The following is a 57,671-nucleotide window of genomic DNA, read 5'->3' as shown; positions in this document are numbered from 1 at the left end:
CAGGTGGTAGGCGCTGATCCGCTTTGTCTGCGGACATAATTCGGTAACTATTTGATTTTGTTGATAACCCAGATTTGGGGTATCGGCTAATCGCTCCAGCATGTTACGAATGTCACGGCAAACATGGTCGTGACGCTTACCTGTCAGCTCGGCAATCTCGCGGCTTGACATAGTTGGTACGTTGTTGGTTGATACTTGTGTGGACATAATCAGTCTCCTTTTTGCAGTTAATTAAGGTGGTTTGGGTTTGTCTTAGAACGGCAGTTTGCTCATTAGAGGAGCCCTAATGCCTGTGGTCGTATTGACCAACAGGCGGGGAAGTCGAGAGTTCTAATCGTGCTTGGTGGCCTTCGTCAGACGGAACTTAGCCAAACACTTCAGACGCTTGGTGCAGTGGTGGCGCAGCGTCTCAAACTTGCCGTAGGTGGTCAGATCGAAGTGTTTGGTGTTAACCCGGTAGTCATCAGCCATGTGCTTCAAGACAGTCGATACGGAAGTCCAGTAGGCATCCCGCTCAGTGGTTGCGGTCGATGGGAACTCTCTGGCAATCCGATCCATCAGCTCAATAGCCTTGTCTACGTCACCGTTCAGTTCCTCTAGGGCCTTACGCATGGCATGACCACCACGCTGGCCTTGGAGGTACAGTTCAGTAGCCCGTTGTTCATGGACAGACACTACGGTCTGGGCTATCTCTTGGGCTTTCTCAATATCTCCATTAGTCAGGGCGGTGAAGGTATTCACGACCACCATGTAGAACTCAACATCACACCACATGGCGTAGGCATAGAGGGCTTCCTGAGTTGCCCATGTGTGGTTCAATCGATGACCACTCGGAGAGGTAGAGACACCGAAGCGCAATTTTGCGCGTCGGCTGAGACTGTCTCTGACTCGGTGCCTCCACTGATGTGGGAGCTTGCTATTGGGCAACTTGAAGGCGCGGTGAATGTCATTAAGGTCGTACATACCGTCTTCATTTGGGTAGACAGTTGCGGTGATGTTGTTAAAAGTCAGGGTTATGTTTTTCATAGCGTATCTCCAATTAATCCTATTTCTTGGTCAACCATTTGCTTTGCTATGGCAGCCAAGAGTTGAGCACTTGTCATCACTGGTTTGCCGTCAATAGCAGACCAGTAGTCGAGTACAGCAATGCAACAAACTACGTCGTAACCTGTTGCTAGAATCTCGTGGCTAGACATAGTGAGCACATTGCTAGGTGATATTTGGGTGGACATTATTAGTCTCCTTAAAGTGCTGCCCTTCTGGGCGTAGTCAGTTGAATGCCCTACCGCTCGCCTACAGGCCTCAGCAGAGCTGGGTTTGTGATAAAACATGAGTACCTCCTGAAAGGTTCTGTCGTTAATGGAGGGACAATTAGTGATTTCCGGGAGAGCGGTCGCTGAAAAACCCCCTCGATCCACAGAGGGAAGGAGGGGTAAGGAGGACACACATTGAGGAAAATCGGATTGAGGTCTGCCCGTATCGGACTTGGCTGTCGAGGGACGGGCGTTCGCTCAAAAGCGGTGGTTGCGGTGGGCTTTGGTTCCCACAATGCCAGTGCCTATGGACTGGCGGTTTACGTTAACTCTACGCAACCGAAACTAACAGTCGGCTTTCGTTCGTTAATGGAGGGACAATTGGTTTGTCCCAGAGAATTGGCGGCAAAGGATGGATTTGAACCATCGACCCACTGGTTAACAGCCAGTCGCTCTGACCACTGAGCTACTCTGCCTATAGCATGTAAATAAGGAATTTGGTCTCGATGAGAGGGCTCGAACCTCTGACTTCCTGCTCCCAAAGCAGGCGCTCTCACAACTGAGCTACACCGAGGAAGGTGGCCGATACGTGCTCTCGCATTCTGAACGGCCAGCTTATTGAAACTGGTTGATGACCGTGAAAGGCCATTGCGCTTTCTGTCGTTAATGGAGGGACAATTCCCAGACCACCCTTCTCGCCTGCCTGTAGAAAAGAGAGGGCCACTGAAACAGCAGAGGAAACTGTGTGGCCCCATAGGAGGGAGATAAGGAGACAATTATGAAGCGTGACATTTCTGTCGTTAATGGAGGGACAATTCCCAAAGCCTTGATTTTGCTGGCTTCGGGCAGACCCAAGACATATCTGTCGTATATGGAGGGACAATTGCCTCCGGCCCTTAGAAAGAAGGTGAGTACTGAGCGTTCATTCGTTTTCCTTGCTGAGAGTGTGCGAGCTTGGTGACGGGATATGACTCAGTACTTTTGAGCTGATGTTGTAGCTCAACACGCAGAGAAAGGGGCGCGTTCTGTTGCTTGAGTGTGGCTATCAGGACTGTGCCCGATCGTCACCATAACCCCAAGCTTGCTGTGCGTTTTACTGGAGGGGGAATAACCTGCAGTCCAGCCTACTGGCATTCTTGACCTGCTTGGCTTCTTCAATTTTCTGTATAACGTCAAACGGCAATGCCAAAGCACATTTCACCAAGCTAAATATCTTGCTGGCTTGAGATTTGCTGTAGCGGTAAGTCTCCATGATTGACTTGACTGTAATCAGTTCTAATTCAGATAGGACTGAAACCAGTACAGCAGGAGAGGCAACGCCCCTAGTGTTGTTGTCAGACAGGCTCATTAATCCACGCAGCAGGTCCGAGAGGGCGAGGTGAATAACATCTCGACACTCATCTTTGAGGATCAGAAACCATGTGTTTTCAATGCTCGCCGCTTTTCGACCAGCGCCTGGCTTACGTTTTCTCTCCTTATCTTCCACATCCGAGCATTGCTTGGTTGTATCCAGTACGCTGAATGCTCTCCCATGCTTAGAGCGAGCACGCATTTCAAAGCTGGGCAGAGGTCGTAATGGGGCTGCTTCATCAAAATTGTGCAGTGCCTGTGCGATTATTCTTTGTTGGCATTCTGTGGGCTGGTAGCTAGTGGGGATGATAACGTCAGGTATGGGACTACCTGCGGCAAAGTCAAAGACTGTGCTCATGGTTGAGTAATGCTCCATCGTTGAGATAGCGCAGGTGGTTGGAATCTGAAAAGCCTTATTTGTCTCACCTATATAGAAAGACTCACCTAAGGATGCCTTCGGGCAGTAACGACCCCAGCTTCAGAGCTATCAAGTTGTACTAAAGGGAAGGTTTTATTTGTGTTAGCAGATGTAGAGAGAAGCGAGCCGAATACAGGAGGCATCAGGTAGGCGCGTTAGTTGAAGCTAAACCAACAGTCTCCTGTTACTTTGGCTACCGTTCTCCTAAAGGATGTAAATAGGCTTTGCAGTCTATTTGTGGGGCGTAGTAAGTAGATGAATGCCAATAGGCTGGATTTTCTTGGTTGGTATACCTCTACCTCAGGAGTGCTCTGAGTATTACCTGTAGGCAGGGACTGCAAGCGGGAGCGAGCAAAGACAGGGAACCTCTGGAGCGTAGCCACAGGAGAGACTCAAGTCTGCTCCATCGTATATGGAGGGACAATTGGCAGATGGTCTCCCGCAGGTGGTCTTGATGACCGTAGACGGTCTTAGTGACAACACCAAAACAGGGAGGCAGAGACAAGGAATGCAGAAGATCCTCAGAACGTCTCAGAACCTCGATTAGCCTCCAGTAATACCTTTGGTCTATCCAAGACTCTGGAGGCCATAGCAGATCATCCAGAGCGTTTACAGGCTCTTATTCCAGTGCCTCTTGACTGTCGCCAGAGACAACCCCAAGACCTCGCTTGCCTTGGATTGCGACAGCCCTTGCTCTCTTGCTTTCTTCACCGCCTCAGTAGTTCCCTTGGCTACAGGGCGGCCAAGCTTCTTGCCTTCAGCCTTGGCCCTTGCGAGTCCTTCCTGAGTACGCTCTACAATGCGGGACTTCTCGAACTCAGCAAAGGCAGTCATCAGGGACAGCATCAGCTTACCTTCAGGCGTGCTGAGGTCGGACACAGGCAAGTCTAGGGACTGGACGCTAATCCCCCTTGAGGTCAGATGCTGTATGGTCTGGAGTACGTCTATGGCATCCCGACCCAATCTATCCAGCTTCAAGACCACTAGGCGGTCTCCAGCTTCCAACTTGTGGTCTACTAGGTTCTTGAAAGCTGGCCGAGCCATGGCTGCTACGCCTCCAGAGATAGACTCGCTAATGATACGGCTATCCAGTAGCTCTGGGATGCGCTCCTTGAGCTGGTGGGCTTGAGTCTCGGCATTCTGCTCGACAGTGGAAACACGACAGTAAGCAAAGGTTCTCATGGGTTAACTCTCGGGTGGTGTCATAATCGGTATCAAGAATGGTCTTTGGGTTCAACAATGTCAAGTGCTATTTTGTTGATACCAGATAAGACCCACAATTCCCAGTGTCATAAAACGATGGTTTGTTGAGCCTATGGATGGTGTCTGTGGTTGGTCTGAGAGTGTCTTGGGGAAACGAAGGGCAGAAAATAAATCGATAGGGGGGGGTACGGGGGACTGTGGGCCAAAGGCTACATCTAGAAAGGCCTCAGAAATTTTTAGCATTTTTTTAGTCTGCTAAAGTTATCTAGAAACTTCCTAAAAATGAGGCTGCGAGACCGCCTTACTTACTATCCGTTAATATACCTAGCGCTAAATAAGTAATTCAGTCCAGCAGCAAGACTTTCGATTTGCTACATACCTCTATTTTTTGTTGTAAAAATAATATAATATCCCTGCGATTATAGAAATACCGGAGAAAGCAATAGATGCTTTCCACCATTTTATATCCGATATGTCAGTGGCTTTGCTAAGCTCAAGCGCCATATAAGCTAATCCACTAAGTAAACCAAAACCTATAGCTCGCCATCGGGATAAACGCAAATTCAAATCAAGATGTACTGCGAATTCCCCATAACTTTCGTTGCTTATTGGAAGGGACTGGTCTTTTATAGGAGAATTTTTACCTTCAACTATAGGTTGAAAGCTCAATAATGAAGCCTGCGAGTTTATTTGCAGGGTTTTAACTGTTAATGGAATCTCAACATCGTCAAACTGAATTGATGTTTCAAGCGGATTGATGGTGTTAAGAGTCAACTCTCCACTAGAGTCCGTAATGATGATTTTGGATTTTGAGGGGGTCGGTTTGCTGGATTCATTCGAATTCTTACCTGGATTCGCTATAGAAAGCTTCAGCAAGTAACGTGAGCCATGGAGCAAGTCATAGGTAGTGAATTGGTTGTTTTCAAAAGTTTTTGAGGGGACTACTTCCCAGCGTCTACATATACCACGTTTCCGGTAAATCCCCTTTATTTGAAAATATGTGATGTCTATAAAATGCTCCTTTATAGCATTAACTCTCGCAGCCCAGTTGTCTCCGTCTGTATGCTTAGTGCAGTTTAACTTACTAAAAAACTTTGTCGGTGGCAGGCGTTCTATAGCATTTGATGATGCTATGGATAGATTTGCGAAGTCTTTAAGTTGCATATATACATGAAAGACTGATGTGGCATCACTAACCTCTGTTTTAACAATCTTGGCATATCTAATTGACGTATTGAAAATATCTTTTTTTCCATGGAGTTCATTGCCATGGCTGTAGAATATTGCTACGTCCTTTCCCGTTAGCTTAGAGTGATCTTCTGCGAGTAAGTTATCATCGATCCAGCTTCGTTTATACCTGAAGTGGATTATATGGTTATTTGGTAACGATAGAACTCTATATATATCAGCTTGGTAAAGCTTTCGACTGTCTGAACTAAATGCACAGATGATTTCCATTAAACAGCTACCCTTAAGTTGTTTTCCCAACGATATTTAGTAAGTGCATAGACTTCAAGGTGGGCTCTTTCTATGCCATCTATTTTGCTTTTGTTCTGCCAACGCTTATGAGGTTTGACTGTCCCAACGTTTTTCCAGCCTGCACCTTTAAGAGAGGCTCCCGACTCGCTGTCTAGCGTATATGTAATGACCCTTTCCCCACCCATTTCTGCCCAAATCTTGCAGCACCTACTTAATAGAAAGCTACAAGTCCCTTTTGGAGCCTTTTCCTTAACACATAGGCGCGTGATTTCGATCGTCAAGCCATCCATATAAGTTGCTGACACGGGATTTCCGGCAATCATCACTCCAACCGTACTTCCCAATCCATCGACAGCTGCTAAAGCCCATTTGCCACAGTTTCTGATGGTTGGGCGGTGATGTCTATGGTGCTCTTTAATAAATGCGTTAGCTTCTTTGATAGAAATGGGGCGCACCTTAACTGTTTTAGCCAACACTTACTCCTTGAGGAATCTCAGTTCTGGCGGCTGCGGTCACTGAGAAAAAATATCGTGTCATGTAACTATGTAATTAAAAAGACTTTTAGTGCCAAGTTCAACTAATACTTAGGGTCTTCTTGACATAGTTAATCTGAAGGGATACAAAATGTGGGTCATTCAACAGATTAATCCACTTAGGTGTCTTCAAGCGTGTGAATGGATGCTTACCTCGCGTCCTCCCCGCAATGATAACTTGTGAACCCGGCCAGGCCCGGAAGGGAGCAACCGTAGCAAGTGACTCATGTGCCGGGGTGTGGCTCTGGGGGAACCTCCAATTCCAAACCTTTTCAAATAGTTAGCGCTGAAAGTACCTAAGGGGTCCACAAGGTGGTCCACTTTGAGTCTAGCTAAAGCCGATTTCCATCCCTATCTCTGTTACTCCTGACACGATATTTGATGCGCCAGAAGCGCGGCCCCTCTATAGCGAAGAAGCACCAATGGCTACCATTAACACTTTTGTTTGGTATAAACAGCTGGCTACATGGACTGCGATGGCTTGGCTACCACCTCATTAACGGCCAAAACAAGACAGCCAAGAAGTAAAAGAATAGCAGCAGAGCGGTGACTTTATTTCCGCAGGTGAGGCTTAAACCCAGAGTTATCCGTGTTTCTTGATAACTGGGCCTGTGCTACCCCTGCGCTTGCTGATCGGTTTCCAGTTTCGGGGGCAGTTTGGATTTCAAAAACGCCCGTGATTTCTCTAATGCCTGGTAGATTTCGTTGCGCATTCTATCTTGCTCTTGATAGTCACCGTAGAAATAGGTGTCTACCAAATGGTGAATGTAGCGCACTGGTAGTTGATTGAGCGTGATACAAGCCAGATCGGCCACATAGTCGACCGGCAGCTCGTCCATTAATCCCTCTTCAGCGAGGATTTCCATTAACATCACTTCGTAGTAGTTGCGGATCTCTAACTGCATAGGTGACGCTCCCCAAAGTTTTGCTGCATTACGCTTGGTTTATAGCATTTGGTTTGTAGCCTTTAGCGATATAGCATAGCAGCGGCATGAAATAACTGACTGTGTCTGAGTGTTAATTGTAGAGGGTCTTTGCAGTATCCGCCTCCCGTGACACAGGCTATTGGTATTGCAGCGTCTCTGGCATGACGCAATACGCTCATATCCCGCCGGAATATGCCCTCAAGGCTGAGCTGCAGCAAGCCGAGTTCATCTTCAGCATGCACATCGACTCCGGCGTCATAAAGAATGAGATCCGGTCTATGAGTCAAGATCAGCAAAGGCAGTATCTGCTCCAGCGTTGAGAGGTACTCGTCATCACCAGCGCCTTTTTCAAGCTCGATATCATAGTGAGAGTCTGCTTTACGGGCGGGGAAGTTTTGCCGGCAGTGTATTGAGCAACTGATGATATTCGCATCGCCGACTGTCATGGTGGCTGTACCATCGCCTTGATGGACATCGCAGTCGACAATCAGAACCTTGTCCGCCAGTCCTTGGTTTATCATGCGTCTGGCACTATAGACCAGATCGTTGAAAATACAGTAACCGCTGCCAAAGTCCTGGTGAGCGTGATGGTAACCGCCGCTGATATGCAGCGCTATGCCGTGCTCGAACGCTTTTCGCGCCGCAAGCTCGGTACCGGCGACTGAGTGCAGTGTCCGCGTCAGTAGATGTTCGCTCCAGGGAAAACCTATGCGGCGCATCGCCTTGGGATCCAGTCGATTGTGAATAAACCCGGCAACATATTGAGGGCAATGCACAGAAGCTAGGGCAGTTTGGTTTGCAGGCTTTGGAGAACAGAGGCTGAATTGCCCGGAAAATGGAGTTTGGCACAGGTACTCAAACAGGCGTTGATATTTGCTGATGGGAAATCTGTGCCGGGATGGTAACGCCAGCCTGGAATAGCTGGCGTGATATACCAAAGGGATCATCTATCAGAGCTGTTTGATGGCCCAGCTCATGAACTCTTTGCGAGTCGCTTCATCGGCCTGTAACCACCAGTACTGCAGCATTTGCTGAGCGTGGGCGGCACTGTCACCATTTTGGCCGGCAGCTTGAGGAGCATTGCTTGGCATTGTCATGGCGCTGACGGGTGATGGTTTGGATACAGGTGCTACCGGTTGACTGGCTGCCATGTTACCTGCGGTTACGGCTGCGGCAGCGGTTTCAACATCAGGGCCATTGTTGCCGCTGAACAGTTGTGACAGGAACGAGGTTTCTTTCAGCTGAGTCAGTTCCACCTGGTAGTTGACCTGGCCCTTATCGGCGCGGGTAATGACGACCTGAGGGGTTTTGGCAAACTCTTTGGGCTTCTTGACGTAGTCACCATCGGCAGGCTTGAGGATGTACTCGTTGTCGCCTTCGGCTTTCAGGGTCAGAATGAAAGGAGAAGACTTAACGAAGCTCTGACTGTCGGAAAACTCGTCATCGATCATGTCATGATAACGAATGGCAATCTTGTGGACACCTTCGGACAGTGCCAGCTCAGATTTGTGGTTGAAGTTGCTGGTTTCAATTTCCTTGCCATCCAGTGCCAGATACTCAAAAGACATAGGGATGGTCAGATTGGCCGCAAATACCGAGGAAGTGCTGAGCAGGGCCAGTAGGGCCGAGGCGGTCAAGCGTAGTTTCATTGTTGCTCCTTAACGATTGTAACTCTGATGCGGACGTTCAAATGCCTGAATGCGATCTTCAATATAGCTGATCGCCTGCCTGCACTTACCGAGGCGGCGATGCATCAAAAGGATGTCATTCTGGACGGGGATTTTGTCAGTACTATGACAGTTTTCAAGCTTTGATTGCAATTGTTCAATCTTTTGTTCTATTTTTTTGGCCCAGTTCAGATGTTTGTTCAGCTCTTCGTACAATTGATGGCTGTTTTGCATAACACCTGCGGCTATCCAGCCAAAACCACTTTCCTGATGCCGGCGGCCCTGACGTTGTTGGTAGCTTTGCCGTTTACTGGCCTGCTGCAGCTTCTGGATCCTGGCGTTGAGACCTGTGGTTCCCAAGGCCCGTTTCAGGGCGACAAACCTGTCCTGAATACGTTCGCAGCTTAAGGCGATAGTGTGTTGGGCCAACTGATGGCGTAACTGTTTTTCCAGCTGGTCTATGCTCTTGTGCAGCTGTTCCACGCAGGGATAGAGTTGGGCACCATGCTGAATAAACAGTTCGCTGTTGAAGCGTTCTGTATCCTGCAGCAGTTTGCGCTGCGCCGGTGGCAAAGAGGCATCATGTTGCAGCACTTCCTGCTCCAACTGCCTGAGTTGTTCCCGCAGGCGTTGTACCAGTTGGTTGGTGTTCAAAACCAGGCACTCCAGGCTAGATTGGCGGCGATAAGCACCACGATAGCAATAAAGAGTGGCCTGATAAACGGCATTCCAAAGCGGATAGCCGAGTGGGCGCCGATATAAGAACCCAGCATCATACACAAGCCCATCACCACACCTACCAAAAGGTGCACCTTACCTAGCAGCAGGAAAATCATCAATGCCGTGATGTTGCTGACAAAAGTCATCGCTCTGGCCAAGGCGCTGCTGTGCAGGAAGGGCAGGCGGTAAAGGGCGGTCGAGCTGACTGCCCAAAAGGCGCCAATGCCTGGGCCGGCAAAGCCGTCATAGGCGCCAAGCCCCAGCCCCTGAAGTATCTGTTTACATTTCGCCGGCGTTTCGGTGACGGGTTTACACTGGCTGCAGCCCATGGCTCCGGGTGAAAACAGCGAATAGAGCGCGATGGCGATAATAAGCAATGGCAGAATTTTTTCCAGCCAACGGGTATCGATGAGATAAACGGCAATACTGCCGATAACGGCGCCTACGGCGGTGGCAATAAAGGCGAACAGCCAGAACTTTGGCGTCAGCAACTGCTTGCGGTAGTAGGTAAATGCCGCCATGGAAGAGCCGAAGCAGGCCGCCAGTTTATTGGTCCCCAGTGCCAGATGAGGCGGCATGCCCACGGTCAGCAAGGCGGGAATGGACAGCAGGCCGCCGCCACCGACTACGGCATCAATAAATCCGGCCAGCAGGCCGACTGCGGCCAATATGGCCCAGCTGCTGGGTTCGAGCAGAATATCCACTTTACATCCTGATTGAGCGCATCATTCGATAACGCGGCGGTAAGGCGGCAGGGCATCGAGCAGCGACGACCCGTATCTTTTGGTTACCAAACGCCTGTCCAATATGGTTATTCGGCCATAGTCCTGCTCTTTTCGCAACAGGCGGCCGCAACTCTGGATGAGTTTCCGTGACGCATCCGGAATAGTCAATTGTAAAAACGGGTTACCGCCTTTCATTTTGACATATTCTGCATGGGCCTGCTCTACCGGCGAGGTGGGCACGGCAAACGGCAGCTTGGTCACTATTAAGTTGGTCAGGTAGTCGCCGGGAAGGTCGAGACCCTCGGAAAAACTGCCGGTACCAAAGATAATGCTGGGCTCGCCTTTGTCACATTTCTGCTTATGCTGCTCGAGCAAGTGTTGGCGTGGGGCACTGCCCTGGATCAACGGTTCGGATACCAGCTTGTTGCGCAGTAGATCGGCCACCTTTTCCATCTGCCAGTATGAGGCAAACAGCACCAGAGTGGCCATTTCCCCCTCCACCAACTGCTTTATCTGGCTGGCGAGTTCTTCTGTGTAGGCGTCTTCGGTTGGCTCGGTGCGCATTTTCGGTAGGTAGAGAGTGGCGTTGTTTTCAAAATCGAAAGGAGATTGCAGCGCCAGGTAGCGACTGCCATCATTGAGTGACAGGCCAACCTGATAGGCAAAATGCTCAAAGCGGTTCAGCGCTCTGAGGGTGGCGCTACATAGCACGACGCCGGCGGCTTTTTCCCACAACATATGTTCCAGCATATAGCCGACTTCGATTGGCGATGCACTGAAAAGGTAGTCCTGCTGCTTGCCGCTGAGGGCTTCAATCCAGCGGGCGGTGGGGGCACCTTTGGGACTGTCCTCCTTGGCCATCATTTTCCAGAGCTTTTGCAGGTTTTCCAGGCGCTGCATCATAAAGCCGGTTTCACTCAAGAGGGCTTCCGCCTGATGCCTTGGCAATTCACCATCCTTGACGCTTTCGCTGAGGATAGCCTGCATCTTGTTGAATTGCTTGAGGGCATCGTTGGAGGCCGTGGCCAGGTTTTCCGCCTGAATCAACAGGGCGTCCGGCAGCTTGCCATGTTCGAACCGCAGGCGGTTTTCCGGGTTGGCAAAGAGTTTGGGTTGGGTATCACAGTAGTGGGCAACCTGATTCAGCAGACCGGTTAATTCTTCGATGCGATCCAGCATCGCCTGCGCCGGGGCGATGATATTGTTGCTCTTTATTTGGTTTTGCAGTTTGGCCGTGGTCTTGCTGACTTTCTCCAGCCAATCACAGGCGCCCCTGAGCGTGGCCTGGGCGCTGGAGAAATCCCTGGCCACATTCGGCAGGTGATGGGCTTCGTCGATAACGTAATAGACTTCTTCCGGATCCGGCAGAATCACACCGCCACCCAGCTCAAGGTCGGCCAGTAACAAACTATGGTTGGCAATAAGCACATCCCAGGTGTCAATATCTTCGCGGGCCTTGTGGAAGGGGCAGTGGCTGTGACTGGCCAGTTGGCGATGACAGCTGTGTTTGTCACAGGCTATCTGCTGCCACAGGTGGTCCGGCAGCGGCGTCTTGAGGGTATCGAGCTCGCCATTCCAGCGGCCATCCTGATAGTCTTTGAGCAGCGCCTGCAACTGCTCAACCTGTGAGGTATCCGGCTTGGTCTGCCACATGGCCATCTGGCTGCCGTTGCCATCACCGACCAACATCTCAAGCTTGGCCAGGCACACGTAACGCTGACGCCCTTTGACCAGACCGAAACGGAAGTTGAGTTTGGAGTGTTGCAGAAAAAACGGCAGATCTTTATGCAGCAACTGCTCTTGCAGCGCCACTGTCGCGGTGGCTATACAGACTTTTTTCTTGCTGGCTAGCGCCAGGGGAATGGTTCCCAGAATATAGGCCAGGGATTTACCTATACCTGTTCCCGCTTCAATCACCATGATGCGCCGCTGCTTGTCGTATTCACCGGCAAGTGTCTTGGAGATCTCCGCCACCATATAATTCTGTTCCCGGCGGGAACGGAAGTTGGGCAGTGCAGAGGCAATGTCCTTGTAGATCTCACGGATCTGGGTCTTTACATGGGCTGCTAGCATGAGACTCGGTTCTGGAAAATTATCCTGTATATATTACCAGTAATTTCTTATGCTAATAAACCTCTAAAACGCGATTGTCCCGACTCATGCCCCAAAACACGCCGCAAACCCTTAAGGGCCGTATTCTTACTCGTCATCTGGCTCAGAGAGACGAGGGGCTATGCCTGCAGTACTATCTGGCCACTGAGCAGGGGCCTGTGTTGGTTGAGGTGCCGGGGCAGGAACAGGTTTGCTTTGCCAAAGAGCAGGATGTGGCGGTTTTATGCCAGGGTTTAAGCCAGGTGAGGGCCCAGCCGCTGGCGCTGAGAAACTTCGCCGAAGAGAAGGTTGCAGCGCTTTACAGTCGCAGTCGGCAACAGATGCGGTTGCTGCAAAAGCAGGCCCAGGATCAGGGGATGCCTTTGTATGAAGCCGATCTTAAACCCCAGCAGCGTTTCTTGATTGAACGCTTTATTGCGCTCGATGCCGAGTTTTACGGTTATTTCAGCGAAGAAAGCGACGCACTGAAACGGTTTGTTGCCAGTCGCGCCAGGAAAGCCTCGCTCAACAATATAGGTCTGGCTGTTATTTCCCTCGATCTTGAATGCAGCATGCAGGGTGAACTCTATTCCGCCGGACTCTACGGTCGTGACCGCGATGGAGAGCTGTTTCAGCGCGTGTACATGATAGGCCAAGCCCAGGACGGGCCTGTCTATATCCACTGGGTCAGGGATGAAGCAGCCCTGTTGCAGGCTTTGGTTGACTGGTTCAGTCTCTGGGATCCGGACATCATCATAGGTTGGTCGGTTGTCAATTTCGACCTGGCACTGCTGAGCCGACGATACGCCCATCATGGTATTGAAGCACGGCTTGGGCGCGCAGGCATGCCCATGTCCTGGTTGGTGGAAGGCAAGTATCGACCGGAAACCCTCTCCTTGCCCGGGAGAGTGGTGCTGGACGGTATAGACTGGCTCAAGGCCGCCTTCTATCAGTTTGAGCGCTATTCGCTCGAGTTCGTCTCCCGCGCACTCTTGAGTGAGGGCAAGGCGATAGATAAAGTTGAAGATCGCGGTCAGGAGATAAGCCACCTCTTTCAAGAGGATAAATTGGCATTGGCCCACTACAATCTGACCGATTGCCGTCTGGTACTGGATATTTTCGATAAAACCGATCTATTGAATTTTGCTTTGGCCCGGGCGCAGCTGACCGGGTTGGAGTTTGGCCGGGTAGGGGCTTCGGTGGCGGCGTTCAATCATCTCTACCTGCCACACTTGCACCGCGGCGGATTTGTGGCGCCGGCAGCACCGGCCAGTGATGGTCTGGAGAGTCCCGGCGGCTATGTGATGGACTCCATTCCGGGCCTTTACCGGGACATTTTGGTGCTGGACTTCAAGAGTCTATACCCTTCGATTATCCGTACTTTTTTAATCGACCCCATGGGGCTGGTGCAGGGCATGGGTGAACCCGAAGTTGAGACGGTTCCCGGCTTTCTCGGTGCCAGATTCAGTCGCAAACAACCTATCTTGCCAACGCTTATCGCCAAGTTGGCCCAAGAGCGGGAAAGCGCCAAGGCCCAAGCCAATGCCCCCCTGTCTCAGGCAATCAAGATCATCATGAATTCGCTTTATGGGGTACTGGGCTCTCGGGGCTGTGTGTTCCACGATGCCCGATTGGCAAGCTCAATTACCATGCGCGGCCATGAAATCATGCAGCAGACCAAACGTTGGATTGAGGACGAAGGCATGAGTGTCATCTATGGCGACACAGATTCGACATTTGTTTGGCTGGGACAGCAGCATGATATAACAGATCCGCAAGCCTTCGGCAGGGAGTTGGCTGCCAGGATAACCGCCAAGTGGCAACAGCATTTGGCGGAGCATTTTCAGTTGCAGAGTCATCTGGAACTCGAGTTTGAGCGCCATTATGAACAGTTTCTGATGCCCACCCTCAGAGATTCGGAAGAAGGCTCCAAAAAGCGCTATGTCGGTGCCAGCCGCAATAGTCAAGGTCAGTTGGATATCATCTTCAAAGGCATGGAGCAGGTTCGCAGTGATTGGAGTCCCCTGGCCAGACGAGTGCAGTACGAGCTGTACCGGCGCATGTTCAATGGCTTGGATGTGGTGGGCTTTCTGGCCACAGAAATAGAAGCGCTCAAACGCGGTGACTATGATAGCGAGCTTGTTTTCTCCAAGCGGCTAAGGCGTAAGTTGGATGCCTATCAGGCCAAAGCATCACCCCATGTCAAGGCCGCAAGACAACTGTTGGAACAGACCGGCGACCCTCGTTATGGCCGTTTGGGCACCCGGATTGATTACCTGGTAACAATCAATGGCCCCGAAGCTGTTTCCCTCAGGCGTTCTGCCATTGATTATGACTACTACATCGAAAGACAGATTAAGCCGATAGCCGATCCAATACTTTCCATAATGAAAGAAAGTTTCACATCAATCAGCACGGGACAAATGAGTTTAATCTGACGCTTAATTTGTTTCAAAAAGTTAATGAAGTTAATAAATGGTTTTATCGCTGGGTTTTATCGGTTCTTGTGGTTTTTTTTAAGGTAAAACTAATAAAAAATGTGATTTTTGTCTTTGCCGCTTTACTGACCTTTTGCTAATCTTCGCCACCCTTGGAAGGAAATAAAACAACGGAATGGGGTAGGCAGACTGAAAACACTTAAGGTTAACAGCAAATGAACAAGACTCTCATCGCATCCGTCCTGGCAGGACTCTTGGCCGTTCCATCGGTTCAAGCTATTGAAATCTACAAAGATCAAAAAAATGCAGTCTCTATCGGCGGTTTCGTTGATGCCCGAGTAATCAATACTCAGGGTGAAACGGAAGTCGTCAATGGTGCTTCCAGGATCAATTTTGGCTTTGAACGTGAGCTGACCCACGGCTGGAGTGCGTTTGTGATGCTTGAATGGGGGGTCAACCCATTCGGTAACAGCGATATTGTCTATAGCAGCAAGTTTGAATCAGTCCAGGATGATTTCTTCTACAATCGTCTTGGTTATGCGGGACTTTCTCACGACAAGTACGGCACCCTGACCATAGGTAAACAGTGGGGCGCCTGGTATGACGTGGTGTACAACACCAACTATGGCTTTGTGTGGGATGGTAACGCTGCCGGTGTCTATACCTACAATAAGGATGATGGTGCCATCAATGGTACCGGTCGTGGTGATAAGACGGTTCAGTATCGCAACAGCTTTGGCGATTTCAGTTTTGCCATCCAGACCCAGTTGAAGCACGATGACTTCCTGATGGATGAAAGTTCAGGTACCAACCCGTTCCCGCCAAGGGATCATGCGCCTGTTACCGGCACTGCTGCGACTGCCGGAACCGCCACCAAGGTGGAATTCAACAACACTTATGGCATTGCCTTGACCTATGCGGTCAGCAAAGATCTCAGCCTGATGGCCGGCTATAACTATGGTGAGTTTGAAGCGACCCGCGCAGATGGCAGTACTTTCTCCGAGTCTGACTATATCTATGGTGCAGGTATTACTTGGGGTGGTTGGGATAATCAAGGTTTGTATGCCGCTGCCAACGTCAACAAGAACGAGTTCCACGATACAGATAATCTGGGGCGTTTGATCCCTGAATCTTATGGTGTTGAAACTCTGGTTTCGTACCGCTTTGACAATGATATTCGTACCTTTGTCTCATACAACTTACTGAACGCCGGCGATGCTTACGAGCAGGCTTATGGTGGTGATGTGTTCAAGCGTCAGTTTGTGGTTATGGGTGTTCACTATATATGGGATGCCAATACCGTATTGTATGTTGAAGGCCGTAAAGACTTCTCTGATTTCAAGGGCGCCGAAGAGGCTGCTATGGAATTGTCTGAAGATGATGGCATTGCAATAGGTATTCGCTATACCCTCTGATCACAGATTAAGCTGTTCAAAAAAGCGCCGAAAGGCGCTTTTTTATTGGAAAAACACAAGTGCTCACACTCCTTTCCAGAAAGAGGTGTGTAACACATGTGTTACGTTTTTGGTGGGAAAAGGCATCGCGACAAACTCCCCTTACTTCAGGCTGTTACAAGTTATAACACTACCCCAAATACCTAATACCGCTGTGATAGCCGTTATATTCAAGCTCAGTGAAATAATACCTTCTCTCTTTTGTTGTTAATTTTATATGCAATATTAACGTTTCAAATGTTGATAAAATGTTTGTTATGTGATTTTATTTGCGTGAAATTGTTGCTGGTTAACTTATGTCTACCTGCAAACAACTAAAGGATCCGGGCAAAGCATTCGGATCCGTTACCAAGACACAAGATGTCGAAAGGGAGATAAGTATGTATAAGAATAATTCGTTAACCAACGCAGTGCGTCTGGCATTGGTTGGTGGTGTTGCAGCGACTGCTTTTAGCGCTCCAACCGTTTTGGCGGCCGAAGAGGGTGCTGACAATGTAGAGCGTATTCAGGTTACAGGCTCTCGCATCAAGCGCACCGATATGGAAACAGCAAGCCCTGTTAGCGTGATCGATGCTTCATCTATCATAGCGTCAGGTGCCGTTAACATTGATGACGTTCTGCAGAAAATGACCTCTGCCGGTGGCGCCATGACCAACGCCGGTATCAACAACGGCTCAGGCGGTAACTCTCGTATCAACCTGCGTGGTTTGGGTGACAACCGTACTCTGGTTCTGGTGAATGGTCGTCGTATGATTGCATCCGGTACCGGTGCAGCTTCTTCTGTTGACCTTAACACTATCCCAGTTTCCATGATCCAGCGTGTCGAAGTACTTAAAGATGGTGCTTCTGCCATTTATGGTACCGATGCGATTGCCGGTGTGGTTAACATCATTCTGAAAAGAGATTTCGACGGTTTTGAAATCAACGTTCAGACCGGTATTTCCGGAGAAGGCGATGCCGACGAGTCCAGCATCGACATGACTCTGGGTAACACCTTCGAGAAAGGTAATATCGTAGTAAATGCTCAGTACACCAAGCGCGGTGATGCCAGCCAGGCAGATCGCGATTTCTCCAACTGTCCGATTGCAGAGACAGGTCCAAAAGGGGACCGTAGCCTGTACTGTGGCGGTAGTAGCTACTCTCAAGGCGGCCATGTCTGGGGTGACAACAACTTTGGTATTGTTGGCTCAGGTCCAGATGGTGCTTATGCCATAGGTGACAAGGGCTACTATGGTGAATATGTTGATAACGGTGAAGGCAAGCCAAAGTTCCAGTACTTTGATGGCATGTCTGAGGCCGATCTGAGTGGCCTGGGTGGTACCTACCACGAGTTCGGTGATGCTGACAGATACAACTACGCCAAGGACAGCTATCTGTCGACGCCAATGGAGCGTTTGAACCTGTCCATGGCCGGTACTTATGAACTGACCGAATCTATTCGCTTCTTCACCGAAGCCATGTACTCCAAGCGTTGGTCCAATCAGCAGATGGCGCCTCAGCCAATCTGGAACGGTGATGCCTGGGTTTACAATCCAAAATCAGCCGGCGGCTGGATGACTGATGACCTGTTGCCTTGGGTTCAGCCAGGTGAAGAACTGGCTTATGGTCGTCGTATGGTTGAGTCCGGTACCCGTGACTTTGACCAGGTAGTAGACACCATACGTATCGTTGTTGGCCTGGAAGGTGAGTTTGAAAACGGCTGGACCTGGGATGCTTCTTATAACAAAGGTAAGAACGACTCAACCGATACTCTGGCTAACCTGCACAACTTAGGTTCTATCAACGCTGCGGTACTCGAAGGCACTTTCGATCCTTTCCTGCAATCTTCATGGGAAGGTGAAAGCATCAAGCCATACATCTATACCGAAGTGAACAGCGGTGGCAGTGAGTTGGATGTGATTGCAGCGACTCTGTCCGGCGATCTGTTTGAAATGCCTGCCGGTATGATGGGCTTTGCAGCGGGTTATGAGCACCGTAAAGAAGCGGCTCATTATACTCCGGATTCCCTGACTTCTCAGGGGCTGGCAAACGATCCTCGTGTTGAGCCAACTGCCGGTGATTTCAGCGTTAACGAATTCTACGCAGAATTGGCAATCCCACTGCTGAGCGAGCTGCCTTTGGCACAACAAGTGGATCTGAGTGCCGCTATGCGTTACTTCGACTACAGCACTTTCGGTGATGATACTACCTGGAAACTGGGTCTGACTTGGCGTGTATATGATGACCTGATGATCCGCGGTGGTATGTCTACAGCCTTCCGTGCACCAACTGTATATGAACTGTACGGTGGTAAGTCACCATCGTTCGAACAGATAGTTCACCCTGCCACCGATCAGGACCAGGCTGAAGTGACTGTTGGTGGTAACGAAATGCTGACCCCTGAAGAAGCTGATATCACTACTCTGGGTCTGGTGTATTCACCAAGCTTTGTAGAAGGTCTGTCTCTGACCGTCGATTACTATGACATCGAGATCTCCAACACTATTACTTCAGTTGACAACAACTATGTTGCCAACCAGTGTCTGGATGCCGGTGGCAACAAGATCAACACAGGCACTGCGCTGTGTCAGTCTTCCAACATCGAAATCGACAATAGTGGTCGTATCAAGTTCGACAACGGTCTGCAGAACATAGGTGCTACCAATACCTCTGGTTACGATATCAACGTTGCCTACGTATTCAATGCCTTCGGTCTGGACTGGAAAGCCGGCTGGGACAGCTCTATCCTGAGCGAGTATGAAGAGTTTGACCCGGATGGTAATGCGGTTGACTATCGTGGTTACATCACAGGTGGTGTGGGTGCTTATGCCAAGTTCAAGAGCAACCTGAACATCACTGCAGCCGGTGATGACTGGACTGTCACTTATGAAGCCCGCTATATAGACGGTATGGATTCATTTGCTTGTAAGAACGACGATGGCAGCTGCTACGCGCCTTCAGTTGACAGTGTGGTTTACCATGACCTGTCGGGTTCTTACGATATCACCGACCGCATCCGCGTATCCGGTGGTGTCAACAACCTGTTCGACAAAGAGCCTCCATACTACACAGGTAACAACGACTCGAATACCGACCCTTATACCTATGATATGTTGGGCCGCTACTTCTTCGTTCGTGCCAGCATGAAGTTCTAATGGCAGATTTCATCTTTGGATGAATTAAATCAGCTTCATTGAATGAAACCCCGGGATACTTTCCGGGGTTTTTACTTTTTAAACTCTCTATATAAGTAAGACATAGTCGCAAATTGACAAAACACTATTGCGTAACAACTGGAGTCGACCCGGGCTGCCAATTGATTTCATGGCAAGAGAGCAGGGGAGACGGCTTTGTGGTTAAACCGCTTTCCCAAGGACAGTAATCACTTGGAAAAAGTGTATTGCCATCGCTCGACAGAATTGAATTCTTTCAAGATTGATAAAACATAACGCACCGACTTATGCTTTTTAATTATATAAATCATAAGGTTAAATATTAGTTAGTGCTGTTTTTACCGTTATTCACCGTTCAAGAAGATGGCTGACAATTGATCACTAAATGTAAAAAAAAGCCATTGATGATTAATCACACAGTTAGCCTTAGTTTCCAGCGTTTTCGTCTCATTTCAAATGTTGACACAGGTCAACATTTTGTGAAATGATGCCAGCGGGTCTATGCCTTCAGGGGCATAGGAAAGGGAAGATAAAAAACTAACAATCACAAGAGAAAGACATACTTGATAGCACCACCTGCCGTTGAAATAGGGATATTCGGGGCACTGTTGCTGAAAAGTTAAACCTTTTTAATCACTTCAAATTGGTTGGGAACTATGTCCAAGGTAAGCAATAGAACAAAAATCGCTTCTGCGCTTGTTGGCGCGCTGGCACTCGCCAGCAGCAACTTAGTCGTTGCAGATCCTCTTACCGACGCGCAACAAGCCGCGGGTCGTCTGCAGTCAGACGCCGTTGCGTCACAGAAGAAGATCGATAAGTATTTTGACCAGGCTCAAGATATGCTTTTCGAATATTCCGCCGTTGCTGACGAGCGTGAATCTCTCAAAGCCTACAATGATTATCTGGCTGGACTGGTCGCTGATCAGGAAGCCACAATGAAATCCATTCAGGACGATATCAATGGCGTAGACAAACTGCGTCAGGGTGTTGTTCCTTTGATGTTTAAGATGGTTGATGCACTGGAGCAATTCGTGGCTCTGGATCTGCCATTCAAATCTGAAGACCGTGCACAGCGCGTTAAAAACCTCAAAGACCTGCTTAACACTGCCGAAGTGACTCTGGCTGAAAAGTTTCGTCTGATCCTGGATGCTTACAGCATCGAGCGTGAATACGGCAGCTTTGTTGACGTTGAAACCGGTAAGCTGAATCTTGATGGTAAAGAAGTGCTGGTTGATTTCTTCCGCTTGGGCCGCGTAGCTCTGTACGCTCAGAGCCTGGACCAGAAGACTGCCTGGATGTACAACCCTGAAACCAAGGGCTGGGATAAGCTGGATGACAGCTACCTGCGTGACATCACCAAGGGTATTCGTATCGCCCGTAAACAAGGGGCTCTGGATCTGTTCGCACTACCAATTCCAGCTGCGGAGGCTGCACAATAATGAAAAAGCTAATCACTACCGCCGTCGTTGCTGCCAGTTTTTCACTGTCTGCCGGTATGGCCAGTGCCGCCGAGGCGCCTAAGACGATTGACCAACTGCTGCAGCAAGTTAAAGTTGAGCGTGCCGCTCAAGGTAAAATCAACGCCAAGCGTGAGAAAGAGTTCCAAGCCGAGCGTGGCGACAAGGCTGCTCTGCTGAAACGTGAAAAAGATGCGCTGGCTGCTGAAACTCAGCGTGGTAAAGACCTGAACCAGGCCTTCCTCGATAACGAGCGTAAGATTGCTCAGCTCGAAGAAGATCTGAAAACCGCTCAGGGTGACCTGGGTGAAATGTTTGGTGTGGTTAAAGGTGAAGCAGGCGATTTCGCCGGCAAGCTGATCAACTCCAACGTCAGTGCTCAATATCCAGGACGTGACAAGTTCGTTCAAGACCTGGGTGCCCGTAAGCAACTGCCTAAGATTGAAGAACTGGAGCGCTTCTGGGAAGAGCAACTGTTCGAAATGGCCGAGTCTGGCAAAGTGGTTAAGTTCGAAGGTTCTGTAACCGACATTGATGGTAACGTGAAAAACACCACCATCTACCGTATCGGTGCCTTTAACCTGTTGGCTGACAACAAGTACGTGGTTCTGAACCACGAGCTGGGTTTGATCCAGGAGCTGTCACAGCAGCCTGAAGGTTATCAGGTTAAGCCTATCGCCGACTTCGAAAAGACCACTTCAGGTACAGCCAAGCTGTATGTTGACCCTGCCCGCGGTACTCTGCTGAACATCTTCACTCAGAAGGCCAGCTTCCAAGACCGTATCGAGGCCGGTGGTACCATTGGTTACATCATCATTGCCTTGCTGGCTCTGGGTCTGCTGATCTCTCTGGAGCGTCTGGTTACTCTGACTGTTATCGGTGCCCGTGTTAAGTCTCAGGCCAAGAATGTTGCCAACCCAGGTAACAACGCTCTGGGCCGTGTACTGAAAGTGTACCAAGAGAACAAAGATGTTGACGTTGAGACTCTGGAGTTGAAACTGGATGAAGCCATCCTGAAAGAAACACCAGCGCTGGAAACACGTATCTCCATCATCAAAGTATTGGCGGCTATCGCTCCTATGATGGGTCTGCTGGGTACCGTAACCGGTATGATTGCAACCTTCCAGAGCATCCAGCTGTTCGGTACTGGCGATCCAAAACTGATGGCCGGTGGTATCTCTATGGCACTGGTTACTACAGTACAGGGTCTGATCGCGGCTCTGCCACTGATGTTGTGTCATGCCATCGTTGTGGCTCGCAGTAAGTCTATTGTTCAAATCCTTGAAGAGCAAAGTGCCGGTATCATTGCTGAACACGCAGAGAAGAGGGCTGACTAATGATGCTATACCTGATGGACATTTGGGATTCCGTCAGGGGCTTCATGGCCTCCGGAGGCGACGTCCTCTGGCTTGTTGCGGCGGTGCTGTTTCTCATGTGGGTATTGATGCTTGAAAGATTCTGGTATCTGAACTGGGTATCACCAAAGAATCATAAAGACATTATTGCCGCATGGAATGCCAGGGAGGAAACGACTTCCTGGTATGCACACCGTATCCGTGAAGCTTGGGTATCCCAAGCGAAGCAAGATATGAATGCACGTATGCTGATCATCAAAACACTGGTAGCCATCTGCCCTATGATAGGTCTGCTGGGTACAGTGACAGGTATGATTTCAGTGTTCGATGTTATGGCAGTTCAGGGGACGAGTAATGCTCGTCTGATGGCAGCTGGTATTTCTATGGCCACTATGCCAACTATGGCTGGTATGGTCGCGGCATTGTCCGGGGTGTTCTTTAGCACTCGTTTGGACGCCAAGATGAAAATCAGCTTGGAAAAGCTGAAAGACAGCCTGCCACACCACTAGAGAGAGATTGAACATGGCACGTAAGAAGCATTCCAGTGTAGAAGAGGAAGCACAGATCGATATGACCCCGATGCTCGACATCGTGTTCATCATGCTGATCTTCTTCATTGTGACCACCTCGTTTGTGAAGCCATCCGGTTTGGACTACAACAAACCCAAGGCGTCCACAGCGACTTCAAAACCTTCGGCGAACATCTTTATCGGCGTCAGTAAAACCGGCGTGATCATGATGGAAAACCGTCAGGTTGATATTGAACGAGTAACCGCTAACGTAGAACGTATGTTGGCGGAGGCACCAGAAGCCGCCGTTCTGATCCAGGCAGACAAAGAAGCCCAACACGGCTTGGTTGTTAAGGTACTGGATCAGGTGAAGGCTGCTGGTATTGATAAGGTCTCGGTATCTGCGGGGAACGACTGATATGTTAAGAGCACTAGTATCTATCATTATTGGTGCTGCTGTGACTTTTGGTCTGTTCTGGTTTATGGCATTCCTGGTCGGAGGTGGCGCACAACGCGGCGACACCTCAGCCGAAACGCCAGTTATCGAGATCACAATGGACAAGCAGGATTCGAAGGCACAGAAGAAACCAAGGGTGACACCTAAGCCCCCCCCACCACCAGAGCAGCCACCGAAGCCAGCGGAAACGCCACCGGATAGCTCTTCTGATATTGATACCAATATGTCATTCAATATGGGTGGAGTAGAAGCAGGCGGTCCAAGCACAGGCTTTAAGCTGGGCAACATGATGACCCGTGACGGTGATGCAACACCTATCGTGCGGATTGAACCTCAGTATCCCATTGCTGCGGCGCGTGACGGTAAAGAAGGTTGGGTACAACTTCGCTTTACCATCAACGAACTCGGTGGTGTTGATGATGTTGAAGTTATCCAGGCTGAACCGAGAAGGATCTTTGATCGTGAAGCGGTTCGTGCACTGAAGAAGTGGAAGTACAAGCCGAAGATTGTTGACGGTAAGCCGATGAAGCAACCCGGTATGACAGTTCAGCTGGACTTCACCCTGAACCAAGGAGACAGATAAGATGCAAAAAGTGAATAAGCTTGCTGCAGCCATGCTGTTGACTTTGACAGGCAGTGCAGTGCTGCTGGCCCCAATCGCCCAGGCCGCTGAGAAGTGTCCTATCGACCAGCGTCAGGCCAAGGCTGTGGGTCAAACTGCTGCCAAAAAGGTGCAGAGATCCTTTGAAGCCTATCAGGACGGTAATCTGGACGAAGCAATCGCCGTATTGCTGGAAGCCAATGCCCGTAACGACTTCGACAAGGCCTATATCGCCCGTATGTTGGGTAACTTCTACGCTGAAAAAGGTCAGATGGGCACCTCCATCAAGTACCTGAAGCAGGCGGTAGAAGCCGATATCCTCGGCGGAACCGACCACAGTGCAACGCTGAAGTTGTATGCGGATCTGCTGCTGCAGGAGAAGAAGTTTAAAGAAGCTATCACCTACTATAACAAGTGGATGGACTTCTCCTGTAAGCAAGATCCTGTGGTCTACCGTCGTATCGGTATTGCCTATACAGAATTGAAAGACTATCCAAACGTGCTGAAAACAGCGGACAAAGGTTTGTCACTGGCGGAAAAGCCTGACAAGAACCTTTACCAGCTTAAGTTCCAGGCTTACTTCAACCTCAAGCAGTACAAGAAAGCGGTTGGTGTTCTGGAAACTATGGTACCCCTGTTTCAGGACGATAAGCGTCTTTGGGTTCAGTTGGCTCAGCTCTATCTGCTGACCGAGGACTTCGACAAGGCAACAGTGACTTACGATCTGGCCTATCAGAACGGTTTCCTGGAAACCGCTGATAACATCACTCGTTTGTCGCAACTGTTGGCGTCCAAAGGTTCGGCTTATCGCGGCGCTGTGATTTTCGAGAAGCATATGAAACAAGGGCTTATCGAAAAGAATGAGAAAAACCTGTCTATGTTGGCCGGTTTCTTCCACAACGCCAAGGAGCTGAAGAAGGCCGCGGCCTATTATGGTCAAGCAGCTGCTGCCGGTAACGATGGCAAGCTGTATCTGAAACAAGGCCGTCTGCTGGCCTTGGATCAGCAGTTCAAGGAAGCGATTCCGGTATTCAAGCAAGCACTGGATGCCGGACTGCAAAACCCAGGCGAAGCTCAGTTTGAGCTGGCACTGGCCTACTTGAACCTGAAAGACTATAAGTCGGCTTACCGCCGTGCCGAATTGGCCTCCAAGGATTCCAAGACTGCACGTAGCGCCACCAGCTACCTGTCATACATAAAAGAGAAAGCGCGGATCCACAACGTTTCGCTCTAATGTGATGTCAGTGAAAAGCCCCGCAAGGGGCTTTTTTATTGTCTGAGTGTCAATGAACTTCCTTGACCCTTGAAAGGGCGCTGTCCTGCTCTTCCAACTGATGGCTCAAGGTTTCGACGTCAATAAACAGGGTTTCGGGTTTCAATTCTTTGTTGGGTAAGCAAATACAGGCCGCCAGGCGATAATCGAGCCGAAGATGATGAAACTTGCTGTACTCTTCGCTGAAGGCCTTGAGCTTTTCATTAATTCGCTCAATCACTTTCTCTGTCCCCATTTTATCGACGTTGAACAGACCAAGGGCGAACAGATGGTGGTTCATGCGCCCCAATAGATCTGTATTGCGCAGTAAGGCTTCCTGCACCTGTTTGGCAAAGAATTCCAGCAGGTGAGGTTGGTTAACTGTTTCATGTATGTGAGGGCAAAGATACAATAGCGCCAGACTCTGGTGATCTCGCAGATGGCGATACCATTCACGGTGAAAGACTTCCATAAAATAGGTCCGGTTATAGACCGCGGTTTCCGGATCCCTGAAACCCGAGTTACTGAAGGAATAAATCATGGGTTGGCTCCGAGCTAGTGACTGCTACAAGTATAGTTAACCAATCCATCTACTGAGTTGTGACAGGAGAATAACGACAATGAAAAAAGGGTTTTTGCTGTGCTCTATTATTTTGGCGTTGAGCGCTTGCTCCAAAGAGGAGAGCACTTTAGTGACTCAGCCACAGGCGGAGCAACAGCCCGCTGCGGCAATGGCACAAACGGCAGAGCAGGCTTATCTCGCCATGGTGGATCAGTTCTTCAAGGACTACCTCAAGCTTGAGCCCATCTATGCTACCTTTGTTGGGGTCAATGATTATAACGATACCTTCGGTGGCGACCTCTCCGAGGCTTACCTCAAACAGCGCCATGAACTCAATAGCCGCTACGCCGCCCAGGCCAAGACCATAGATAGACAAGCCTTGCCCGAACAGTTGCAACTCAGTTACGACATGTTTGTCTATGACAGGGACATGGCGCTGGTGGATGAAACCTTCCCCAGCCGTTTTATGCCAATAAGCCAGTTCTACAGCACAGTGATTACCATGGTGCAGCTTGGCAGCGGTGAGAGCGCCCAGCCTTTCAATACCCCGCAGGATTACGCCAACTGGCAGCAAAGGGTGAAAGGTTTTGTCAAATGGACTGAGCTGGCGAAACAGCGTATGGATGAGGGCATTGCCAGCAAGGTTGTGCTGCCACGGGTATTGGTCGAGCGGCTTATCCCTCAGTTGCAGGCGCAGTTGGTGGACACACCTCAAGACAGTATCTTCTACGCCCCGGTGACCAAGATGCCCGAGAGCTTCAATGCCGCCGAGCGTGCCTTGATTGAGCAGGAATATCAACAGATGATCAGCCAAGAGTTGCTGCCGGCTATCGCCTCACTCAAGCAATATTTTGAGCAAACCTATCTGCCAGCCTCGCGGGCCACTGACGGTTGGTGGGCGCTGCCTAACGGTAAAGTCTGGTATCAACATCTGGCCAATGCCCATACCACAACCACTATGGCGGTGGACGATATTCATCAAATCGGCCTCAAGGAAGTGGCGCGGATCCTCGATGAGATGGACAAGGTGCGCCAGCAAGTGGGTTTTGAAGGTGATCTCAAGGCCTTCTTTGCTTCACTGTCATCCGAGCCAGAGTACTTCTTCAGTGACAAGCAGGGCTTAATTGACGGCTATATGGTGCTCAAGGACAAGATCAATGCCGTACTGCCCGGCTACTTCAATGTGATGCCCAAGGCCGACTATGTAGTTAAGCCGGTTGAAAGCTTCCGTGAAAAATCGGCCGCCGGAGCCTCCTATGAAGCACCGGCCGTCGATGGCAGTCGTCCAGGGGTGTTTTACATCAACACCTATAACCTGAAAGCTCAGCCCAAGTGGGGCATGACCACTTTGTCATTGCATGAAGCGGCGCCGGGTCACCACTTCCAAATAGCCATCAAGCAAGAGCTGCAGGGCGTGCCTGAGTTCCAGCGTTTCAGCGGTTACACCGCCTTTGAAGAGGGCTGGGCCCTCTATGCCGAATATCTTGGAATAGAGATGGGGCTGTTTGAAGACCCATACCAGTATTTCGGCAAGCTCTCGGATGAAATGCTGCGGGCGATGCGTCTGGTGGTGGATACCGGCCTGCATGCCAAGGGCTGGAGCCGTGAACAGGCGATTCAGTATATGAAAGACAACTCTCCGCTGGCAGAAAGCGACATTATCGCCGAGGTGGAGCGCTATATGGCAATTCCTGGTCAGGCGCTGTCTTATAAAGTCGGTCAGCTGAAGATCCTGGAGCTTAGAGCCCGGGCCGAGAAAGCCCTGGGGAACGACTTCGATCTCAAGGCCTTCCACGATCAAATTCTCACCACGGGTTCCTTACCCATGGCGGTGATGGAAGCCAAGATAGATCTCTGGATAGAAAAACAGCTGAAGCAGAAAGCATCAGCCTGAGACCAGACTTAAGTCGAGTCTTTGATAAGCAAACTAAAAACGCCGCCATCAGACGGCGTTTTTCATTTTCAACTCAAGGCTTGCCATTATTGTTGTGTCAGTTAACTTCTGACACAGAATGATATTATACTGGCTGGGTTTGTTCGGTGAACCACCGAAAAAGGCCACTTGGCCAAGATTACTGAGGAGCAAATTATGGTGCAGGCAACAGCAAGACATCTACTGGTAAAGACCGAAGAGGAATGTGCCAGCTTGAAACAACAGATTATTGATGGCGCCGATTTTGCCGAGCTGGCCCGTAAACATTCCGCCTGCCCTTCAGGAGCCCAAGGCGGTGAGCTGGGCTCTTTCGGCCCGGGTATGATGGTGCGTGAGTTTGATGAAGTGGTATTCAGCGCGCCGCTTAATGAAGTACAGGGGCCGGTCAAAACCGCTTTTGGTTTTCACCTGCTTGAAGTTACCAGTCGCGATTAGCACGGGTTAAGCAAGTGATAGAAATCTATACCGATAGACTCAGGCTCAGGACTCTGACGGCGCAAGATTGGCCGGCATTTCTGGCGCTGCATTGCGATCCTGAGGTGGGCCGCTTTGTACGTGAGCCGGAGCCGCAGGAGCAGATTAAAGCCAAGTTTGAGCAGCGAAGCCAGCCTTGGCGTTACGAGTCCGGGGATTGGCTGACGCTGGTGATTGAAGAACTGGGCAGCGACTGCTTTGTCGGCTTGACCGGCTTTTACTGTGTCGATCCTGAGCTGGCGCAGGCCGAGGTAGGTTACCTGTTGCATCCGGATATGCAAGGGAAGGGCTATGCCACAGAGTCGCTGCGCGGGGTAATAGATTGGGGCTGTTTGAGCTTCAATATTCACAAGTTCATCGGTCACTGCGCCAATGACAATTTGGCTTCGGCCAAGGTCATGGAGAAATGTGGCTTCGAGCTTGAGGGAATATTGCGGCACAACTTCCGTATCGGCGATCTTTGGGTGGATGACAGGGCCTATGGCCTGCTCAGCGATGAGCGTCGTTGACTTCTCTCCCCCAAGCGGATGCTTGCTGCTATAATCCGCCCCAAATCGAGTTAATTCCAGCAAGGCAAGGTCACAGTGACACAGAAAATGAGCGAATTCACCCTCAATAGCGGCGATGAGTATATTGAGCTTTATAAGGTGCTGAAGGCAGAAGGCATGACCAGTGCCGGCGCCGAGGCCAAGCATGCAATTGCCGAAGGGCTGGTGCTGGTCAATAACGAGGTTGAAACCCGCAAGCGCAAGAAACTGCTGCCGGGCGATCTGGTCAGCTTCAACGGCGAAACGGTTAAAATAGTGGCGGCGCAATAAGCGCAAGGGGAACAGAATGCAATTTCCAGATGATGACAACGGCAAGATGCTGCAGGCAATGCAGGAGTCGGGTATCGACTTGAGCAAGCCTTTGGATGTGGACTTTTTCCTGGTGTTTGATGATCAGCGCGACGCTGAATCGGCATTGGAAGACCTGAGTCAATCCGGGCAGGCAGGCGAAGTTGAGCTGCAGTTCAACGAAGAGATTGAAAAGTGGGAGCTGATTGTCTGCATCAATATGGTGCCCGAGTATCAGGCTTTGGTGGCGCGCGAAACTGAGCTGAACAGCTTTGCTGCCGAGTTTGACGGCATGACAGATGGCTGGGGCGTGATGCAGCATCAGGACGGCGATGACGAGTTTGCCGATGATGACCACGAGTGTGATGAGCACTGCCACCACTGAAGATAAGTGAATTTTTCCTGAGCCACCCAAATTTGGGTGGCTTTTTATTCTGCACTCACGGATTGCCAATCTCAGGGAGAGTGATATGGCCAAACACATCAGTTTTGGAACCCCGGTCAACGACGCCGAGCGCTGGGCCTTTGAACTGCTGGGTGATGAGTTACCCAAAGATTATCTGCTGCTGACCAATATTGAGATCCCGACTCAGTCCGGGCAAGCGATGGAGGTGGATGCTCTGGTGGTCGGCGAGTGGGGCGTGTATGTCATCGATGTCAAAGGCTATATCGGCCGACTCAATGCCGGTCTGCACGCTTGGTCGCTGGATGGTCGCGAGGTGGACAACAGCCTGTCCAAGGCCAATTATGTTGCCAGAGTTTTGGCCGGTAAGCTGAAGAATAAGATCCCGGTCGGTGTCTATGCTCCCTGGTGCCAAGGCATGGTATTTGTAACAGGTCACAAGGGCGAAGCCATAGAGCTGGAGAAGCAGGACGGTGCCCTGAGCATCTATACCCCAAGGCAGATCATCGCTGCGCTTACCAAAGAGTGGGGCCTGACGGCTCCCCATAAGCACCAGATCAATCAGCGTCAGAAAGAGGCGGTGTTGGACACTCTGGGGCAGGTGGCCCTGGTGGAACAACGCAACAATAAAATACAGGATTTTATCAAGCTCAAATGCCTGTTCCTGCAAAGCGGCCTCGAAGTCTGGCAGGCCGAGTATAATCCCGGCGGCTGGACCGCGCCTTGGCTGCTGAAAATTCTGATCCCTACTCATTTCGAGCAGCTTTCTGAAGCAAGACAGCATGAAGAGCAACTGCGGGGTGAGTTTCAGCGGTTACAGAAACTGTCCGGCTGCAGCGGCGTGCCTTACTCTGCGCCCCTTATTCAGGATGGCGAGCAGTTGGTGTTGCCTATTCGCATGCCAAGAGGTGTGCCTATTCATCTGCTGGAAATCGAGCGGCTCAGCATCTATCAACTGCTGGAGATACTGCGCCGCGGTGCCACCAGTCTGTCGCAAATTCATCGGCGTAATATCTGTGTCGGCGGCTGGGATGAGCACTGCCTGTTTATCGGTGATGATGGCGAAGTCGAGTTTATCGATATCCGTGATGACATCAGTATCGACGAGGATCTCAGGCGCTATGCCGAGCGATTCTTGCCCCTGGCGCTGGCCACTCATCAGCCACGTATCTATCTCTGGTTCCAGCGAGTTGCAACAGGGCGGGGCGCGGATCTTGATGAGCTTAGAGCCGACCTCAGTGCGCTTATCGAAACTGGAGTCTGTGACAGCCTGGATAGCGATACAGAGATAGCCGAGGGCAGCGTTATCGATCATCACTTCCGCCTCGAAGAAGTTATCTATCAGGCAGCTCACATTGAACTCTGGCGCGCCACTCACCTTCAGGGACAGTTCGATGTCGGGCTGTCTGTCTACCGCTTTTTGCAGCAGGACTGGCCCGGTCTAAATCATCAATACCGCAGCCTGAGCCGCATTTATCACCCCAATGTGGAGCGGGTATTGGCCTTTGGCGAACTTGGCGGCAGCGACAGGGTCTTCATTGCCAGGGCCTGGGAGCGGGGAGTTGCTTTGGATTGCGCCGAGATCCAATCGCCGCAACAGGTGATAGACTGGTTTCGGCAGTTGCTGACGGCACTGCAGTACCTCCACAGACTGGATATTTTCCATCGTGCCATCTGCCCGAAGAATATTGTTTGCAATGGCGATAGCGCCGTGCTTTTGAACTTTGGCCTGGGTCAGGACATAGCGGCCAGACACTATGCTGCTCAATATGCCGACCCGGATCTCTGGGCCCTTGAAGGGGATGCCGAACGGGATCTCTATGGTTTGGTGGCCAGTTTTATTGATGTGTTGACCCCTATAGAGCTCAAGGGCGATGCAGGCCCTGCGGGTATGCTCAGGGCTCTTGATGCCTTCGATCCCCGTTGGTTGGGAGGGTCTTTGTTTGCCATGTGCCACAAAGTGCTGCGCTTTGAGGTCAGTCTGGCGGACAATGCCGACTACTTGCCACTGTTTGGCTTCAAGCGGTAGGGCGCAAACTCAGACAGCAGCCAATCGATAAATAGTGCCGATTTACGTGGCAGGCTGCTGGACTTGGGGGTTAACAGATAATAGCTGTAGGGGCTGACAAAGGGCGCGTCAAAGGGGATCACCAGAGTGCCGGCCTTGAGCTGATCTTCGATAAAGAAACGCGGGATCAGCGCCGCCCCCATGCCGCTGGCGGCGGCCTGACTCAGCATATAGAAATGCTCGACGCCAAACTTCTGCTCTGTGGTCAATGTTATCCCCAGTTGCCTGGCCCAGTAAGGCCAAAGCTCTGGACGGGTGGTGTGCTTCAGCAGCGTCACCTGGTTGATGTCCTCGGGCCGTTTCAATTCAGGGGCCAGCAGCGGCGAGCATACTAGGCACAGCTCTTCATCCATCAGTTTGATCACATTCATCCCCTGAGGCTCGCTGGTGGCGGAACGAATGGCAATGTCGTAGCGACCATTGGCAAAGTCGACAGCGAAGTCGCCTATAGTGAGATCCACATACAGCTGTGGAAAGCGTGACTTGAACTCCTCCATTCTCGGGATCAACCAGTTGATGGTCAGGCTGGGTAACACATTGATGGCCAGGGTCTGCGCCTTGAGGCTTTGACGTTTCAGCTCGGCGGTGGCATTGGCCAGGGTCTGCAGTGCTGCCTGCACCTGTGGCAGGTATTGTCGCCCCTCGTCTGTGAGCACCAGTTGCCTGTGTTGACGCACAAACAGGCTGAACCCCAGGAAGTTCTCAAGTAGGCGCACCTGTTTGCTGATGGCACCGTGGGTCACATACAACTCCTGCGCCGCCAGAGTGATGCTTTGCAGCCTTGCCGCTGCCTCGAATGAACGCAGGGCATTGAGAGGAGGTAATTCCTGAAGCATGTTTTCTCCGCTGTTTTTTATGTGAGAAAATCTCACACATGGGCGAGAATAACTCCTTTGCCTTTTGGGGGCAAACTGCGTCTAATAGCAATCCTTCAACTCTGTATTCGACAACATAAAAAATGGCATTTGAACTCACTCTGCAATTGGCTACGGTTCTGTTTTTTGTCGCCCTGGTGGCGGGCTTTATTGACTCTATCGCCGGTGGCGGTGGTCTGTTGACTATTCCGGCGCTTATGTGGGCCGGACTGCCTCCGGCGGCGGCACTCGGCACCAACAAGCTACAGGCCTGTGGTGGCAGTTTCTTCGCCAGTCTCTACTTTGTGCGTAAGGGGATGGTGAAGCTGGGGGAGATGAAACTGGCAATTGGCTGCGCCTTTGTCGGCGCCTCAGTCGGTACGGTTCTGGTTCAGCTGATAGATGCCAGTGTGCTGGAGTTGGTGCTGCCGTTTCTTATCCTGGCTATTGGTTGTTACTTCCTGTTTTCCAAGAAAATTACTGAAGATGACCGTGCCAGGGTTCTGACCCCAGGGGTATTTGCCTTTACCGCCGCACTCGGGGTGGGTCTGTATGATGGCTTTTTCGGCCCGGGCACCGGCAGCTTCTTTGCCCTGGCGTTTGTGTCTTTGGCGGGTTTCGGCCTGGCCAAGGCGACGGCTCATGCCAAGGTACTGAATTTTTCTACCAATATTGCTTCGCTCATCTTTTTTGCCCTCGGCGGCAAGGTGGTGTGGCTGCTGGGATTGGTGATGCTGGCAGGGCAGGCAGCCGGGGCGACTCTGGGCTCACGTCTGGTGATCACCAAGGGCAGCAAGATCATCAAGCCGCTGGTGGTGGTCATGTCGCTGGTCATGAGCCTCAAGCTGCTGGCCGATCAATATCAGTGGAGTTTTTAAACCCAAATAAGGCATACGGCTGAGTGGTAAGCACTCGGCCGTAGAACCTCGGCCGGCGCATATACTATTGCATTGATTTTGCATACCATAAGGCTCACGTATCCGCCTGTAATTTTAGCGCCCAATGAAATTTATCCATACCTCGGACTGGCATATCGGTCGGCAACTGCACAACGAGTCGCTGCTGGATGAGCAAGCTCATATGCTTGAGCAGATAGTGGCGCTTGCCGCTGAGCATCAGGTTGATGCCCTGGTGGTTGCCGGTGACATATACGACCGCTCGATCCCGCCTGCCAGCGCGGTTGCCCTGCTGGATAAGTTCCTCAATATCCTGCTCAATGAGCATCAAATTCCTGTGCTCATGATAGCCGGCAATCACGACGGTCAGGAGCGGCTCGGATTTGCGGCGCGGCAGATGGCCGCCAGTGGCCTTTATATTAGCGGCCCGCTGCAAGCGCAAGTTAAGCCGCTTATCCTCAAAGGCCGTGACGGCGATGCCTGTTTCTATCCCATTCCCTATGCCGAGCCGGCGCAGGTAAGGCATGTGCTGGAGGTGGATGCCGGCAGCCACCAGCAGGCGATGGCCTGCTTGCTGGAGCAGGTTCAGGCGCACGACAGCCAAGGCTTGCCCAAGGTCGTGGTGGCCCACTGCTTCCTCGATGGCGGCAGTGAGTCTGAATCCGAGCGGCCCTTGAGTATCGGCGGCGCCGATAAAATCGACCCTGCACTCTTTCGCGGCTTTGACTACGCGGCGCTCGGGCATCTGCATGGCCCGCAATATAAGGGCGCCGAGCACGTGCGCTACTCGGGCTCGCCGCTGAAATACTCTTTCAGTGAACACAAACAGAAAAAATCCGTGACCCTGGTGGAGCTGAGCGCAGGTGATACCCCAAAAATAACCCTGCTAGCGCTAAAACCCAGGCGGGATGTGAGGGTGATTGAAGGCCTGCTCGATGAACTGCTGCAACAGGGCGAAAAAGACCCGGGGCGAGAGGACTACCTGATGGTGCGCCTGCTCGATACCCAGGCGCTGCTGGATCCCATGGGCAAGCTGCGCGGCGTCTATCCCAATGTGCTGCATCTGGAGCGCACGGGCCTGATGTCCCGGCAACAGGGGCAGGAGATTGGCCGCGACAGAATCAAAAAAGGCGAGCTCGACATGTTCAGCGATTTTTTCAGTCAGGTACAGGGTGAGGCCATGACAGAGGCGCAGCAGCAGACCATGAGCCGTTTGATTGAAGAGTTGCACAGGGAGCAGGAACAATGAGACCACTGATTTTGGAAATGCGCGCCTTCGGCCCCTTCGCCGATTGTCAGCGCATCGACTTTACCGAGCTGGGCGACAAGCCGCTGTTTCTGATCAATGGCCCCACAGGGGCGGGCAAGACCACGATTCTGGATGCCATCTGTTTTGCCCTGTACGGCAAAACCACAGGTAACGAGCGGGAAGGCAGCCAGATGCGCTGCGATAATGCCGATGACGGCCTGCTCACCGAATTGTATTTCAGTTTTGAATTGGGGCAAAAACGCTACAGCATTCGCCGCTGTCCCGAGCAGCAAAGAGCTAAAAGCCGCGGCGATGGTTTTACCCTGCAAAAGAGCGAGGCGGAACTCAAGCGGCTGTTGCCCGATGGCACCGAAGAGTTGCTGGTGGCCAGCAAGGTCACGGATGCCAACGCCTGCATCGAAGAGTTGACTGGCCTGGATGTGGATCAGTTTCGCCAGGTGATGGTGCTGCCCCAGGGTAAGTTCCGCGAGCTTTTGCTGGCGGACTCCAAAGAGCGGGAAAAGATCTTCAGCCAGCTGTTTCAAACCCATATCTACCGCCGCATTGAAGAGCGCCTCAAACAGCAGGCGCTGGAAATCAAGGCAAAGGCCAGAGACTTGCAATCACGCCGCGCCGGGATTTTGGAAACTGCCGGTGTCGAGAGTCTCGAGCAGTTGACTGCAGAAATTGCCGCTCTGACCCCCTCTTTGACCGAAGCGACAAGTAACAAACAAAAAGCCAGCGATGCCTTGGCCCAGAGTGCCAAGACGCTCGATAACGCCAAGGCGTTAACCGCCGAGTTTGAGCGCCGCAAGCTGCTGCAAACCCAGCTTGATGCGCTTGAGCAGCGGCGTGCTGAAATCGAGCTGCATCAGCAGACATTGGAGAATGCCCGCAAGGCTGAAAAGTTGCTGCCAAGCCTCAAAGAGTTGCAGTTTCGCCAGCAGGAGTGGCAGCAGGCTAAAGCCAAGGAAGCTGACTATGCCAGGCAGTTGCAGAGCGCTGAGCTGCGTCTGAAACAGGCTACAGATGATAAAGCTACACTCGCCGAGTTGGATGAGCACGGCAATAGGCTGCGACGGGAGCTTGAACAACTCGACAAGCTGCAGCCGGCTATTAACGAGCTTAAGCAACTGACCGAGGAGCATGAGCTTGGCCTCGGGGAGCTTGGGCGTCTTGAGCGGGCAGAGCAGCAGAGTCGCACTGAGCTGGAACAATTGCAGCAGCAACAGCAAAGACTCAGGTCAGAGGCGAACGAACTATTCTCAAGCGCCGAGCGCCAAGGGCCTTTGCATCAGGCTCTGACGGCGTTGAACACTCGCCTGGAGAAGACGGAGCAGCTCGGGCACATTAAGCAAAAATGGCAGCAAGCCCAAGCTGGCCTGCTGCAGGCCGAAGCCCATGGTCATCAATGCAAGGCCGAAAGACAGAGCGCCGAAACGGAACATCAAAGGTTGCAACTGGCCTGGCATACAGGGCAGGCGGCTATTCTGGCGGCTAAGCTGCAGCCTGGGCAACCTTGCCCCGTATGCGGCGGCTTGGATCATCCGGCGCCTGCCGAGATGGCGCAGGATATTCCGGGTGAAACCGAGCTCAACCGAGCGAGAGACGCCGAGCAGCAAGCCACGGCAAGGCATGAGGCGGCCCGCAGCGATTATCGCAATATCAAGCGGCAAACCGAGGAATTGCAGCTCGAACTGCAGCGCTTGAGCGCTGAGCTACAGGCCTGTGCTGCAGCAGATGTTATGGTTGATGTTAAGACTGATGCTACGACAGAGGCTAAGGCTGACGCCGCAATGGATGCCGACTCTTATGCCAAAGCCGATCTCACTATGGAAATAGACAGGCTTGTGTCCCGGCGCAGGCAGTTGCTCAATGAATTGCAACAGGCCGAAGCGGCTCAAACCCGCCTCAATAACTGCAGGCAACAATTGCAGCAGGCCGAGCAGCAAGTGGAGCAGCGACTCAAACACAGAGAGACTCAATTACAGCAGTTGCAGCAGCTAAGAGAGCAGTTGAGTCTAGCAGGTGCCCGTAAAGACGCGGCGCTTGCTGCTCTGCCCAATGAATATCATTCTTTGGCAGCCGAGGCGGCGCTTGAACTGATGGCGCGGCAACTTGAGCAAAAGCAGAGTGAGTGGCAACAGCTCAAACAGCAGCAACAAGATATCAATCAACAGTATACCGAGGCCGTCAGCCAGCATAAGGCACTGATGCAGGCATTGGCATCGAGCCGTGAAGACAACGCCCGGGCCGAGCAGTTTGCCATCAAAGCACAACAAACGCTTGATGATGCCCTGAAACAATCTGGATTTGCCGGCCGTCAGGCATTGGAACAGGCGCAGCTGGATGAAGCGCAGATGCAGGCATTGGCTGAGAAGATAGAGGCCTGGCGCACTCAGCGCTCGGAGCTGCAGGCGCTGCTCAAAGCCATGGATGAGCGGCTCGCCGGACAAAGTCTGCCTGAGCTTCGGCAGCTTGAAAGCCTCTGGCGGCAACAGCAGCAGCAACTCGCCGAGGCGGAGGATGCCTGGCAGATGCTCAACAACCGAATGCAGAGCCTTAAAGGTACAGAAGCCCAGCTCAATAAAGAAGCGTTAGCCGCTCAGGCGCTGGAGCAGGAATACGCCCTTATCGGCACACTGAGTGATGTGGCTAATGGCAACAGTCATAGCAAGGTGAGTCTGCAGCGCTTTGTGCTCAGTGTCTTGCTCGATGATGTGCTGCTCGAGGCCAGTCGCCGTTTGGCGCTGATGAGCAAAGGCCGCTACCGCTTGCTGCGCAAAGAGGACAGGGCCAAGGGCAATAAAGCCTCCGGTCTGGAGCTTGAGGTGGAAGATGCTTACAGCTCCAAGGTGCGTCCGGTGGCCACACTCAGTGGTGGTGAGAGCTTTATGGCGGCCTTGTCGCTGGCGCTGGGGCTCTCTGATGTGGTGCAGGCCTACGCCGGCGGTATCAAGCTCGATACCCTGTTTATCGATGAAGGCTTTGGCAGCCTGGATCAGGACTCGCTGGAGCTGGCGGTTCGCACCCTGATGGATCTGCAATCCAGTGGCCGAATGATAGGGGTTATCTCCCATGTATCCGAGATGAAAGAGCAGATAAGCTGCCGTATTGATATCAACAAGCATGCGCTGGGCAGCAGTATTCGCCTGGTTACAGTTTGATGCAAATGGGGCAATTTTGTCGGTCAATTCCGAAATTCACCCAGTAATCATGGGGTTTTGGCGAATAATACTTGTCTCAGGGACTTTTTTTGATATAAGTTTGCAGCTGGCCCCTTGAAAACAGGGGATCCAGCTATTGGTTTTTCAGTTTGAACTCGGTGAGGCAACAGTTGCAGACAGATAGAATATCCTGGTTGAGTATGATCCCTATGCGTTTGCAGGCCTTACCCGCTTTTCACAAGAAGCTGCTGCTCAGCTCAGGTTTGTTGGTGGGTGCGGCACTGCTTTGGCCCGGAGCTCACGAAGTCACCCCACAACGTATTCCCTTGCATCTGGATATTGAAGCTCTGCTGCCTCAAGTCGGCACTGAGCCTTCGGTTGTTGAAGTCGCCGGCCCGGATTTTGAACGTGTTATCCAAAGTGGTGACACCCTCAGCGTATTGTTCCAAAAGGCAGGTGTCGGCCAGCAAACCATGTACAAGGTGTTGGAAGCCGATTTGGATATCTTGGCACTCGATACCCTGCAACCGGGTAACAGGATCCGTTTCTGGCTCGATGAGCAGGGCAATCTTACCCAGCTGGAACTCTACTTCAACGCCGCACATCAGGTGCTGTTCAAGCGCTTCGACGATGGTGGCTATGGGGTGGAAGAGATCAACATCGAAGGTTTCTGGCAAAACCGGATTGTCAGCGGTGAAATCCAGGGGTCTTTCTATCGTTCGGCGCAGCGGGTCGGCCTGAGCGCCGCCGAAATTCAAAAAATTGAGAGCCTGCTGAAAGAAAAGCTCAATTTTGCCCGGGATCTGCGTGCCGGTGACCATTTTTCTGTGCTGATGAATGATCAGTACATAGAAGGGGAGTCGACCGGTGTCAGTCAGGTGCTGGGATTACGGATCCAAAACGGTCGCAATGAAATCACCGCCTTTCAGAGCACAGATGGCAACTTCTATGATGAGAAAGGTCAGAGCCTGGCGCGGGCGTTTCAGCGGATCCCGCTGGAGAAACGTTACCGTATCAGCTCATCATTCAACCCCAATCGCCGTCACCCGGTCACAGGGCGGGTTTCACCCCATAATGGCACCGACTTTGCCGTGCCGATAGGCACCAAGGTCGTGGCGCCGGGCGACGGTGTGGTGACACTGGTAACCAATCACAGATTCGCCGGTAAATATATAGTGATAGAGCACGGCAACAAATACCGTACCCGGTATCTGCACTTGTCCAAACCTTTGGTGCACAAGGGGCAGAGAGTCAGCCGTGGCCAGGTTATTGCGCTTTCCGGTAATACCGGGCGCTCGACCGGACCGCATCTGCATTATGAATTTCATGTTAATGGTCGGCCGGTCAACCCAATGAAGGCGGATATCCCCATGGCCAGCCAACTCTCCAAAGAGCAGATGCGTGAGTTCAGCCAATTGGTCAGTACCCGCAAGATGATGATGGATCTCGGTTAAATCCGCTTATTGGTTTTGCAGTAGCCAGCGCTCAACGGCGCTGGCTTTTTTTATAAGCAAATTTTACCCATCCAGGCCCATTTGTTAGGGTGTGGAGAAAACCTGAGTGCAACAGGAGGAAAAATGAAGTTATGGCATGCACTGGTATTAGTGTTAATGAGCCTGGCGTTGCCGGTTACGGCGGCCGAAGAGCCCCCAAAACCCTATTCTGAGCAGAGTATTTACGACAAGCCCTTGATGGAGCGCTATGTGCTCGATGAGCTCAAGTCGATACGGCAAGACATGCAGTCGCTGGAAAAACGGGTCACGGTCGATATTACCGACCGAGAGTTGGCGGTGGCCGACAAGTCGATGAACTATGCCAATGTGACTGTGACCTACTTCTTCTATCTTATCGCTGCCGCGGTGTCACTGATTGCTCTGGTTGGTTGGCAGTCACTCAAGGATATTCGAGACAAAACCCAGGAGATGGCCAACGAGAAGCTGGAGGCGATTGCTGCCCAGTATGAGAAAAAGTTTCAGGAAATGGAACGTGAGCTGAAACGCAAGAGCCGGATCATTACTGAAAACAACAAGGAAATTGAACGGATCAACGAGATACACAACCTGTGGATCCGTGCTCAACATTCGCAGACGCCGGAGCAGCGAATCGAGATCTACAACGATATCCTCAAAATACGTCCGGGCGATCTCGAGGCCTTAACCTACAAGGCCGATGCCGCCATGGAAATGGGCGAGTATCACTGGGCCTTGAGCATCTGTAACCGGGTGTTGGAAGTGGATCCCGAGAACGCCAATGCACTTTATCAGCGGGCCTGCGCCTTTACCCGCATGGGTTCGGAAGAGCAGGCGATTTCCGATCTGGAATTGGCTGTGGGCTTCAGTGCCTCACTCAGTGAGGCGGCCAAGGAGGAAAAAGACTTTGATTCCCTCCATGGCTACAAACGTTTTGACGATCTGATCAGTGACGACTGACAGTGGACCCTGCAGGCCGGGACGGTTCTTGAAGCGGAAGGCGTTAGCCTGCTTGCTGTAGCCGCTGCTGATACTTAAGGGCGCAGCGGCACAGTTTGCCCTTGAGTGCCGGGCAGCCGCCGCAGGGGGATTTCTTAAAGGGCCGCAGCGCAAAGCTCATGCTGCCGGTCTGGGGTTTTAGGCTGTGAAGCTGCCCAAGAGAAGGTTGATTGGCGGCAATCCAACTGCCGGCACGGTTTTGCAGTTCCGCCTTGAGCAGTTTCTTTTGCGGCTTCTTGAGTTTCTTTTGCCGGGAGAATTCTGTGGGCAGTTGCTGCTCTAATGCACTAATCAAGTCTTTGCCAAGGCGTTTGCGGCTCGATTTGCCAAGCGCGGGTAGCGTCTTTTTCAGCGCTTTATTGGCCTGTTTATGGCATATCTTGGAAACATGCTTGCTTATCTTGGGCATAAACCACTCCACATCTAGCCGGTATTTTCATCTGTGCCAAGGCCGGTCAAAAGAAGCTGTCAGAAGGGCACTGACGATAACTTTTGGAAAGGCTGTTTGAAAAGCTGATACCAAAAACTAAAGCTGATTTTAAATGAAAACTATTATCAGTCAATATGCGGTTGATTTTATAACGCTTGGGTCTTTTGAGGGTAGGCCTTGGCGGGAACCGCTTCGAATAACGGCTGGATAGCAACTGGATATATTACAGGAAGCCCAGGAGCCGCACTTTTATAACCAAGTGGCTTTTTGAATGCAGCTCTAACACTTACATTGGGTAGGGGTCTTGGTTGGCGTCCAGCAAGCTGAGGTAGATCCTGAGCTCAAACTCCAACTGATGGTAGTCAGGCTCCATATAGGTGCACAGTTTGTAGAAGGCCTTGTTGTGTTCTTTCTCCCTCAAGTGCGCCAGCTCATGCACCACCAACATACGCAAGAAGGCTTCGGGTGCCCGTTTCAGGCGGGAGGAGATACGGATTTCGTTCTTGGTCTTGAGTTTGTGTCCTTGCTTACGGGCGGCGTAGGTATGCAGCCCCAGCGCCTGATGGCTGAGGCTGATCTTGTCGTCGAAACACACTTTGGCAAGCGGGTTTGATTGACGCAGATAAGTTTGCTTCAGCGCCTGGGTATAGTCCCAAAGCGCTTTATCACTGCGGATCTGGTGCAACTCAGGATGGCGTTTTCGCAGGTATTCTCCCAGCTTGCCCGCTTGCCTGAGCTGCTGAACCTGCTGTTTTATCTCGTCGCTGTAATGGGCCAGATAATCAAAACCGCTCAAGGGCTCAGACCTTCTTGTAGATCCGCATCTGCTGGAAGGCGTACGCGGCGTCAAAGGCGTTTTGCTGGAACTTTTTCAGCTCCAGGCCGCTGAAGTCCACTTGCGGTGGATTGCGTTTCAGCTGCTCTTTAATGCTTTGAGGTGTCAGCATTGTTACCGGCAACTTACCCAGTTGAATGGCTGCCTCGAACTTGAAACTGGCAGAGCTGCCGGCCAACTTACCCTTGTATTCGCGTTCGATAATCACTATGTGTTCGACCTGATAGTCTTCCATTAACTTATTGAAGGCGAATTGGAACTCCCTAATCGCTTCCTGGCTGGCAGGATTGCTCAAGGTAAATGAGTGACGGCGGCAATCGGGGACGTTGAATACGTCACCCTGGGCGCTCAGCAAACAGATGACGGCTTCGCCGCCTTTTAATTCAACAGCACAAACTTTCATGGTATTCCTTTTGGTTTAGCATGCCGCACCGGCGGCTAATGTTAATCTTATGACTCGGAGCCGCTTTCATCGCCGTTATCTACTGGAGCGGGTTTACGCCTCATAGGGGCATCGCCCACATCCACCCCGGTAATAAAGCGCTTGTCTCTGCCGGACTTGGCCTTGCCCGGTTTAGCCGCTGTCTTGCTGCGTCCCTTGGGCTTGCCGGCCTTGGCGTTCTTGGGTTTGCTGCTCTGGCGCTTGGGATCGGCCAAGCCACTGAATTTGGGTTCTAGCCCCTCAAGGGTACTGAGCTCGAAGCGGCGACCGAGAAAGCTCTGCAGCTTCTTGAAGTTGAACCAGTCCTTGGGACCTACCAGAGACAGGGCGTCGCCCTTGGCACCGGCGCGGCCGGTACGGCCGATACGGTGGACATATTCTTCGGCGAATTTGGGCATGTCGAAGTTGACCACCAAGGACACATTCACCAGATCCAGACCGCGGGAGGCGACGTCGGTTGTCACCAGAATTTGCTGCTGGCCACGGCTGAACTGATCCATTATCTGGTTGCGGGCGCTTTGGCGCAGTTCACCACTGAGCGCCACGGCGCTGTAGCCTTCTTGCTTGAGCTTCTCGGCTAATCTGTCGGTATCCTGGCGGGTGGCGGTGAAGATGATCACCTGGCGCTGTTGCTCGCGCTTTAGCAGCTCAGTCAGCAGCGCCTCTTTATGATCCAGATGGTCACAGAGGAAAATACGCTGGTGTATGTCCTGATGCTCGGCATTGGCGGCGCCAATGGCTACGTGCAGTGGATCATTGAGCAAGGTGGCGGCGATATCATTGACCTCTTCATGTTCCAGAGTGGCCGAGAACATCAGGGTTTGACGCCGTCTATGGTTGGCGGCGTCGTTGATTGCCTTGAGTTGCGGGGCAAAGCCGAGATCCAACATGCGGTCGGCTTCGTCAAGAATAAGCAGTTCCAGCCCTTCCAGATACAGATGGCGTTGTGACAGGTGGTCGGCAATCCGTCCCGGGGTGGCGACGATAAAGTGTGGATCCCGCGCCAGCGCCTTGGCCTGATCGTTGAAGTTTTCCCCGCCAAGCACACTGATGGCCCTATATTGGGTATTGGCAACCAACAGACGCAGCTGGGCGTAAACCTGGTTGGCCAGCTCACGGGTCGGAAGGAGTATCAATACCCTGGGATCGCGCTTGCTGAGCGCCTTGGTGGAGATCACCCTTTGCATTGCCGGCAGCAAAAAGGCCAAGGTCTTTCCCGAGCCCGTCTTGGATGAGGCCATCAGGTCTTTCCCGGCCAGCGCTACGGGAATCGCTTCACGCTGAATTTCGGTAGGCTCGTCGATACCCATATGCTTAAGGGTTTGCAGCAGACGCTGATCCAGCGAAAAATCGGAAAAATGCAAAGGTTAACTCCTCAATAAAAACGACCGCACATTATAACGGCTTTTGTGGCGCTGGGCATGTATTTAGTCAAAGGAGTGTCGAAACAGCGGCGACTTTTGCTTAAAAAGGTCGCAAGCTCATGGCTGAAAGCCTGCCGGATAAAATCTGGAGCCGCTCCGGCTTCGGGTGTATGCTGCTTTGGCTGAATGGCATAGCTTGGAGTTTTTTAAGGAGAAAGGATGGCGCAAAGTCATAACCCTTGTATCGGTATTGCCCTCGGAAGTGGCGCCGCCAAAGGATGGGCCCACATAGGAGTACTCAAAGGTCTGGCCGCCATGGGGGTGCATCCGGCCAAGGTGGCAGGTTCATCCATAGGTGCCCTGGTCGGTGCTGCCTATGCCAATGAACGTCTCGAAGAACTGGAAGACTGGGTGCGCAGTTTTTCCAGTTGGGACGTGTTGGGATTGATGGATATCAGTTGGGGCCGGGGCGGACTCATCAGTGGTGACAAGGTGTTCAATGCCATTCAGGACCGCATCGGCGATCTCTTGATTGAGGAGCTCAAATATCCCTTTACAGCGGTGTCGACCGACCTCTACTCAGGGCAGGAGATCTGGTTCCGTCAGGGCGACTTGCGCCAGGCCGTCAGGGCTTCCTGCTCCATGCCAGGGATCATGTCGCCGGTGCGTCAGGGCCATCGTTGGTTGGTGGATGGCGCAGTGGTGAATCCCATTCCCGTGTCTGTGGCCAGAGCCATGGGGGCCAGTTTGGTGATAGGTGTCGATCTGCATGGTCACAGGCGCGAACAGTTGCAGGTACTGCCGGTGGCACTCAACAGTGAAGAGCACTCATTACAGAACAAAGTGGTGGGGCATTCCTCCGAGAACGGTTTTATGGATCTGTTGGCCAAGGGCAAGGATTATATTTCCGGCCTGACCGACAAGTTCTCCCTCGGCAATAAGGCCGAACCCGGCATGTTGGCTGTGATGTCACAGTCGATGGATATTCTGGAGCAGCGCCACAAGCGCGCGCGCTTGATGGGTGACCCACCGGATATCTGTATCGTGCCCAAGGTGTCTGACATAGGCACCATGGAGTTTCACCGTGCCAGTGAAGCCATTGCCGCCGGTGAGAAGGCGGTGCAGCAGGCCTCGCATCTGATTGATGCGGCGTTGGGGCGTCTCTGAAACAGGCGCTTTTTTGTTAGTGCTTGGTATGGGCACACTTCCTGCATAGTCAGCACATCATCAGCATCAAGGCGCTTCAAGGGCGATTTTTTGACAATTTTTCTGACAATCTTGTCTTAAAAACAACCGCTTGGGCGTCGATATGACGGAAAACTGACATGCAGCCTATCCATTCCTCTGTGGATCCCAGATTGTCCGGGGTCGATGCCTATGGCGTCAACAATCGTCTTACCAGCGGCAGCGGCCTCTCGGTTGTCGACACTGAAACGGTCAATGACAGCAAGAGCCAGGGCTCTGCCTCGGCAAACATAGGGCAGGACAGCATATCCCTCTCCAACGATGGTAAAAGAGCCGCGCGGGTGCAGGAGTTGGCCAAGGAATTTTTCGGCTCAGGCCAGTTCAGCAGTGCCGATTTACCCAAGCTGCTGGCGCGCCTCGGCGACGAAGGGCTGTTGTCTGAAAGCCAGATGGCCAGATTGCAGGGCAGCGGCCTGATGGGAGTTGATACCAAGGATAACGCCAGCCTCAAGGAGTTTATTCAAGGCCAGATTGGTTTGCTCAGACAACAGGCCAGTCAAAGCCCTTTGCTCAATGCACTCAAGGGGGCGGACAGCCTGATGGGCAATATGGGGATGATGTATACCCCATCGAGCTCTTTGGCGGCCAACAAGGTGGCAGCTCAGTTAGACGCCGTGCTCAAGGGAGAAAACCAAACTGCCGAGAGCGCAGAGAACAACAGCAACAAGCTAGCGGCCAAGGCCGATTCCGCACAGCAAGATCCTCAACTGTTATCCCGGCTCAGTGGTGTCAGCGCTCTGATGCGCACCGCAGCAGCCATAGGCAGCCAGCAGCAGGGCAGTGGGCAAATCAATAGTTATCTGGCCTTGGCAAAGAGGTACTGACTAGCGGCCGTTTGGGTCTCGGTCAAGGGAAAAATCTCCACAAGTTGTGCTCGTCGGCACTAATCCCATAGTGTTGTTCATCCTCTTCAATACCATGATCCAGATCATGGTATTGAAGAGCGATTTGTCGCTTAATTCTCTACATATTGTGCTTGGTTAATAAAACACCACTATATATGGTGTTAAATAAACAACATGGAGATTAGAGAAATGCCGGTAGTGATTAAGCGGGACGGGTGCCGTACTCAGTTCGATGAAACAAGGATAAGGGATGCGGTGCTGGCAGCCTCTAGCCACTGCGGTATAGAAGATGTGGACTATGCGGCCACAGTCGCAGCGCTGGTCACCCAGGCGGTAACCGACAAGGCTGAGGTCAATATCCAGGAGTTGCAGGACAGGGTCGAAAACCTGTTGATGGAAGGGCCGTACAAACAAGTGGCCCGTAGCTACATTGAATATCGTCACGACAGAGATATCTGCCGTGAATCCAGCAGCCGACTGAATCTGGAGATCCGCGGCCTGGTCGAGCAGAGCAACGCGACCTTGCTCAACGAAAATGCCAATAAAGACTCCAAGGTGATTCCCACCCAGAGGGATCTCCTAGCCGGTATTGTCGCCAAACATTATGCCAAACATCATATCCTGCCCAAGGATGTGGTTGCCGCCCATGAGGCCGGTGAGATCCACTATCACGATCTCGACTATTCGCCTTTCTTCCCTATGTTCAACTGTATGCTGATCGATCTCGGTGGCATGTTGACCCAAGGGTTTAAGATGGGCAATGCCGAGATTGAGACACCAAAATCCATCTCGACTGCGACCGCAGTTACCGCGCAGATCATCGCCCAGGTCGCCAGCCATATTTATGGCGGCACCACAATCAACCGCATAGATGAAGTGTTGGCCCCTTTTGTGGCCAAGAGCTACGACAAGCATTATCAAACTGCGCTCAAGTGGGGGATTACCGATGCCAAGGCGTTTGCCACAGAGCAGACCAAGAAAGAGTGTCACGACGCCTTCCAGTCGCTGGAATATGAGGTCAATACCCTGCATACCGCCAATGGTCAGACGCCTTTTGTTACCTTCGGTTTCGGTTTGGGTACCAGCTGGGAGTCGAGGCTGATCCAAGAGTCTATTTTGCGGATCCGCATGGAAGGCCTTGGCAAGAACCGCAAGACAGCGGTTTTCCCCAAGTTGGTGTTTGCCATTCGTGATGGTATCAACTATAAGGCCGGCGACTGCAACTACGACATCAAGCAGTTGGCGCTCGAGTGTGCCAGCATCCGCATGTATCCGGATATTCTCAACTATGAGCAGGTGGTCAAGGTTACTGGCTCATTCAAGACTCCTATGGGTTGTCGCAGTTTCCTTGGCACCTATGAGGAAAACGGCGAGCTGCTGCATGAAGGTCGCAACAACCTAGGCGTAGTCAGCCTGAACTTGCCGAGGGTGGCGCTGGAAGCCAAGGGTGATGAAGCCGAGTTTTATCGCATTTTGGATCAAAGGCTGGAGATGGCCCGCAAGGCGCTGGATACCCGCATCGAACGTCTGGCCAACGTCAAGGCCAGAGTGGCGCCCATTCTCTATATGGAAGGGGCTTGCGGAGTGCGCCTGCGCGGTGATGATAACATTGCCGAAATCTTCAAAAACGGCCGAGCTTCCATCTCTCTGGGCTATATAGGCCTGCATGAGACAATCAATGCTCTCTATGGTACAGACACCCATGTGTTTGACGATGAAACATTGAGGCAGAAAGCAGTTGCCATAGTGGCTCACCTCAAGGCGGCTACAGTGCGCTGGAAAGAGGAAACCGGTTATGGTTTCAGCCTCTACAGTACACCGAGCGAGAGCCTGTGCAGCCGTTTTGCCAAGCTGGATGCCAAGAGCTTTGGCCTGGTTGATGGTGTTACCGACAAGGGCTATTACACCAACAGCTTCCACCTGGATGTGGAGAAGAAGGTGAATCCTTACGACAAACTCGACTTCGAACAGCCGTATCCCGAGCTCGCCAATGGTGGTTTCATCTGCTACGGCGAATACCCGAATATGCAGCACAACCTAGAAGCGCTGGAGAATGTCTGGGACTACAGCTACAGCCGGGTGCCTTACTATGGAACCAACACACCAATAGATGAGTGTTACGACTGTGGTTTTACAGGTGAGTTTATCTGTACCAGCAAGGGCTTTACCTGCCCCAAGTGTGGCAACCATGAGCCCAGTCGGGTGTCTGTGACCCGCAGGGTTTGCGGTTATCTCGGCAGCCCGGATGCCAGACCCTTCAACCATGGCAAGCAGGAAGAGGTCAAACGTCGGGTTAAGCACCTTTAACGACAAACTGTTTTATAGGCGCCCCTCGGGGCGCCTTGTGGATATAGCTATGAACTATCATCAGTATTACCCCGTGGATGTGGTCAATGGACCGGGCACCCGGGTAACCCTGTTTGTCTCCGGTTGTGAACATCAGTGCCGGGGTTGTTATAACCAGTCAACCTGGGATCCCCGCTCCGGGCATCCTTTCGACCAGGCGATGTCTGACAGGATCATTGCCGATCTCAATGACAGCCGGATCCCGAGAAGGGGCTTGTCACTTTCAGGTGGTGACCCACTGTTTCCGGGCAATCTTGACGCCATCAAGGCCTTACTGCTGCGGGTGCGGGACGAATGCCCTGGAAAGGATGTCTGGCTCTGGACTGGTTATCGTCTCGATGAACTCAGTCCGGCGCAGCGGGAATTGCTCGGGCTTATTCATGTGTTGGTGGATGGCAAATTCGTGCAGGAGCAAGCGGATCCGTCGCTGAAGTTTCGTGGTTCGGCCAACCAGGTGATACATCTGCTCAACGACCCTCAGTAAGTACAAAAGTGAAAACTGGTTAACACAATTGCTTTTCCCTGCTAAAAAACCCCGTCACCTGGGCTTGAGTTGCTGTTATACTTCTGTCCGGCACATTTACGGCAACCAGGCCGTCCATTCTCAGGGTGCCGGGATTTTGTAAGGTAACAGAATGAATTTGAAGCAGGAGCTGCAACAGCTCAACGATAAGCTGGATCAGTATCGCCGTAAATTGGCCGCCGCAGAGCAACGTGGCGATGGTCCTATCATTGCCCAGTTTCAGCGGGAAATCGCCGCCGTCAACAAGCGGATTGCAGCCATCAAGGGCCAGCAGAGTCGGCAGCTTGGCAAGCAGGGACAGTCTATTCGCGATCTGCCTTTTAGCCGCGAACTCACCAAAGCCGAACAGGCCGACATGGGCAAACTCAAGAAGTCTGTCCGGGGTTTGGTCGTTGTGCATCCCATGACAGCGCTGGGCAGAGAAATGGGTATTACTGCCGTTACCGGGTTTGCACCCAAGGCATTTTAACTGCCGCCGTGACAGCAGATAATAACCAATGAATTTACTTGGGTATTCCGGTCGGTGGTAAAAACGCATAAAATGACCGGCCTGAGTACTGAGCACGCTTCACTATTATCTTGATTTTGAGGGATGTTAACCGTCTCAGGGAATGAGAGCAGTCGTTAAGGTTAATTCATGTCTATTAAATTTATCGCCACCGCCAAATTGCCAACCCCTTGGGGGGTGTTTGTCATGCATGGTTTCGAGGATACCGAAACCGGTAAAGAGCACGTGGCGCTGACTTTTGGTGAGCTCCAAGCCGATAAACCCATGCTGGGACGGATCCATTCGGAATGTCTCACCGGAGATGCCCTGTTCAGCCTGCGCTGCGACTGCGGCTTTCAACTGCAGACCGCGATGCAAAATGTCGCCGAAGCCGGTCAGGGCTTTATTCTCTACCTGCGTCAGGAAGGTCGTGGCATAGGGCTGTTGAACAAAATTCGAGCCTACGAGTTGCAGGACGATGGCGCCAATACAGTGGAAGCCAACGAGCGTCTGGGCTTTCCGGCCGATATGCGCAAGTACGATATGATTGCGCCCATGCTGGAAAAAATTGGCGTTCACAAGGTTAGGTTGATGACCAATAATCCGCGCAAGGTGCAGGCGATGAAAGATGTCGGCATGGAAGTTGTCGAGCGGGTGCCGCTGCAGGTGGGCAAAAACCGTTACAACGAAGCCTACCTCAAGACCAAGTCTACTGAGCTTGGCCATATGATGTCTGAGTATCATTTCACCGAAGGTCATCAGGACTGAGTCGGCAAAGATGAAGTCACCGGGGAAAGCATCAACCCAAGTTGGTTTATTGAGTGTGTCTTCCCTGGGGCTTTTGCTGCTTGCAGCCCCAATCCTTGCCCAAGAGTCCCCCGGCCACGCCCGGCCGCCGGACAACTCCCACTATGCTTTTGGCAGCTATCTGGGCAGCGGGGTCTATCGCGCGTCCGAACAGGATGCTACCGTCATCAGCTTACCGCTGGACTTTACGCTGGAGCAGAGTGAGGACTCGGAGTTCTTGCTGCGCCTGCCCATCTCTGTAGGCTTTTTCAACTATAGCCTTGAAGATGCCGGTGAGTTCGAATTGCCTTCCAGTGTTGGTACCCTGACCGTGACCCCAGGCTTTGAAAAGCGTTGGCGTCTGGATGAAAACTGGCGCATGGAGGCCTATGGCGATCTCGGTTTTGGCAGTAATTTCGACCAAGGCGGTAATGTCGCCATCATGGCAGCCGGCATCAGTGGCTTACGTCATTTTGAGCTGTGGCAGGCAGATTCTCTGTGGGTGACCCGACTGAAATTTGCCGCCTACAGTGAACGGGCGTTCAGCATCAGCCAGAGCTTTTCCGTATTGCAAACCGGAGTGGATATCGGCTTGCCTTATCACTGGTCCTGGCAGGGGTTACAGATGCAGCCCAGGGTGTTTGCTTTGGGTTATTGGTATTTTGACCAGTTACAGTTTGCCGGCGATCTCAACCAGGATACCTTGGTGTCCGGCAGTGTTGAGCTGGGGGCCACCCTGGCCCTTGCCAAGCCAGTGCTTGGCATAGACAGATTGGGGATCAGTTACCGTAGTGGTGATGGGCTGGAGATCTGGCGCCTGGTGTTCAGCATGCCCATCTGAGCGGCATCAGCCCTCAGTGGCGGCGTTCTTGTCCTGGCGGGCTTTCTCGTTGAGCAGGGCGACCAACTGACCACTGACGGCGGCAATCTGATCCTGCAGCAACTTACGCTCTATCTCGGCCGCTTCAGAATCATCACCATTCAGTTGCTGTAGCTGCTGCTGCAACTCCTTGAGCTTGTCCTGCAGCTCTTTAATCTTCTTGTCAATTTCAGACATATCCGAGGTATCTTCCTCGGCGGCTTTCTGCGCTTCTGAGGTTTGCTCCGAATTGTTCCTATACAGCTGACCACCTATATCATCCGCCAGTGCTTTGCGACCGGCAGAAGAGATATTCACTTTATCCTGGCTGTCCGAACTTGTGGCAGCGCTTTCCTTGGCTGCGTCTTTGTCGGCCACTGTGACTTCACTCAGGTTGCGGGGACCGGTTCCCTGAGTGGCGATTTGACCTAAGCCTGCAATGTTCATCATTAAACTCCTTGGCGGCATCTGTTCGTGCTGATAGTCGATAACGACTTATCGGCTGCAAGGGGAAGAACTTTAGCAGCTTTAAGGCAAAATTGGTTAAAAATATAGCGGGTTGCGTGTTGTATCAGTATCTGCCTAGTCGCTCTTTTTACCCCAGATATGGGCATTGGTTTGAGGCTTGTCGGCACAGGTTTGTTTGGCTGGCTTTTGCCTTGTGGCCGGGGTTGAACTGCCCAGCAGGTGAGGCGGAATGGGCAAGCCCTTGCTGGTCAGATAGAGGCGTTCCAGTTTTTCCCTGGCCCATTGGGTCTTTCGCAAAAAGGTCAGGCTCGATTTAATGCTGGGATCATGGCTGAAGCAGCGCACTTTTATCCTTTGTGCCAGGCCATCAAAGCCGTACTGCTCCACCATCTCTGTGAGTATCGCCTTGAGGGTCAAGCCGTGCAGGGGATCTTTGTTGGCTTGAGGGGAATCGGAAGCTGTCATGAATGGGCCTTGGTAGCTGGTGTTATAAAAGCGGCGCCAGTATAACCGAGAAACTTTTCAAATGCCTTGCAAAAAGGTTGAAAAAGTCGCGTCAAACTGTCCGGCAGCTCTTCAGCCAAGGGAAACCATAGAGATAGGAAAAAGGGGCCGTAGCGGCCCCTTGAAAGAGAGATTATTTAAAGTGCAGTGACCAGCTGTCGATGTAGCCTACGTCACGGCGACCCGAGTCGACGGCCTTGAGCAGCCAGGTACCACTGGACTCGACACCTGTCATATCGACCGAATAGCTCTGGTTGATATTGTCGGTGCCTTTGCCTGTGTTGTCGTGCAGCACGGCAATCTGGCCATTGGGGCTGTGCAGTTCAACCTGCAGATCGCCAATGTAAGGGTGCACTATGCTGACATCTACAGTGACCACACCCGAATCACCGCTGCGGCTGACGCTGATGGGGCTGGTAATGCCTGTGCTGTTGTTGTCGGGAATATTGGCATTATCACCATTGGTGTAGCTCGCTGCGCCGCCACCTGGATTGGTGCTGCTTGAGCCTGTGTAGCTAGCCACCAGGCTGGCACCGCTGAAGCTGCTGTAACCGCGAACCATCACATAGTAAGTACCGGCTTGAGGGCTGTTGACCGAACAGCTTTCAGTGTTGCCGCCTTTCCAGGGGCGACAATCAAAGCTGCTGGTGGTTGGAGCCGCGCCGTACTGCATGTAAAGGTCGGCATCACCTGTGCCGCCACTCAGGTTGAAGCTGAGGTTGGAAGCGCCGGCAGGCACATCGAGGAAGAAGTGCAGTTCATCGTCTTTGGCACCACTAAGGTTGTTGACTGCCACACCGTTTTCCAACTGACCATCGCTTGGTGTGCCGGGATCGCTCGGGCCATTACAGGAGGCATCCAGATATTCCTTGGCAGCCACGGCATTGACCAGACCATAGCCGGTGCGATCGTCACGACCGGGGACATCCAGATCTTCGGCGGTGGCTTTCAGCGCCTGACGCACCTGGGCGGCACTACACTCAGTGTGATAGCTCCATACCAGAGTTGCGACGCCGGATACGTGTGGCGTCGCCATGGAAGTACCGTTGTAGTACTCATAGTCTTCGCCAGTGGTGTTGGATACGCTGGCCTGCTGACCGATTTGGTTACGCAGCGCCAGACCGGTTTCACGGTCTACAGACACAGAAGCCTTGGTCAATTCAGTGTTTGAGTCCACCAGGAAGGGGTTTTGCAGTCCGGGCAGATCGCTGTTGGAGTAGACAATAGTCGCTGCCGCACCGGCGTTGTTACAGGCGCGAACCGCATTGATCTCGGGATAACCGGCACCTTGGTTTTCCAAACGCTGCACCAAACAGACTTTGCCCGTCATGTTGCCGCAGTTGTAGTTGCCGCCGCTGGTGTCACACTCGGCCAGTTCGCCGCTGGCACTGGCGCTGATGGGCGAGGGCACATAGTTGCTTCCCGATGGTACAAAGCGGTTGTGAGGCACCACCCCTTCGGCAAACAGCGACTGACCGGCAATGACAATATCAGCCAGACGTCCTTCGCCGCGAGTCACGGTTGAGAGGATTGCTTCACCCGGGCCGGAGATTTCGACCTGATTGGTGTACTGGGAGAAGGCCGAATGGTCTTTGTTGCTGTCGACCGAGGCCACCGACATTACCGCATCATAGGAAGCCGGGTAGCTGTGGGTGTTGTTGCCATCGTTACCGGCCGCAGCAATCAAGAGCACGCCATTGTTAAAGTGGTTGGTCATGGCATTGCGCTCAGTGGTGCTGGATCCTGAGCCACCCAGGCTCATGGTGACCACATTGGCGCCATTGTCGACACAGGTATCCACGGCGGATACCAGTGAAGAGGAGTAACCCCAACCTGACTCGTTGAATACCTTGATCACATGGATATTGGCGTTCTGATTCGGCATCACCCCAACCACGCCTTCATTGTTGGCGATGGCGGCTATGGTGCCGGCAACGTGGGTTCCGTGGGCATTGTTATTGCCCGGCTCGAACCAGTTTCCGGTGCCCGAGTTGTTGGTACCTGTGACATTGTTGCCACTGAGATCCTGGTGAGCACGATCATAGCCGGAGTCTATGATACATATGGTGCGATTACCGCTGAGGTTATCGGCCAACTGAGTCGCGCCGACATAGGTTTGACCCCAGGGCGTGGTTTCACTCAATAAGCGGCGGGGCATATCTTCTTCGACATACTCCACATCGGTGCGGGCACGCAGCGCCTTGAGTCCGGGGTTATCCAACTTGACGCTGTAGCTGTGGCTGCGACCAATGCGCTTCATTTCGCGAGCCTTAACGCCGTTAAGCGCTCTGTGCTGGCCGAATACCTGATTCAGTTCGCTTTGGCCACTCATGGTTTGCAGGCCGTTGTTGTCCTTGAACTTAACGATATAGCGCTTGGGCAGGGGCGACTGCTGTGACAGATCATTGGCTTGAGGCTTGAAAGGTGCGCCATGAACACCGGCAGAGACTGCCAGGGCCAGCATGGACAGACTCAGGGCCAGCTGTTTATTTGTTATTTTTTTCATACTTGTCTTCCGTGTAACAGATCTTGGTTTATTGTCCTCGGGCACTTCAGCATTCACTGAAATGACCCATTTGCAATCTACCGCTATGAAAAAGTCATGTAAAACAAATGTTAACAGCATGGCGTTCCATTTCGGCTTGATTGTATTTCACTTTTTGTGAATAAAAATTCACTATAGGTGTTTGCTGTTACTAAATGTATCAGTGGCGGGTGCATGAAATTTTGCCGGGTTTGAATAAGACTCTATGTGGGGTTTGATTGATCCCTGAGATACGTGAAAGATGTAATTGATTGATTTATAAATTTAATGATATCTCTTATTCTAATTTGACATAAGTAATTATTATGAAGAATAATCGTTGCGAAAAGGAGACTTTAGTATGGGGTAAAGGCGACTTTTTGACTGAGTGTGCAAATTTGACACTTGCACGTCATCTTGGTTTTTGGCTTTTTGTTAATTATTTGTGCTGATCACTTAGTAAAAAGGCCCACTTGAGTGGGCCCGGTTGCATGAGTGGCGCAGTACTTAATGGTTATCTGGTCAGCTAGTTGCCGGCGCTGGCCTTGAGGCTATCATAGCCGCCACCATTGTAGACTTCCTGATAACCGGCTTTTTCCAGCGACTCTTTGGCAATACCTGAGCGGCGACCGCTACGGCAGTAAACAACTACCGGGGTGTCCTTGGCAATGCCCTGTTTGGCAAAGGCTTCGGCTATCTGTTCAAAGGGGATATTAACCGCCTCTGGCAGATGTCCCTCTGCATATTCCTCCGGGGTTCTGACATCCACCAGCATGGCGCCCTGGGCGACCTTGGTCAGTGCCACCTCGGGAACCATCTGCTCGGCGCGAACGCTGAGGCTCAGCAGTACAGCAAACAGCAGAGTGGTCAGCCACAGGAATTGGCGCTGGGTACGGGTTATTATCTTCACTTGCATTCCTTATTCAGTGGGCCTTGGCCTGTTCAGCCTCCGTTTTCATACCGAATTTACGCATCAGCATGCTGGCAGGACAAAAGCCGGTAAAAGCACTCTGAAACAGGTTAGCGCCAACAAACAGAGTTAGCCATACAAAATTGTGATGGACAGTGGCGGTTAACAGTAATGACAACATCACCATAAATCCGGCAAAGGCCATAGTGGCACGTTCTACAGACATTTTAAGCTCCTTTGGCCGCCTGGGCCTGGTTGATCACTGAGTCGATGCGCTTGCGCATCAGGGCATAGTAAAGTACAGGGATCACCACCAGCGTCAGCAGGGTGGAGATCAGGATCCCGAAGATAAGACTGATGGCCAGACCGTTGAAGATCGGGTCATCCAGAATAAACATGGCGCCAATCATGGCTGCCAGGGCGGTAAGCATAATAGGTTTGGCCCGCACGGCGCCCGAGTGAATGACCGCCTGTTCAAATGGCACTCCGGCAGCGGTTTCCTGGTTGATAAAGTCCACCAGGAGTATGGAGTTACGCACTATGATCCCCGCCAGCGCTATCATGCCTATCATGGAGGTGGCGGTGAACTGGGCGCCGAGCAAGGCGTGTCCCGGCATGACCCCGATAATGGTCAAGGGGATAGGCGCCATAATGATCAGCGGTACCAGATAGGAACGGAAGTGGGCCACCACCAGGAGATAAATGGCAATCATGCCGACCCCATAGGCCAGGCCCATATCACGGAAGGTTTCATAGGTGATCTTCCACTCGCCATCCCAGAGTACGCTGATGGCATCCAGACCATCGGGTTGGCTGAAATAATGCTGGTTGAAGCCAAGGCCACCTTCTGAGTCGATATCCGCCGCCATTTCAAACATGCCGTACAGTGGGCTGTCGAGCGGCCCGGCCATGTCGGCAATCACCATGATCATCGGGATCATATTCTTGTGAATGATGGGTGCGTCTATCTGCCCCTTGCGGATTGTCACCAATTCGGCCACGGGCACAGTGCCGCCATGGAGGCTGTCGAGGCGCAGGTTAAGCACTGAAGTCAAATCCAGTTTGTCGGCCTCCGGCAGTTCCAGGCGAATTGGCACAGGGCGTTTCTGCATTGGTTTATGCAGCACATTGATATCCTTGCCGCCGACAGCGGTGGCCACCAGATCCACTATGTTGGCGTAGGGCACGCCCAGCAGACTGGCCTTGCTGCGATCGATAAGCACCTGCCATTTCTGTTGTGCCGCCGGCAGGAAGATATCGATATCCACCACATCTTCGGTCGCATGGAACAGGGACTGCAGCTCTCTGGCCGCCTGCTGGCGAATATCCTGGCTGGGACCATAGACCTCGGCCACAATCGGCGACCACACAGGTGGGCCGGGGGGCACTTCCACTACTTTGACATTGGCGTTGAAGCCTTGGGCGATTTGCTGCAGCGGGCCACGTACTGCCAGGGCTATGCTGTGGCTGTCTCTGTCCCTGTGCTGTTTATCACTGAGATTGACCTGAATATCGCCAAGCTCCTGACTGTTGCGGACAAAGTAATGCCTGACCAGGCCGTTGAAGTTGATCGGGGCATGGGTGCCGGCATAGAGCTGCAGATGCTGCACTTCGGGTACAGTCACCAGATAATCGGATAAGGCCTTGAGGACTTTTTCCGTCTGCTCCACCGGCGTGCCTTCCGGCATATCCACCATCACCTGGAATTCGCTCTTGTTGTCGAAGGGCAACATCTTGAGCACCACCAACTGGCCGATGGGTAGGGCCACGGCCATTCCAATCAGCACAAACACGCCGGCGGCCATGCCTAGTCGGGCCTTGCGGCTCTCGAGGAATGGCTTGATAAGCCGGGTAAACAGCCTGAGCATCACAGGGCTGGCATTGTCGCTGTGCCCCTCGCCACCCTTGTGTCTGAGCAGTTTGTGGCTGAGCCAGGGGGTGACCACAAAGGCCACCGCTAGGGAGATCAACATGCCCATGCTGGCGTTGATGGGAATAGGGCTCATATAGGGGCCCATCAGCCCCGAGACAAATGCCATCGGCAGCAATGCCGCAATAACGGTAAAGGTCGCCAGGATGGTGGGGCCACCCACTTCATCCACGGCGGCGGGAATGAGTTCACTCAGGCTGCGTTTGCCCATGGCCATATGACGGTGGATGTTCTCCACCACGACGATGGCATCGTCCACCAAAATACCTATGGAGAAGATCAGTGCAAACAGGGATACCCGGTTGAGGGTAAACCCCCAGGCCCAGGAGGCGAAAAGGGTGATTGCCAGGGTAATGACAATAGCCACACCCACCACCAGTGCCTCGCGCATTCCCATGGTGAACACCACCAGGATAACCACAGCGGCGGTTGCAAAGATCAACTTGAAGATCAGAGTGTTGGACTTATCTGCCGCCGTTACGCCATAGTTGCGTGACACAGTGACATTGACATTGTCCGGAATAAGCAGGTTACGGCTCTTTTCCACCTTGGCAAGGATAGCATCGGCCACATCCACGGCGTTTTCACCTGGTTGTTTGCCTATGGCTAGGGTCACTGCCGGGAAGACGCCTTTAGCTTCTGCTTCGTCGCTGTGACCGTTCTGATGCCAGGCGCCATAGAGGGGGACATCGGCCTTGAGGCTGATATCGGCAATATCACTGAGGAAGACAGGGGCGGCCTTGCCTTGGCTGTCATTGTGCACCGCGACCACCAGTTGCTGCACATCCTCCAGCGAACGCAGGAACTGGCCGGTCTGCACCTTGATCTCCTGGTTATCCTGCACCAGAGACACAGGCATGGAGACCGCATTGTTGGCGCCCAGCGCCCGGTTGATGGCATCGAAGCTGACACCATAAAAACTCATTTTGGCCGGATTGATGCGCACATTGAGCACCAACTCATGGGATCCCATGGACTCGACATCTCGGGTGCCGGGAATGCGCTTGAGTTCGGTTTCGAGCCCATGGGCCACATGAGTCAGTTGCTGAGCCGAGACACTGGGATCCTCAGACCAGAGAGTCAGGCTGACAATGGGCACATCGTCTATGCCCATGGGTTTTATCAAGGGATCACCCACACCCGCGGCTCTGGGCAGCTTGTCCAGGTTGGAATAGATTTGATTGTAGAGTTTGACTATCGCCTCGTTGCGGGGCACACCCACC

The 57,671-nt window shown here is 52.1% G+C and carries 52 protein-coding genes, 2 tRNA genes and 1 other RNA gene (2 of these 55 cut by a window edge); 28 read left to right on the top strand and 27 right to left on the bottom strand.

Translation table 11 applies throughout. The features are described 5' to 3' along the window. The 9 genes from ACF8D4_RS09940 to ACF8D4_RS09900 all read right to left on the bottom strand — a co-directional run. Window positions 1-207 carry the 5' end (the start) of a Rha family transcriptional regulator gene (locus ACF8D4_RS09940; protein ID WP_107352932.1) on the bottom strand. Its footprint begins 513 nt before the window's first position, so the window shows 207 of its 720 coding nt (coding positions 1-207); its start codon is at window positions 205-207; its stop codon lies beyond the left edge, outside the window. Window positions 208-330: 123 nt separating this feature from the next. Continuing rightward, the gene (locus ACF8D4_RS09935; RefSeq protein WP_107352931.1) at window positions 331-1,026 is read right to left on the bottom strand and encodes a KilA-N domain-containing protein; all 696 of its coding nucleotides are present in this window, start codon (window positions 1,024-1,026) and stop codon (window positions 331-333) included. Further along, window positions 1,023-1,232, bottom strand: a complete 210-nt coding sequence (locus ACF8D4_RS09930) for a hypothetical protein (RefSeq protein ID WP_144216597.1) — start codon at window positions 1,230-1,232, stop codon at window positions 1,023-1,025. The genes ACF8D4_RS09935 and ACF8D4_RS09930 overlap by 4 nt, the downstream gene beginning before the upstream one ends. A 421-nt stretch (window positions 1,233-1,653) precedes the next feature. Next, window positions 1,654-1,729 (bottom strand) — tRNA-Asn (locus ACF8D4_RS09925). Window positions 1,730-1,751: 22 nt separating this feature from the next. Beyond that, window positions 1,752-1,827: transfer RNA gene (locus tag ACF8D4_RS09920), tRNA-Pro, on the bottom strand. Window positions 1,828-2,346: 519 nt separating this feature from the next. After that, window positions 2,347-2,961 (bottom strand): hypothetical protein, encoded by a 615-nt coding sequence (locus ACF8D4_RS09915; RefSeq protein ID WP_107352928.1) that lies wholly within the window; start codon window positions 2,959-2,961, stop codon window positions 2,347-2,349. Between the two features lie 669 nt (window positions 2,962-3,630). After that, on the bottom strand, window positions 3,631-4,203 hold the full coding sequence (locus ACF8D4_RS09910) for a recombinase family protein (protein WP_071477084.1): 573 nt from the start codon (window positions 4,201-4,203) through the stop codon (window positions 3,631-3,633). A gap of 402 nt (window positions 4,204-4,605) precedes the next feature. Next, window positions 4,606-5,682: a hypothetical protein gene (locus tag ACF8D4_RS09905; RefSeq protein WP_226564126.1), complete on the bottom strand. Its 1,077-nt coding sequence runs from the start codon at window positions 5,680-5,682 to the stop codon at window positions 4,606-4,608. Next, window positions 5,682-6,176, bottom strand: coding sequence for an XF1762 family protein (locus ACF8D4_RS09900; protein WP_115390193.1), 495 nt, complete (start codon window positions 6,174-6,176; stop codon window positions 5,682-5,684). The genes ACF8D4_RS09905 and ACF8D4_RS09900 overlap by 1 nt, the downstream gene beginning before the upstream one ends. A gap of 213 nt (window positions 6,177-6,389) precedes the next feature. Here ACF8D4_RS09900 and ffs point away from each other — a divergent pair. Then, window positions 6,390-6,487: signal recognition particle sRNA small type (ffs, locus tag ACF8D4_RS09895), an RNA gene on the top strand. A gap of 363 nt (window positions 6,488-6,850) precedes the next feature. On the opposite strand, the gene ACF8D4_RS09890 is transcribed toward ffs, so the two are convergent. From ACF8D4_RS09890 to dinG, 6 genes are all read right to left on the bottom strand, one after another. Next, window positions 6,851-7,141 carry a late competence development ComFB family protein gene (locus ACF8D4_RS09890; RefSeq protein ID WP_093982738.1) on the bottom strand — a complete coding sequence of 97 codons (291 nt, stop codon included), beginning with the start codon at window positions 7,139-7,141 and terminating at the stop codon, window positions 6,851-6,853. A 62-nt stretch (window positions 7,142-7,203) separates the two neighbouring features. Then, a complete protein-coding gene (locus ACF8D4_RS09885) occupies window positions 7,204-8,109 on the bottom strand; it encodes a histone deacetylase (protein WP_025011230.1) in 906 nt (301 codons plus the stop codon). 3 nt (window positions 8,110-8,112) lie between these two features. After that, a complete protein-coding gene (locus ACF8D4_RS09880; protein ID WP_025011231.1) occupies window positions 8,113-8,811 on the bottom strand; it encodes a DUF2057 domain-containing protein in 699 nt (232 codons plus the stop codon). A 9-nt stretch (window positions 8,812-8,820) separates the two neighbouring features. Beyond that, window positions 8,821-9,483, bottom strand: a complete 663-nt coding sequence (locus ACF8D4_RS09875) for a primosomal replication protein (RefSeq protein ID WP_025011232.1) — start codon at window positions 9,481-9,483, stop codon at window positions 8,821-8,823. Further along, entirely contained in the window at window positions 9,480-10,253 is a 774-nt protein-coding gene (locus ACF8D4_RS09870) for a TSUP family transporter (protein ID WP_144133734.1), read from the bottom strand. Before ACF8D4_RS09870 ends, ACF8D4_RS09875 begins: the two co-directional genes overlap by 4 nt. 21 nt (window positions 10,254-10,274) lie before the next feature. Then, the gene (gene dinG / locus ACF8D4_RS09865) at window positions 10,275-12,347 is read right to left on the bottom strand and encodes an ATP-dependent DNA helicase DinG (protein WP_025011234.1); all 2,073 of its coding nucleotides are present in this window, start codon (window positions 12,345-12,347) and stop codon (window positions 10,275-10,277) included. A gap of 86 nt (window positions 12,348-12,433) precedes the next feature. On the opposite strand from dinG, the gene ACF8D4_RS09860 reads away from it, so the two are divergent. The 9 genes from ACF8D4_RS09860 (at window position 12,434) to ACF8D4_RS09820 (ending at window position 25,022) form a co-directional block, all read left to right on the top strand. Beyond that, a complete protein-coding gene (locus ACF8D4_RS09860; protein ID WP_392468662.1) occupies window positions 12,434-14,803 on the top strand; it encodes a DNA polymerase II in 2,370 nt (789 codons plus the stop codon). 215 nt (window positions 14,804-15,018) lie between these two features. Further along, window positions 15,019-16,218, top strand: a complete 1,200-nt coding sequence (locus ACF8D4_RS09855) for a porin (RefSeq protein ID WP_071237516.1) — start codon at window positions 15,019-15,021, stop codon at window positions 16,216-16,218. Window positions 16,219-16,637: 419 nt separating this feature from the next. Next, on the top strand, window positions 16,638-19,391 hold the full coding sequence (locus tag ACF8D4_RS09850; RefSeq protein ID WP_107352925.1) for a TonB-dependent receptor: 2,754 nt from the start codon (window positions 16,638-16,640) through the stop codon (window positions 19,389-19,391). A gap of 674 nt (window positions 19,392-20,065) precedes the next feature. Beyond that, on the top strand, window positions 20,066-20,848 hold the full coding sequence (locus tag ACF8D4_RS09845; RefSeq protein ID WP_025011235.1) for a DUF3450 domain-containing protein: 783 nt from the start codon (window positions 20,066-20,068) through the stop codon (window positions 20,846-20,848). Beyond that, complete coding sequence (locus tag ACF8D4_RS09840; protein WP_071237515.1) at window positions 20,848-22,203, top strand: MotA/TolQ/ExbB proton channel family protein; 1,356 nt, start codon at window positions 20,848-20,850, stop codon at window positions 22,201-22,203. The genes ACF8D4_RS09845 and ACF8D4_RS09840 overlap by 1 nt, the downstream gene beginning before the upstream one ends. After that, window positions 22,203-22,730, top strand: coding sequence for a MotA/TolQ/ExbB proton channel family protein (locus ACF8D4_RS09835; protein ID WP_081737208.1), 528 nt, complete (start codon window positions 22,203-22,205; stop codon window positions 22,728-22,730). Before ACF8D4_RS09840 ends, ACF8D4_RS09835 begins: the two co-directional genes overlap by 1 nt. 13 nt (window positions 22,731-22,743) lie before the next feature. After that, window positions 22,744-23,148 carry a biopolymer transporter ExbD gene (locus ACF8D4_RS09830; protein WP_025011238.1) on the top strand — a complete coding sequence of 135 codons (405 nt, stop codon included), beginning with the start codon at window positions 22,744-22,746 and terminating at the stop codon, window positions 23,146-23,148. A gap of 1 nt (window position 23,149) precedes the next feature. Further along, window positions 23,150-23,770 (top strand): energy transducer TonB, encoded by a 621-nt coding sequence (locus tag ACF8D4_RS09825; protein WP_025887156.1) that lies wholly within the window; start codon window positions 23,150-23,152, stop codon window positions 23,768-23,770. 1 nt (window position 23,771) lies between these two features. After that, window positions 23,772-25,022 (top strand): lipopolysaccharide assembly protein LapB, encoded by a 1,251-nt coding sequence (locus ACF8D4_RS09820; RefSeq protein ID WP_096142242.1) that lies wholly within the window; start codon window positions 23,772-23,774, stop codon window positions 25,020-25,022. Window positions 25,023-25,071: 49 nt separating this feature from the next. Here the strand turns inward: ACF8D4_RS09820 and ACF8D4_RS09815 are convergent, their stop codons facing one another. Continuing rightward, window positions 25,072-25,581 (bottom strand): diguanylate cyclase domain-containing protein, encoded by a 510-nt coding sequence (locus ACF8D4_RS09815; protein WP_208157231.1) that lies wholly within the window; start codon window positions 25,579-25,581, stop codon window positions 25,072-25,074. Between the two features lie 79 nt (window positions 25,582-25,660). On the opposite strand from ACF8D4_RS09815, the gene ACF8D4_RS09810 reads away from it, so the two are divergent. The 6 genes from ACF8D4_RS09810 to ACF8D4_RS09785 all read left to right on the top strand — a co-directional run bounded on the left by ACF8D4_RS09810 (window position 25,661) and on the right by ACF8D4_RS09785 (window position 31,277). Then, window positions 25,661-27,496: a DUF885 family protein gene (locus ACF8D4_RS09810; protein WP_107353440.1), complete on the top strand. Its 1,836-nt coding sequence runs from the start codon at window positions 25,661-25,663 to the stop codon at window positions 27,494-27,496. Between the two features lie 195 nt (window positions 27,497-27,691). Beyond that, window positions 27,692-27,970 (top strand): peptidylprolyl isomerase, encoded by a 279-nt coding sequence (locus ACF8D4_RS09805; RefSeq protein ID WP_025011243.1) that lies wholly within the window; start codon window positions 27,692-27,694, stop codon window positions 27,968-27,970. 14 nt (window positions 27,971-27,984) lie between these two features. Next, window positions 27,985-28,518, top strand: a complete 534-nt coding sequence (locus tag ACF8D4_RS09800) for a GNAT family N-acetyltransferase (RefSeq protein WP_025887157.1) — start codon at window positions 27,985-27,987, stop codon at window positions 28,516-28,518. 87 nt (window positions 28,519-28,605) lie between these two features. Then, window positions 28,606-28,827, top strand: coding sequence for an RNA-binding S4 domain-containing protein (locus ACF8D4_RS09795; protein ID WP_037437279.1), 222 nt, complete (start codon window positions 28,606-28,608; stop codon window positions 28,825-28,827). 16 nt (window positions 28,828-28,843) lie between these two features. Then, complete coding sequence (locus ACF8D4_RS09790; RefSeq protein ID WP_093983244.1) at window positions 28,844-29,230, top strand: ribonuclease E inhibitor RraB; 387 nt, start codon at window positions 28,844-28,846, stop codon at window positions 29,228-29,230. An 85-nt stretch (window positions 29,231-29,315) separates the two neighbouring features. Further along, window positions 29,316-31,277, top strand: a complete 1,962-nt coding sequence (locus ACF8D4_RS09785) for an NERD domain-containing protein (protein ID WP_392468657.1) — start codon at window positions 29,316-29,318, stop codon at window positions 31,275-31,277. Here the strand turns inward: ACF8D4_RS09785 and gcvA are convergent. Beyond that, complete coding sequence (gene gcvA, locus ACF8D4_RS09780; protein WP_208162368.1) at window positions 31,247-32,152, bottom strand: transcriptional regulator GcvA; 906 nt, start codon at window positions 32,150-32,152, stop codon at window positions 31,247-31,249. The two genes, ACF8D4_RS09785 and gcvA, sit on opposite strands and share 31 nt — an antisense overlap. Window positions 32,153-32,274: 122 nt before the next feature. Here gcvA and ACF8D4_RS09775 point away from each other — a divergent pair, with 122 nt between their 5' ends. The 5 genes from ACF8D4_RS09775 (at window position 32,275) to ACF8D4_RS09755 (ending at window position 39,911) form a co-directional block, all read left to right on the top strand. After that, complete coding sequence (locus tag ACF8D4_RS09775; protein ID WP_044734738.1) at window positions 32,275-33,048, top strand: TSUP family transporter; 774 nt, start codon at window positions 32,275-32,277, stop codon at window positions 33,046-33,048. Window positions 33,049-33,172: 124 nt separating this feature from the next. After that, the gene (locus ACF8D4_RS09770; protein WP_045282681.1) at window positions 33,173-34,315 is read left to right on the top strand and encodes an exonuclease SbcCD subunit D; all 1,143 of its coding nucleotides are present in this window, start codon (window positions 33,173-33,175) and stop codon (window positions 34,313-34,315) included. Further along, a complete protein-coding gene (locus ACF8D4_RS09765; protein WP_345855317.1) occupies window positions 34,312-37,482 on the top strand; it encodes an AAA family ATPase in 3,171 nt (1,056 codons plus the stop codon). Before ACF8D4_RS09770 ends, ACF8D4_RS09765 begins: the two co-directional genes overlap by 4 nt. A 170-nt stretch (window positions 37,483-37,652) precedes the next feature. Next, a complete protein-coding gene (locus ACF8D4_RS09760) occupies window positions 37,653-38,936 on the top strand; it encodes a peptidoglycan DD-metalloendopeptidase family protein (RefSeq protein WP_370628849.1) in 1,284 nt (427 codons plus the stop codon). A gap of 123 nt (window positions 38,937-39,059) precedes the next feature. Further along, on the top strand, window positions 39,060-39,911 hold the full coding sequence (locus ACF8D4_RS09755) for a TPR end-of-group domain-containing protein (protein WP_144132288.1): 852 nt from the start codon (window positions 39,060-39,062) through the stop codon (window positions 39,909-39,911). 43 nt (window positions 39,912-39,954) lie between these two features. Here ACF8D4_RS09755 and ACF8D4_RS09750 read toward each other — a convergent pair whose 3' ends face one another. From ACF8D4_RS09750 to ACF8D4_RS09735, 4 genes are all read right to left on the bottom strand, one after another. Further along, window positions 39,955-40,359 (bottom strand): hypothetical protein, encoded by a 405-nt coding sequence (locus ACF8D4_RS09750; RefSeq protein WP_144128721.1) that lies wholly within the window; start codon window positions 40,357-40,359, stop codon window positions 39,955-39,957. 307 nt (window positions 40,360-40,666) lie between these two features. Beyond that, entirely contained in the window at window positions 40,667-41,176 is a 510-nt protein-coding gene (locus ACF8D4_RS09745) for a M48 family metallopeptidase (RefSeq protein ID WP_025887163.1), read from the bottom strand. Window positions 41,177-41,180: 4 nt separating this feature from the next. Further along, window positions 41,181-41,618 (bottom strand): DUF3010 family protein, encoded by a 438-nt coding sequence (locus ACF8D4_RS09740; RefSeq protein WP_025887164.1) that lies wholly within the window; start codon window positions 41,616-41,618, stop codon window positions 41,181-41,183. A 47-nt stretch (window positions 41,619-41,665) separates the two neighbouring features. Next, window positions 41,666-43,021: a DEAD/DEAH box helicase gene (locus ACF8D4_RS09735; RefSeq protein ID WP_107110610.1), complete on the bottom strand. Its 1,356-nt coding sequence runs from the start codon at window positions 43,019-43,021 to the stop codon at window positions 41,666-41,668. Window positions 43,022-43,240: 219 nt separating this feature from the next. Here ACF8D4_RS09735 and rssA point away from each other — a divergent pair, with 219 nt between their 5' ends. The 7 genes from rssA to ACF8D4_RS09700 all read left to right on the top strand — a co-directional run bounded on the left by rssA (window position 43,241) and on the right by ACF8D4_RS09700 (window position 50,094). Beyond that, window positions 43,241-44,188 carry a patatin-like phospholipase RssA gene (gene rssA / locus ACF8D4_RS09730; protein ID WP_044734731.1) on the top strand — a complete coding sequence of 316 codons (948 nt, stop codon included), beginning with the start codon at window positions 43,241-43,243 and terminating at the stop codon, window positions 44,186-44,188. 158 nt (window positions 44,189-44,346) lie between these two features. Next, window positions 44,347-45,090, top strand: a complete 744-nt coding sequence (locus ACF8D4_RS09725) for a hypothetical protein (RefSeq protein ID WP_025887166.1) — start codon at window positions 44,347-44,349, stop codon at window positions 45,088-45,090. A gap of 210 nt (window positions 45,091-45,300) precedes the next feature. Then, window positions 45,301-47,418 (top strand): anaerobic ribonucleoside-triphosphate reductase, encoded by a 2,118-nt coding sequence (nrdD, locus tag ACF8D4_RS09720; protein WP_392468651.1) that lies wholly within the window; start codon window positions 45,301-45,303, stop codon window positions 47,416-47,418. A 49-nt stretch (window positions 47,419-47,467) separates the two neighbouring features. Further along, on the top strand, window positions 47,468-47,941 hold the full coding sequence (gene nrdG / locus ACF8D4_RS09715) for an anaerobic ribonucleoside-triphosphate reductase-activating protein (RefSeq protein ID WP_025011145.1): 474 nt from the start codon (window positions 47,468-47,470) through the stop codon (window positions 47,939-47,941). Window positions 47,942-48,092: 151 nt separating this feature from the next. Then, a complete protein-coding gene (locus tag ACF8D4_RS09710; RefSeq protein ID WP_025011144.1) occupies window positions 48,093-48,449 on the top strand; it encodes a YibL family ribosome-associated protein in 357 nt (118 codons plus the stop codon). Window positions 48,450-48,617: 168 nt separating this feature from the next. Continuing rightward, window positions 48,618-49,235: a GTP cyclohydrolase II gene (ribA, locus tag ACF8D4_RS09705; RefSeq protein WP_392468648.1), complete on the top strand. Its 618-nt coding sequence runs from the start codon at window positions 48,618-48,620 to the stop codon at window positions 49,233-49,235. A 10-nt stretch (window positions 49,236-49,245) separates the two neighbouring features. Further along, on the top strand, window positions 49,246-50,094 hold the full coding sequence (locus tag ACF8D4_RS09700; RefSeq protein WP_037466902.1) for a hypothetical protein: 849 nt from the start codon (window positions 49,246-49,248) through the stop codon (window positions 50,092-50,094). A gap of 6 nt (window positions 50,095-50,100) precedes the next feature. On the opposite strand, the gene ACF8D4_RS09695 is transcribed toward ACF8D4_RS09700, so the two are convergent. The 6 genes from ACF8D4_RS09695 to ACF8D4_RS09670 form a co-directional block, all read right to left on the bottom strand. Then, window positions 50,101-50,562 carry a hypothetical protein gene (locus tag ACF8D4_RS09695; RefSeq protein ID WP_025887169.1) on the bottom strand — a complete coding sequence of 154 codons (462 nt, stop codon included), beginning with the start codon at window positions 50,560-50,562 and terminating at the stop codon, window positions 50,101-50,103. 132 nt (window positions 50,563-50,694) lie between these two features. Next, window positions 50,695-51,045, bottom strand: a complete 351-nt coding sequence (locus ACF8D4_RS09690; RefSeq protein ID WP_044734725.1) for a VF530 family DNA-binding protein — start codon at window positions 51,043-51,045, stop codon at window positions 50,695-50,697. A 172-nt stretch (window positions 51,046-51,217) separates the two neighbouring features. Beyond that, window positions 51,218-53,590 carry a S8 family serine peptidase gene (locus tag ACF8D4_RS09685; RefSeq protein WP_028780784.1) on the bottom strand — a complete coding sequence of 791 codons (2,373 nt, stop codon included), beginning with the start codon at window positions 53,588-53,590 and terminating at the stop codon, window positions 51,218-51,220. A 544-nt stretch (window positions 53,591-54,134) separates the two neighbouring features. After that, the gene (locus ACF8D4_RS09680) at window positions 54,135-54,455 is read right to left on the bottom strand and encodes a rhodanese-like domain-containing protein (RefSeq protein WP_223828987.1); all 321 of its coding nucleotides are present in this window, start codon (window positions 54,453-54,455) and stop codon (window positions 54,135-54,137) included. Between the two features lie 76 nt (window positions 54,456-54,531). After that, on the bottom strand, window positions 54,532-54,744 hold the full coding sequence (locus tag ACF8D4_RS09675; RefSeq protein ID WP_025011137.1) for a DUF2892 domain-containing protein: 213 nt from the start codon (window positions 54,742-54,744) through the stop codon (window positions 54,532-54,534). A gap of 1 nt (window position 54,745) precedes the next feature. Beyond that, on the bottom strand, window positions 54,746-57,671 hold the 3' portion of the coding sequence (locus tag ACF8D4_RS09670) for an efflux RND transporter permease subunit (protein ID WP_392468645.1). 320 nt of this gene lie beyond the right edge of the window; the window shows 2,926 of its 3,246 coding nt (coding positions 321-3,246); its start codon lies beyond the right edge, outside the window; it ends in the stop codon at window positions 54,746-54,748.

It is taken from the genome of Shewanella sp. YQ_9 (assembly GCF_043103185.1).
Classification (GTDB): Bacteria; Pseudomonadota; Gammaproteobacteria; order Enterobacterales; family Shewanellaceae; genus Shewanella; species Shewanella algae.
This window is presented reverse-complemented; position numbering and strand designations above follow the sequence as displayed.

What these genes read in the sequence shown, in the direction of transcription:
- ACF8D4_RS09935 (WP_107352931.1), bottom strand. Translation starts at nt 1,026, where the DNA reads ATGAAAAACATAACCCTGACTTTTAACAACATCACCGCAACTGTCTAC.
- ACF8D4_RS09930 (WP_144216597.1), bottom strand. Translation starts at nt 1,232, where the DNA reads ATGTCCACCCAAATATCACCTAGCAATGTGCTCACTATGTCTAGCCAC.
- ACF8D4_RS09915 (WP_107352928.1), bottom strand. Translation starts at nt 2,961, where the DNA reads ATGAGCACAGTCTTTGACTTTGCCGCAGGTAGTCCCATACCTGACGTT.
- ACF8D4_RS09910 (WP_071477084.1), bottom strand. Translation starts at nt 4,203, where the DNA reads ATGAGAACCTTTGCTTACTGTCGTGTTTCCACTGTCGAGCAGAATGCC.
- ACF8D4_RS09905 (WP_226564126.1), bottom strand. Translation starts at nt 5,682, where the DNA reads ATGGAAATCATCTGTGCATTTAGTTCAGACAGTCGAAAGCTTTACCAA.
- ACF8D4_RS09890 (WP_093982738.1), bottom strand. Translation starts at nt 7,141, where the DNA reads ATGCAGTTAGAGATCCGCAACTACTACGAAGTGATGTTAATGGAAATC.
- ACF8D4_RS09885 (WP_025011230.1), bottom strand. Translation starts at nt 8,109, where the DNA reads ATGATCCCTTTGGTATATCACGCCAGCTATTCCAGGCTGGCGTTACCA.
- ACF8D4_RS09880 (WP_025011231.1), bottom strand. Translation starts at nt 8,811, where the DNA reads ATGAAACTACGCTTGACCGCCTCGGCCCTACTGGCCCTGCTCAGCACT.
- dinG (WP_025011234.1), bottom strand. Translation starts at nt 12,347, where the DNA reads ATGCTAGCAGCCCATGTAAAGACCCAGATCCGTGAGATCTACAAGGAC.
- ACF8D4_RS09860 (WP_392468662.1), top strand. Translation starts at nt 12,434, where the DNA reads ATGCCCCAAAACACGCCGCAAACCCTTAAGGGCCGTATTCTTACTCGT.
- ACF8D4_RS09855 (WP_071237516.1), top strand. Translation starts at nt 15,019, where the DNA reads ATGAACAAGACTCTCATCGCATCCGTCCTGGCAGGACTCTTGGCCGTT.
- ACF8D4_RS09850 (WP_107352925.1), top strand. Translation starts at nt 16,638, where the DNA reads ATGTATAAGAATAATTCGTTAACCAACGCAGTGCGTCTGGCATTGGTT.
- ACF8D4_RS09845 (WP_025011235.1), top strand. Translation starts at nt 20,066, where the DNA reads ATGTCCAAGGTAAGCAATAGAACAAAAATCGCTTCTGCGCTTGTTGGC.
- ACF8D4_RS09840 (WP_071237515.1), top strand. Translation starts at nt 20,848, where the DNA reads ATGAAAAAGCTAATCACTACCGCCGTCGTTGCTGCCAGTTTTTCACTG.
- ACF8D4_RS09835 (WP_081737208.1), top strand. Translation starts at nt 22,203, where the DNA reads ATGATGCTATACCTGATGGACATTTGGGATTCCGTCAGGGGCTTCATG.
- ACF8D4_RS09830 (WP_025011238.1), top strand. Translation starts at nt 22,744, where the DNA reads ATGGCACGTAAGAAGCATTCCAGTGTAGAAGAGGAAGCACAGATCGAT.
- ACF8D4_RS09825 (WP_025887156.1), top strand. Translation starts at nt 23,150, where the DNA reads ATGTTAAGAGCACTAGTATCTATCATTATTGGTGCTGCTGTGACTTTT.
- ACF8D4_RS09820 (WP_096142242.1), top strand. Translation starts at nt 23,772, where the DNA reads ATGCAAAAAGTGAATAAGCTTGCTGCAGCCATGCTGTTGACTTTGACA.
- ACF8D4_RS09815 (WP_208157231.1), bottom strand. Translation starts at nt 25,581, where the DNA reads ATGATTTATTCCTTCAGTAACTCGGGTTTCAGGGATCCGGAAACCGCG.
- ACF8D4_RS09810 (WP_107353440.1), top strand. Translation starts at nt 25,661, where the DNA reads ATGAAAAAAGGGTTTTTGCTGTGCTCTATTATTTTGGCGTTGAGCGCT.
- ACF8D4_RS09805 (WP_025011243.1), top strand. Translation starts at nt 27,692, where the DNA reads ATGGTGCAGGCAACAGCAAGACATCTACTGGTAAAGACCGAAGAGGAA.
- ACF8D4_RS09795 (WP_037437279.1), top strand. Translation starts at nt 28,606, where the DNA reads ATGAGCGAATTCACCCTCAATAGCGGCGATGAGTATATTGAGCTTTAT.
- ACF8D4_RS09790 (WP_093983244.1), top strand. Translation starts at nt 28,844, where the DNA reads ATGCAATTTCCAGATGATGACAACGGCAAGATGCTGCAGGCAATGCAG.
- ACF8D4_RS09785 (WP_392468657.1), top strand. Translation starts at nt 29,316, where the DNA reads ATGGCCAAACACATCAGTTTTGGAACCCCGGTCAACGACGCCGAGCGC.
- gcvA (WP_208162368.1), bottom strand. Translation starts at nt 32,152, where the DNA reads ATGCTTCAGGAATTACCTCCTCTCAATGCCCTGCGTTCATTCGAGGCA.
- ACF8D4_RS09775 (WP_044734738.1), top strand. Translation starts at nt 32,275, where the DNA reads ATGGCATTTGAACTCACTCTGCAATTGGCTACGGTTCTGTTTTTTGTC.
- ACF8D4_RS09770 (WP_045282681.1), top strand. Translation starts at nt 33,173, where the DNA reads ATGAAATTTATCCATACCTCGGACTGGCATATCGGTCGGCAACTGCAC.
- ACF8D4_RS09765 (WP_345855317.1), top strand. Translation starts at nt 34,312, where the DNA reads ATGAGACCACTGATTTTGGAAATGCGCGCCTTCGGCCCCTTCGCCGAT.
- ACF8D4_RS09755 (WP_144132288.1), top strand. Translation starts at nt 39,060, where the DNA reads ATGAAGTTATGGCATGCACTGGTATTAGTGTTAATGAGCCTGGCGTTG.
- ACF8D4_RS09750 (WP_144128721.1), bottom strand. Translation starts at nt 40,359, where the DNA reads ATGCCCAAGATAAGCAAGCATGTTTCCAAGATATGCCATAAACAGGCC.
- ACF8D4_RS09740 (WP_025887164.1), bottom strand. Translation starts at nt 41,618, where the DNA reads ATGAAAGTTTGTGCTGTTGAATTAAAAGGCGGCGAAGCCGTCATCTGT.
- rssA (WP_044734731.1), top strand. Translation starts at nt 43,241, where the DNA reads ATGGCGCAAAGTCATAACCCTTGTATCGGTATTGCCCTCGGAAGTGGC.
- ACF8D4_RS09725 (WP_025887166.1), top strand. Translation starts at nt 44,347, where the DNA reads ATGCAGCCTATCCATTCCTCTGTGGATCCCAGATTGTCCGGGGTCGAT.
- nrdD (WP_392468651.1), top strand. Translation starts at nt 45,301, where the DNA reads ATGCCGGTAGTGATTAAGCGGGACGGGTGCCGTACTCAGTTCGATGAA.
- nrdG (WP_025011145.1), top strand. Translation starts at nt 47,468, where the DNA reads ATGAACTATCATCAGTATTACCCCGTGGATGTGGTCAATGGACCGGGC.
- ACF8D4_RS09710 (WP_025011144.1), top strand. Translation starts at nt 48,093, where the DNA reads ATGAATTTGAAGCAGGAGCTGCAACAGCTCAACGATAAGCTGGATCAG.
- ribA (WP_392468648.1), top strand. Translation starts at nt 48,618, where the DNA reads ATGTCTATTAAATTTATCGCCACCGCCAAATTGCCAACCCCTTGGGGG.
- ACF8D4_RS09700 (WP_037466902.1), top strand. Translation starts at nt 49,246, where the DNA reads ATGAAGTCACCGGGGAAAGCATCAACCCAAGTTGGTTTATTGAGTGTG.
- ACF8D4_RS09695 (WP_025887169.1), bottom strand. Translation starts at nt 50,562, where the DNA reads ATGATGAACATTGCAGGCTTAGGTCAAATCGCCACTCAGGGAACCGGT.
- ACF8D4_RS09690 (WP_044734725.1), bottom strand. Translation starts at nt 51,045, where the DNA reads ATGACAGCTTCCGATTCCCCTCAAGCCAACAAAGATCCCCTGCACGGC.
- ACF8D4_RS09685 (WP_028780784.1), bottom strand. Translation starts at nt 53,590, where the DNA reads ATGAAAAAAATAACAAATAAACAGCTGGCCCTGAGTCTGTCCATGCTG.
- ACF8D4_RS09675 (WP_025011137.1), bottom strand. Translation starts at nt 54,744, where the DNA reads ATGTCTGTAGAACGTGCCACTATGGCCTTTGCCGGATTTATGGTGATG.